This is a genomic window from Sphingomonas sp. CFBP 13728 (assembly GCF_014841895.1).
In the GTDB taxonomy this organism is placed as follows: domain Bacteria; phylum Pseudomonadota; class Alphaproteobacteria; order Sphingomonadales; family Sphingomonadaceae; genus Sphingomonas.
This window is the reverse complement of record NZ_JACYUS010000001.1, coordinates 287,618-345,288: the sequence shown is the minus strand read 5'-3', so window position 1 is coordinate 345,288 and position 57,671 is coordinate 287,618. Positions and strand designations below refer to the sequence as shown.

Sequence of the window (57,671 nt, the reverse complement as noted above, 5' to 3'; positions counted from 1 at the left end):
GTTCGGTGGAAGTGTCTCCGTTCTTGCGATCGCGTTCGCTGCAACGCCGTCGTTCGCGCAGGTCGCCGATCCTGCCACTGCGGATGCGCAAACCGTTCCAGCACCTGCTGGTTCGGGTGTCGCAAGCACGACGTCGGGTGCGACCAGCCTCGATTCTGCGACCGCAGGGACAGCGCCGGGTTCGGCCAGCAACACGACCGGTACGTCGGGCGCGTCGCAGGATGCCGGTAACCCGACCCCCGATCCCGAGCGCGAAGAGATCGTCGTCACGGGCATTCGCCAGAGCCTGGCCAACGCACAGAACATCAAGCGCAATTCGGACACCGTGGTCGACGCGATCACCGCTGAAGACATTGGCGCACTGCCCGATCGTTCGGTCAACGAAGCGTTGCAGCGCGTTCCCGGCGTATCGATCAGCCGCTTTGCCGCCCCCAGCGACTCCGCGCATTACTCTGCGCAGGGCTCGGGTGTCGTGATCCGCGGCCTCAGCTATGTCCGCGGCGAATTCAACGGCCGCGACGCGTTCGCAGCCGGCGGCGGTCGCGAGATCGGCTTCAACGACATTCCTGCGGAAATCGTCGGCTCGGTCGAGGTGTTCAAGAACCTGACTGCCGACCTGGTCGAAGGCGGCATCGCCGGCACCGTCAACATCAACACGCGCAAGCCGTTCGACTCGAAGAAGGACCTGTTGTTCCTCTCGGCCGGCATGAACCTCGGCGATCTCGAAAAGCGTGGCGCGCCGCAGTTCGTCGGTCTCGTCTCGAAGCAGTTCGACCTGGGCAGCGCAGGCCGTTTCGGCATTCTCGCCAGCGGCACCTACCAGAAGCTCTACAGCCGCTCGGACTCGGTGTTCATCTCGTCGATGCTGCCGCGTTACAATGACGACAAGAACGGCAACGGCGTCCAGGATGCCGGCGAAGGCCGCGTGCTGAACGCAGGCACGCCGTTCCAGTCGACGCTGTTCGATACCTTCCCGCTGCCGGCCGGTCGCAACGTCGTATACGCGCCGCTGGGCGCAGGTTCGCGCTCGCAGGATTTCGACCGCACACGCATCGGCTATTCGGGTGCCGCGCAGTATGAGACCGCGTCGGGCAACCTGTTGGTCACCGCACAGTTTGTCCGCGCCGAGTCGACCGACGACTGGCTCGAGCACACCGTCGAGCCCAACGTCTATTACGGCGATGCCAACACGGTCTTCCCGGTTGGTGGCTCGGACTTTACCTACGACGACAACGGCGTCTTCACAAGCGGCACGCTCGGCAAGCGCACCGGCGCAGTACAGGGCAATGGCCCGAACGGGTACGGCGTGCTGAGCCAGTTCGCGCCGAACGGCGTGTTCACGACCGAATCCAACCGTCACTTCTTCTCGAAGTCGATCTCGCAGGATCAGTCGCTCAACATCAAGTTCGAGCCGATCGATCGCCTCCACCTGAACTTCGACGGGCAATACGCGACGTCGAAGGTGAAGGTTCGTGACGACATCCTCGACACCGCGACGTTCAGCCAGACCGCGATCGACCTGCGCGGCGGGATTCCGCAGATCACCTCGATCACACCTGGGTTCGACACCACGAGCTATTTCGCCAACCCGAACTCGATCTATTTCCGCGACGCGTTCAATGGCCGTCAGGATAATGATGGCCACGAATGGGCCTTCCGCGGCGATGCGCAGTTCGACGTCAGCGACACCGCGTTCCTGCGCAATGTCCGCGTCGGCGGCCGGTATGCGGATCGCAAGCAGCTGGTGCGGTCGGCGGATTACAACAATTGGGGCTATCTGTCCGAGACGTGGTCGGCAAAGGGGCCGGTGAGCTACGCCGCACTCGGTCAGGACGAGCAGAGCCTGCATAATTTCACCAATTTCTTCCGTGGTCAGACCAACACGCCCCCGAGCGCGACGTTCGTCGCCGAAGACATTTTGCGCGATCATGACGCGTTCACCGATCTGCTGCGCAAGATCACGACCCTGGGCGGCGGCGGGTATACCGCGCTTGAAGATCGCAAGAACGGCGATGGCAGCCCGCTGAACGATGGCGCGTACCTGAACAGCGAACTCTATCGCAACCGCGAGCAGACCAAGTCCGCCTATGTCCGCGCCGATTTCGGCGTTGAGGATTTCGGCAACGGCATGAGCCTGACCGGCAACGTCGGCGTGCGCTTCGTCAATACCAAGGACAGCTCGAACGGCGCGATCACGTTCCCGAATCAGAGCAGCATCTTCGACGCGTCCAACCTGCCGGCAACCCCGACCGGTGGTGCGTATCCCCAGACGCTGGCCGGGTTCTGCCAATCGCAGCGTGACAAGCCACCGGCGTCGGGGACGATCAACGCAATCTGCACCGTGCCCGCAACCCAGCAGGCGGCGATTCTCGCATATGCGAACTCCGGATCAATCCCGGATGTCGCCCGGCAGAAGTTCAACTTCTGGCTGCCGAGCGCCAACGTGAAGCTGCAGGTCACGCCGACCCTGCTGTTCCGCGCCGCCGGATCGAAGGCGATCTCGCGTCCGAACTTTGGCGATCTGCGCAACTTCGTCGGCGTCGGTGTGTCGTCGGGCAACACCGCGGGTAACTACCAGTTCTCGGCGACGTCGCGGAACCCGTATCTGCGGCCGGTCGAGGCGCTTCAGTTCGACCTGACCAGCGAGTGGTATTTCTCGAAGGTCGGCTCGCTGACCGCCACCGTGTTCCACAAGACGCTGTCGAATATCATCGTCGACAATCTGGGCTACACGCGCACGCTGACAAACAACGGTCAGACGTTCGACGTGCAGGTCAACGGTCCTGCCAATGTCGACGGCAAGTCGCGGATCAAGGGTGCGGAAATCGCGTACCAGCAGACCTTCGATTTCCTGCCCGGCGCGCTGAGCGGTCTCGGCATGCAGGCGAACTACACGTACGTGAAGGCTGGCAAGATCCCCAATCCGGTGCCCGCCAACGGCGCCGCGGATGGCAGCCGTCCGCCGCAGGACGTCGCCGGCCTGTACGACAACCTCCCGCTCCAGGGCCTGTCGAAGCATACCGTCAACGTCGCCGGCTTCTACGACAAGGGTCCCTTCTATGCCCGTGTCGCGTACAGCTGGCGCTCGAAGTTCCTGCTAACCAACCGCGATTGCTGCTTCCCGTTCCTGCCGGTCTACGCCCTGCCGACCGGACAGCTTGACGCATCGGCGTTCGTGACGGTGAACGAGCACTTCAAGCTTGGCGTGACCGCGTCGAACTTGCTCGACGAGACGACTAAGACCAACTTCCTGCTGAACGGCGCAGGGCTCGAGGCGCCGCGCAGCTTCTTCAAGAACGACCGCTCGTACACGCTGTCGGCGCGTATGACCTTCTGAGGTAGCGGGAAACAAGGCCAGGGATTACACGCACGCGATGAGTGAGATCCCTGGCCTTCCGGTTGCCGAAATCGGTGCGATCGACGCGACGCGGTTCGAAGCGGAGGTCGCACACGGATACCGTCCTGTCGTCATGCGTGGGCTTGCGGCGGATTGGCCTGCGGTTCGCGCGGGGCTGACCTCCGACCGCGCGATCGGCGATCATATCGTGTCGTTCGACGGGGGACGTTCGGCCGATGTCATGGTCGCGCAGAGCGACGTGCGTGGACGGTTCTTTTACAACGACGATCTGAGCGGCTTCAACTTCGAGCACGCCAAGGCACCGATCCCGACGCTGGTTGACCAGTTGATCGCGTTGCAGGGCGTGGCGGGTGCGCCTGCGATCTACGCCGGTGCCGCGGCAGCGGGCGAGTTCCTGCCGGGTTGGGCGGAGACGAACGTCCTGCCGCTGCCGACGCCCGATGCAGTGCCGCGGGTTTGGATCGGCAATGAAAGCCGCGTTTCGACGCATTACGACGTATCGAGCAACGTCGCGGTCGTGGTCGCGGGTCGGCGACGGTTCTGCCTGTTTCCGCCTGAGCAGGGCCCGAACCTGTATGTTGGCCCGCTTGACGTGACGATCGCCGGCCAACCGGTCAGCCTGGTCGATCTCGAAGCGCCCGATCTCGACCGCTTTCCCCGCTTTGCCGAGGCGCGTGCCCAGATGCAGGTGACGGTGCTGGAGCCAGGCGATGCCATCTTCATCCCATCGATGTGGTGGCATGACGTGAAGGCACTTGGACGGTTCAACGTGCTGGTCAATTACTGGTGGGCCCAGGTGGGGGCGGCGTCTCCGTTCCCGGCGCTGATCCACGCGATCCTGTCAATCCGCGACTTGCCCGCTGGCGAGCGTGCGGCCGTCCGCGGCTGGTTCGATCAATATGTGTTCGGTGACGACGCGGCGCAGGCGGCAGCACATCTTCCGGAAGACGCGCGCGGGGTGCTTGGCGCGCCTTCGCCAGAACGCACCGACGCGATCCGCGGGTATCTCGCGCGGACGCTGGAGCGGCTCTAGCGCGCTCGGGTCGCGTCGAGGAACGCCGCGGTCCAGACCAGGGGTGCGTTCCAGTTGATCGTGACTTCGTTGACGGTGAAGGCCCGGTAGTCGTCGATCCAGCAGGTTTGCGGTGCGCAACCTTGCATCGGGCCGGGGTTTCGCGCTTCGTCCGAATTGGGGCCGCCGGACAGGACGCCCGAAGGGGGCGCCGGATAGCGCTGGTCCGCAGCGGCTGCCCAGAAACGGTGGTGGGGGTGCTGCATCGGACGCGTGCCGAAACCGGTGACGTAGGAGCGGTCGAGCGGGTTGCGGCCGAGGATGTAATCCAGGCTGGCAACGACCGCGTCGCGGTAGGCGGGCTTCCGGTCGATCTGCCACGCGACGCCGAGTATGATCGCGCGGTTCAGGACGGCGCTGTTCGATCCCCAGGGGTAATTGGTACCCGCGAACGGGATACCGTAGCCGCTGCGTTTGCCGTCCTCGACAAAGCCGTCGGCGAGCGCGGTGATGCGGGTTTGGAGCTGGGCGCGGTCTGCAGCCGGGAGCGGACTGGGGACTGTCGCCAGCGTGAGCGCGGCAGGCAACCGCAACGAACCCCAGTCGATGCTGGTGCCGGGATCGGTGAGGAGGTCATCGCGGCGGACCCGGTCGAGGAACGCGGGCTCACCCGTCGTGACGTAGAGTTGCGTGGCGGCGAAGGTGAATTCGTCACGGACGTCCGGGTCGCCGTAACCGCCGCTGCCGGTGAAGTCGGAGCTGGTGAGCAGGTTCGGGTGGCGGAGTGCTGCCGCCCAGCCGCGCCGTGCTGCGGTCAGGCAACGGGTTGCGAAATCTGGCTCGATCGTCCGCCAGATACGTGCGCACTGCGCAGCGACGCCGACCATGTTGAGCGTCGCCGCGGTCGAGGGCGGATACAGGAAGCGCGTCTGGTGGTCGTCGGCGGGCGCGGTCGGGATGCCCGTCCAGTTCTCGTCGGCGATCTTCGTGTGGACCAGGCCGCCGGCGTCGATCGTCTCGAACCGCGTGATCGCCTTGCCGGCTACCCCTGCGTCGGGGGCGATGGCGAGCGTCGTTCCGTCGGGGATCTGCATCGCGAGCAGGAAGGCGACTTCGACGCGGGCTTCGTCGAGCAGGTCGTCCTTGCCGTTGGCGCGTTCGGGCAGCGCGAGGCGACCGTCGGCGAAGGCGTTGGCGTCACCGAACGCGGCTAGTCGCTCGTGGAGGTCGAGCAACGTCCAGGTCGAGACGCCGCCGTTGACGACATATTTGCCCTGGTCGCCGGCATCGTACCAGCCGCCGGTCGCGTCGAGCTTGTAGCTGCAGCCAGGCCATTTGACGCCCTTCTGGTCCCGCCCGGCGAAGCAGGTGGCGATGTCCGGGGCGTGGCCGGCGGGGCGGGCAAGGTCCTTGCGCTCGACGAACGCGGGAACGATCGGCACGCCGCTGCGCTGCTGATAGAAGAACGCCATCGCCGCGGTTGCGACCGGTGCGAACGGGCGGTCGGCAATCGCGAAGGGATGGCTGGCGTTGGCGCCGACGTGGAGCCGGTAGCCGGTGCCGGGCGTCCGGAACGTGGCGAAGTCTATCCGGTGGATGCTTTCGCCCGAGGCGGCATCCGGACCGACCGGTATCGTCTGACCCGACGCGACGGTCTTGCCGCTCGCATCGGTAAGTGTCCACGCGAGCGGCTTGGCCTGCCACGACGGCAGGACGGCGATCTTGGGACCGCTCGTCTCGAACCCCGCCTGGTCGATCCGGATCGGCGCGGGCGGGGGCTGCGTAGCGGCGGTCGTCAGCAGGACGGCCGCCGCGCCGAGCAGCACGGGGATCAGTCGCCGCATTTGGTCATTGGCACCGGCGCGGAGTCGATCTTCACGTCGGAGATCGACAGGCCGAGCTTGCCATCGGTGGCGATCACGAACGGCGCGGTGACGTGCGCCATGTCGATACCACGCTTGGCGAAGCATTGCAGCGGCACGATCATCTGCTGCCAGTCGCCGGGCTTGCCCGCGGCAAGCGTCCTGGTGATCGGCACCGTCACCGGCTTGCCGTCGTTGCTGACCATGCCGAGGTTTACCGGGCCGCTGCCGGCGCGGTCGACGCGAACGTCGACGACGAGGCTGAGCTCGCCGTTGCTCTCGCGCGTCAGGTCGAGCGGACCGGACGCCTCCACCCGCGCATCGGCAGGCCCGCCAGCCCACACCAGCGCACGCGCATCCTCCTGGCGGCGACGGTCGACCGCGGAGGCGGTGAGGCGCTTGGTCGCGGTCGTCGCGTTGACGCCGAGCAGGCGGACCTTCGACTGATCCTGTTCGACCAAGGTCAGCGACCAACCCTCGGGAACGCGGCCTTTGCCGAAGATCGTCCCGTTCGACGATGCGGCCATGCCGGCGGGGCGGGTTTCGTCGAGCTTGGGGACCGAACCGGGCTTGGCGTAGCTGAGGCCGTAGCCGAACGCGAACAGCGGGTCGTAGCCGGGGTCGGAGCGGTTGAGGACGTACTGGTCGGGGCGCTTGGGCCAGGAGAAGCTCAACTTGCCGCGGAAATCGTTGGCGACGCCGCCGTCCTTCTTGCGCAACAGCACGTCGGCCACGCCGCCGCCTTCGCTACCCGGCAGGAACGCCGCGACGAACGCATCGGACGCGTTGAGTTCGGCGTTCACCCACAGCGGGCGGCCCGACAGGAAAACCGCGACGACCGGCACGCCCGCCGCCTTCAGTTTCCGCAAGAGTTCGAGGTCTGACTTGTCGTCGGGGCTGTATTCGAGGTTCGGGCGATCGCCCTTGAACTCGGCATAGGGCTGTTCGCCGAACACGACGATCGCCGCGTCGGGCTTCTTGGCGAAGCTGCCGTCCGCCGACAGCGTCGCGGTGCCGCCCGCAGCCTTGACCGCCGTGTCGATGCCCGACCAGATCGTCTGGGCATTGGGGAAGTTCGCGTTGGTGGTGCCGCCGCCCTGCCACGTCAGCGACCAGCCGCCGGCCTGCTGCGGGATATTGTCCGCACCACCGCCAGCGACGAGAATGTTGGCGGATGGCTTCAGCGGGAGCAGCCCGCCCTCGTTCTTGAGCAGCACCATCGATTCAGCCGCCGCCCGGCGCGCGATCGCACGGTGGTCTGCGGCACCGATCAGGTTCATCTTGCCGGCGAGCGCGCGCGCTGAGGGACGACCGCGATCGAACGTGCCCGCGCGGATCTTCACGCGGAGGATGCGGCGGACTGCGTCGTCGAGGCGTGCGGCGGGGATTTCGCCCGACTGCGCCTGCTTCAACGTGTTGTCGTAGAGCGTCTTCCACCCGGTGCCCGAATACATGAACATGTCGAGCCCGGCGTTGATCGCTGCGGCGCAACTCTCGTTCGAGCAACCGTCGACCTGACCGTGGCCATTCCAGTCGCCGACCACGAAGCCGTCGAAGTGGAGACGGTCCTTGAGAACACCGGTCAGCAGGCTCTTGTTGCCGTGCATCTTCGCGCCGTTCCAGCTCGAGAAGCTCGCCATCACCGACTGAGTGCCAGCCTCGATCGCGGCGGGATAACCGCCGAGGTGGATGTCGCGCAGCGCGGTTTCCGGGATCAGCGCGTCGCCCTGGTCGCGACCGCCGGTGCCGCCGTCACCGAGGAAATGCTTGGTGGTTGCGATCACGCGGTCGGGGGCGAGGAACTCCTTGGTGCCGACCTTGCCCTGGACGCCTTCGATCACCGTGCCGGCGTAATCGGCCTGGATCGTCGGTTCTTCGGAATAGCTCTCGTACGTCCGGCCCCAGCGGTCGTCGCGGACGACGGCGAGCGTCGGCGCGAAGGTCCAGTCGATGCCGGCAGCCGCGGTCTCGATCGCGGTGACGTGGCCGATCTCGCGCATCAGGTCGCGATCGCGCGCCGCGCCAAGTCCGATATTGTGCGGGAAGAGCGTGGCGCCGGGGATGTTGTTGTTGCCGTGGACCGCATCGGTGCCCCAAATCACGGGAATTGCGGGGCGACCGTCGGTACGCGCCATCGAGGCGTCGTAGAACGCGTCGGCGAGTTTAAGCCACTCGACCGGGGGAGCAAGATCGTTGCCGCCAGGGCCGGCATTGCCGCCGTTGAGGATCGAACCGAGCTTGTAGGTGCGCAGATCCGAAGGTTCGATGCTGGCGATGTCGACCTGAATCAGCTGACCGATCTTGTCCGCGACCGACATGCGCTTCATGATCGCGTCGATCCGTGCCTCGACCTTCGGATCGCGCAGGGGCCGCGCGTTGGCGGTCGGCCAGATCTCCGGATGCGCGACGGCGGACATCGGCGGGGTCGGTGCCGCTACGGACGTGGCCGCCGATTGCAGCAGAAGCGCGATCGTGAAGGTTGAAAAACTCGCCGACATCATACTCTCCCTGGGTGGTACGCGATCGTGATCCGTACCTTTGCACGCGTGCTACCGGGTGACGGCAGCATTGCGCAAATCATTTGGTTATTTCCGCGCCCACATCTCGGTATGCGCGTCGATGTAGGTGGACAGCGCGGTGGTGATCCGGGCGTCGTCGGCGGTCGATGGGTGTGCGTGACAGCCCGTGAAGGCGAGCCCGGTCACCGGAACGAACGCCACGTTGCGCTCGCCTGCGGCCTTGAGACGCGCAGCGACCTTGGCCACTTCCGCCGCGATCTCGCCATCGGCCATGTCGGTTGCCCACAGCACGACATGCGCGTTCGGATCGCGCGCCCGCAGGCGTTTGACGAACCCGACATAGTGCTGCTCGTAGTCGGCGTGGAGCGCCTCGCGTGTCTTCCAGGGCTCGTTCGGATGGAGCGGCGTGGTGAAGTCGTTGGTGCCGAGCGCAATGACGTACAGGCTCGGGTGCCACGCCGGATCGGCGTAGCGCTTCGCCTTGTCGAACAGCGTGAACGGATAGGCGGCGGGGACGGTATCGGCAGGCATGCCGTCATAGTTGCGGACGATGCCGCGACCCGAGATCGCGTTGACCTGGTAATCCGCGCCGTAGCGGCGGGCGGTCAGCGCGGGCATGGCCTGCGAGGTGTCGGTGGTCGCCCAGACTTCGTCCTGCGTACATTCGCGCTTGGTCGAGATGTTGCCGTAGCCGACGGTGTGCGAGTCGCCGATGAACTCGATCTGGCGGGTGCGGGCTGGGAAGGGAAGTGCGCGCGTGCCGGCGGTGGCGTAGAAGCCGCCGAATACCGTCGATGCCGCCTGACTTTCGCTGGCGACGTCGACGCGGATGGTATGGCGACCGTTCGCCAGACCGTCCACGCGGTAGAGCCCGGGCTTGGGCTTCACCAGCGTTGCGGCGGTGGTGGCATCCACCGAGATGCGCAGGATGACGTCGCCTTCGCCGATCTTGAGCAGAACGCCTTCGCCGCGAAAGCTCGCCTCGAAATACGTGCCGGGCCACTGGCGCCGATAGCCGTCCGCCGTCGGCTCGACACGGCCACCGATATGGATCGGGAGCGGTGCACCCGCCTTGGTCGATACCGGCGTGACGGTGAGCGGCGCGGAGAGGGCGGACGTCGACAGCAACGCGGCACCGATCAGGCCCAAAACCCTCTTCATGCCAAGACTCTCTTCATGCTTGTACCTTCAGCCATGTGGGAAGCTCGTCCCGGGTGACGTAGCGCTTCGACGTGAAATCGCGGCGGAGTTGTTCGGGCGTGTTCTGGTCGGCGCCGGTGAGCCAGCGGGTATGCCACGTCATGAACCATAGCCAATCCGCCGAAGGTCCGAGCGAGGCCGGATCGGGGACCGGACCGTTCTCGTGCAGGCAGATCGGCAGCGTGTCGCCGACGATCGCCTTCACCTGCGCGAACATGGGCGCGAGATTGCCGTGGTCGTTCGCGTAGATGTCCGCACCGGCGACGTCGACCGTCGCACGGCCCGGATACCAGGCGGGATCGACGTTCTGCCCGGCCCAGCCGAGGACCCAGATCAGGTTGTCAAGGCCGTGGACGCGCGTGAACTGGTCGTACATCAGCGCCCAGAGCGCCTTGAACGCGTCGGGGCCGTGCTTGCCCCACCAGAACCAGTCGCCGGTGAATTCGTGGAAAGGGCGCCACAACACCGCGACGCCGCGGTCTTGCAGGACCTTCAGCAGGCGCGCCACCTCGGTCATGTCGCGCATCATCGCGACGTTCTGCGGCGTGCCGGGTTTGAGCGCGGCGGCGACGTCGAAATCCTTCTTCGAGTTCTCGTAGCCGGTGCCGATGTCGGGGGCGCCCCAATGCCAGCACAGCGTGACGATCCCGCCCGAGCGCGCCCATGCGGTCGCCCGGTCGTTGACGGCATCGTTGTCGCGCGGGTCGATATAGTCGAGGCCGAGGATCGCGGGCAGCTTGCCCGTCACGCGCTGGAGATAGTCGAGTTCGCCGTTCGGGTTCGGCGGGGCGGAACCCTGCTCCTGCTGGCCGGTCAGCGTTTTCCGCCCGTACTGGCTCCAGAGATAGGTGTAGAGTTTTCGTGCGGCCGGGGATGCTTTCGGGTTGCTCAGCGTACGGTTCGGGACCGCCGCCAGCGCGGGCACGCCGTGAAGCAGGCCCAGCGCTGCCGTCATCCCCAGCGTTTCGCGACGGCTCAGCATCAGAGCGCCGCCATCGCCGATGCGTGCGCGCGGATCACGGCTTGCGTTGATGCGTCGCTGTCGAACACACCGTACCAGCCCTGCGGTTCGTGCGGGGGATCGCCCATGTAGCCGAGGTCGCCGCGCTGGAACCGGTGATCGGCATGCGGCGTCCGTGCCTCGCCGTTCCAGGCCCAGAAGTTCGAGCCTGCGAGCGGCCCGCCGGCCTTCGCGTTCGCTTCGATCGCCGCGTAGATCTGGCGGTAGAAGCGATCCTTGTAGACCGTCGTGATGGTCGGATCATACGCGGTCTTGCCGTCGCGCGGGTAGCCGAACTCCTCGATCACCAGCGGCTTTCCGAGCGTGGTCGCGAGCCGGATATGCGTGTCGATATACTCTGCCACCTTGGCCGCACCGGCGTCGTAGGTGCCGGCGAGATTGCCCGCGTCCATCCACGTCCAGTTGTTCGGCCAGATATGCGTCGTCAGATAGTCGATCGACGGCGAACGATGCGCGGCGAGCACGACGTCCTCGCGCTCGATCGAGCCCTTCAGACCTTCGGAGCCGGTCGAGACGAGGTGGTTCGGATCGAGCGTCTTGATGTAGCGCGCGGTCTCGTCGATCCAGCGATAGAAGTTCGGCAGGTTGGGAACGGCGACCGTAGCCCCGCCCGCCGGACGCGGTTCGTTCGCGAGCTGCCATGCCATGATCGTCGGGTCGGCGGCGTAGGCTACACCCGTCACGCTGTTGGTGCGCGAGACGACCGCGCGGATGTAATCGCGGTACATCCCCTGCGCCTGGCCGTTGGTGTAGAACGCGGCGTTCCAGTCGGCGAACTCGGGCCACGGATGCGCGGGGTCGTTCATGTTGATGAACTTGCCGCCGTTGACCCACGACAGATACGTCATCATCCCGCCCGACCATTCCCAGAAGTTGGTCAGGTAGATGACGCCGGTCATGTCGCGCTTCGCCATTTCGGCGAGCGTCCAGTCGAGCCCCTTGAGCAGGCCCTCGTTGTAGGTCGCGCTCTTGTCGCGGAAGCCAGGGGTGATCGAGTTCTTGAGCGGCGACAGTTCGGCCGAGCCGAGGATGCGCAGGTTGCGGACGCCGAGCGAGTTCAGTCGGTCGAGTTCGCGGCCCAGGCGGGCGCGGTTGCCGTATGCGGTGTCCGCGCCGAGCCAAGCACCGTACCAGATGTTCGCGCCGGCATAGCGATACGGCTTGCCGCCACGCCGAAACCCGGTGCCGTCGACGGTCACGAATCCCGAGGGAGTACGCGCTTCGCCGAGATGCCCACCAGCCGTACAGGCCGCGACGAGCCCGACGCCTCCCAACAGCGCCGCACGCCGACCGATCATCGCTTTGTCCACGTCATCCCCCTCTTTCGATTGCCTCGCAGGGCGTTTCCGTCGGACACTCCGCCGATCGGTCACGGCCCGCCCGCTTCATGCCCTCATCTCTAGATTTGCTTGCGGCGTCGCGCCACCGCGATTTGTCATACTTCGGTAGAAAGCCGCGGTTCGGGGCCGGCTGGCGACGAACAACCTGCATTCCTTGCATCCCGAGCGTACCAGAATGCGTTTGTGCACTACCGCCTCGCTGGTCGAGGCAGGTCACCATCACTGCCGGAGTTGCCTCATGTCCAAGACCCTCATCGCCGATCTGTTCGCCGAGACGCTGCATCTGGCGGGCGTCGAGCGGATCTACGGCGTCGTCGGCGATAGCCTCAACGGCCTGACCGACAGTTTGCGGCGGCAGGGCAAGATCGAATGGATCCATGTCCGCAACGAAGAGGCCGCGGCGTTCGCGGCGGGCGCGGAGGCGCAACTGACCGGCAAGCTGGCGGTCTGTGCCGGGTCGTGCGGCCCCGGCAACATGCACCTGATCAACGGTTTGTACGACTGTAACCGGACTCGCGTACCGGTGCTGGCGATCGCCGCGCAGGTACCGAGCGGCGAGGTGGGTTCGAACTATTTCCAGGAGACCCGGCCGGAAGCGCTGTTCCGCGAATGCAGCGTGTATTGCGAGACGATCTCCGACGCCGACCAGATGCCGCGCACGCTGGAAACCGCGATCCGGGCGGCGGTCGGTCACCGCGGCGTCTCGGTCGTATCGATGCCCGGCGACGTGGCGTTGCGCTCGACCACGGGAACGCTGGCACGGTCGGCGGGCGCGCTCCTGCCGCCGCGTTCGGTGACGATCCCCGCAGAGGCGGACATCGCCGAACTTGCCGCCCTGCTGAACGGCGCGAAGAAGGTGACGATCCTGGCGGGACGTGGGTGCCGCACCGCGCATGCCGAACTCGTCACGCTCGCTGGCGTACTCCAGGCGCCGATCGTCCACGCGCTCGGCGGCAAGGAATTCGTCGAATACGACAACCCCTACGACGTCGGCATGACCGGCCTGATCGGCTTTTCGAGCGGCTACGACGCGATGATGGCATGCGACGTGTTGCTGATGCTCGGCACGGATTTCCCGTATCGGCAATTCTACCCCGAGAAGGCCAAGGTCGCCCAGATCGACCTGATCCCGGAGAACCTCGGTCGACGTACGGCAATCAATATCGGGCTGGTCGGCGATGTCGGCGCTACGCTCGCGGCATTGATCCCGCGCGTCACGACCGGGCGCGACGGCAGTTTCCTCAAATCCGCGCTGGAGAACTACGCTGAGTCCCGCAAGGGGCTGGACGATCTCGCCGACGGCAAGCCCGGCAGCGGCGTGATCCATCCGCAGCATGTCGCGCGCGTCCTCAGCGAGCAGGCGGCGGACGATGCGGTGTTCGCCTGCGACGTCGGTACCCCGACCGTGTGGGCGGCGCGCTATCTGAAGATGAACGGACGGCGGCGCCTGATCGGATCGTTCAACCACGGATCGATGGCGAACGCCCTGCCACAGGCGATCGGCGTGCAGGCGACCTATCCGACGCGGCAGGTCGTGACGATGTCGGGCGATGGCGGGCTGGCGATGCTGATGGGCGAGTTGCTGACGGTGCGACAGCTTGGCCTGCCGGTGAAGATCATCGTCTTCAACAACGGAACGCTCGGGTTCGTCGAGATGGAGATGAAGGCGGCCGGGCTGATCGAGACCGGCGTGACGCTCGACAACCCCGATTTCGCGGCGATGGCGCGCGCGATCGGGTTGCACGGCGTGCGGGTAACCGATCCGGGCGAACTCGAGGCAGGGATGCGCGACGTGCTGGCGCATCCCGGACCTGCGCTGCTCGATGCGGTCACCGCGCGGACTGAATTGTCGATGCCGCCGAAGATCACGCTGGAGCAGATGAAGGGCTTCACGCTTTACATGGCGAAGGCGATCATCAGCGGGCGCGGCGACGAGGTGGTCGAGCTTGGCAAGACCAATGTCGGCTTGCTCAAACGTCTGTTCTGAGCCAGCCGAACTCGATTGGCGCGGGGTCCGTCAGAGCGAAAGACGGACCCGCGCCGCGCGATATTCGCGTTCGAGGCGATCGACGCGGTCGGCGACGCTCTCCACTTCGGTGACTGCGCCAATGCCTTGGCCGGAGCCCCAGATATCGCGCCAGGCCTTGGGCTTCGAACCGTTGCCTCCCCCGAAGTCCATCGTCTTCAGATCGCCCTCCGGCAGTGCGTCCGGGTCCATGCCCGCGGCGACGATCGACGCGCGCAGGTAGTTGCCGTGCACGCCGGTGAACAGGTTCGAATAGACGATGTCGGACGCCTTGCCGGCGACGATGCCATCCTTGTACGCCTGGTCGGCATTCGCCTCGGTGGTGGCGATGAACGGCGAGCCAATATACCCGAAATCAGCGCCCATTGCCTGCGCGGCGAGCACCGCGTCGCCGGTCGCGATCGAGCCCGACAGCGCGAGCGGGCCGTCGAACCATTGGCGGATCTCCTGGATGATCGCGAACGGCGACAGGCGACCGGCATGGCCACCGGCGCCGGCAGCCACCGCGATCAGCCCGTCGGCGCCTTTTTCGATCGCCTTGCGCGCGAACCGGTCGTCGATCACGTCGTGCAGCGTGATGCCGCCCCAAGCGTGGACCGCAGTGTTCAGGTCTTCGCGCGCGCCGAGCGAGGTGATCACGATCGGCACCTGCCACTTCGCGCACGTCGCGAGGTCGCTCTCCAGACGATCGTTGGACTTGTGGACGATCTGGTTGACCGCGAACGGCGCCGCCGGACGGTCGGGGTTGGCACGGTTATGCGCGCTCAACTCCTCGGTGATCCGGTGCAGCCACTCGTCGAGCATCGCCTGCGGGCGTGCATTGAGGGCGGGGAATGATCCGACGATCCCCGCCTTGCACTGCGCGATCACCAGTTCGGGCCCGGAAATGATGAAGAGCGGCGAGCCGATGACGGGCAGGCGCAGGTTTTTTAGAATAGCGGGTACGGTCATGTCGGTTTTCTAGCGCAACCTATTCGCGTGCGCCAGAGCCGGTTTTCGCAGGGGCATTCCGAGGAAATCCGTCAGGTCGATTGTCGTGCGGCGGCGCTTCGTTCAAAGCGTCTGAATGCGTGCGATTTCTTCCAGCGTTTCGGTTCGGCTCTATCATCTCGACGACAGCGGCGAGGGCGGGGCGGCGACGACGTTGTTCTACGGGCCGCTCGGCGAGGCGATGATGCTCGCCGCGCAGGAGCCGGAGGAGGTGCAGGCGGGGCTGTACCTTGCCACGGAGAACGACGTCGTCGCGTATCTCGATCTGGACGATTAGGTCCCCGGCGTGAAACCATCGTCGCGGTCGGGCGGCGTAGGCGCGTGGACTTCGCTGCAGATCGAACGAAGCGCACCCTTTATCCCTTCCTCGAAGGTTGGATGATAGAAGGGCAGGTCGAGCACTTCCGTCGCGGTCCAGCCGCTCTGGATCGCCCATGCGATCAGGTGCGCGCTGTGTTCGACCGCCGGCCCCGCCATCGTCGCACCGGTCAGGCGCCCGTCGCGGCGGTCGGCGTAGAACCGCACCAGCCCGGTATTGCACGCCTCGACCTTCGCGCGGCCCTGGTCGTCGTACGACGCGGTGCCGATCACGCTGTCGGCATCGTCGTCCTTGGCGATCTTGCCGATGACCGCGACGTTGGGATGCGTGAAGGTGATCGCGAACGGCACGGTGCGCTTTCCCGGCGTCACATCGGGGTAGCTCGCCGCGTTCCGCCCCGCGATCATCCCCTCTGCCGATGCCTCGTGCAGCACCGCGCGGTTATGGTCCGCGTCGCCGGCGATGAAGATCGGCGCGCTGCCACACTGCATCGTCTCGGGGTCGTAGTCCGGCATGCCGTGGTCATCGAGCGCAAGTCCGGTCGTTTCCAGTCCGATGCCCTTGATCCGCGGCGGCCTCCCGGTCGCGACGAGCAGATAGTCGAAGCGCTGCTTGCCGGACGCCGAACCGGTCCACGCCAGTTCGACCCCATAGCTATCGGGCTCGACCGTCAACTCGACACCAAGCAGGATCGGCATCTCGCGCGACAGGATCGCATGATACGCTTCGGCAACGTGGGGGTCCTTCAATCCGCCGATCGTCTCGCCGGTGTCGAACACCATCGTCTCGACGCCAAGCCGCGCCATTGCCTGCGCCAGTTCCAAGCCCAGCGCGCCAGCGCCGACGACGCCCAGCGACTTCGGAAGATCCTTTAGTTCGAAGACGCTCTCGTTTGTCAGCACCCGGTCGCGCACCGCGTCGAACATCTCGGGGATCGCAGGGCTCGATCCGGTCGCGATCACCACCGACTTCGCATGGACCTCGCGGCCGTCACTGAGCGACAGGATCGTCGCACCCGCAAATTTCGCGCGTGCTTCGATCTTCACCTCCGCGGGCAGCTTGTCGATCGATGTCTCGACACCCGCGACGAACGCATCTCGCTCCTTACGGACCCGCGCCATCACCGCGACGCCGTCGACCTTGCCTGAAGCCTCGACGCCGAACACAGACGCGTGCTCGACCGCGTGCATGGCGTTTCCGGCCGCAATCAACAGCTTGGATGGCATACATCCCACGCTCGCGCAGGTCGTGCCGCCGAAGCCTTCGTCGATCAGCAGCGTCTTGGCACCGTTGCGTCGCGCGCTACGCTCGGCGGCGAGGCCGGCGGTTCCGGCACCGATGATCGCCACGTCGCAGGTCAGCTTGGTCATAAGTCTCTCCGTTGCCGGAGAATTCCGGAGCCGCGACCGAGGAAACCTTCGATGCCGCCCAGCCGTTCCGCGGTGCAGCACATTCCTAGTCGAAGGACGCTCATGTTAACGCTCCACCACTTGAACTACTCGCGATCGATCCGCGTGCTCTGGCTGCTCGAAGAACTCGGTATCGAATACGACCTCGTTAAATACGAGCGTGACGAGAATTTCCGTGCGCCACCCGAGTTGAAGGCGATCCATCCGCTCGGCAAGGCGCCGGTGCTGGTCGACGATGCGCTGACGCTGGCCGAGAGCGCGCCGATCCTGTCGTATATCGACGAGCGTTACGGCGACCGCCGCTTCTCGCCGCCGATCGACAGCGATGCGGCCGCCGTGCACGACGAATGGCTGCAATATGTCGAAAGCTCGGCGTCGTTGCCGATCATGATGACGTCGCTCGGCAAGCGGATGGGTGGCCTGCCCGACGCCCTCAGCAAGTTCACCGGGCCCGAGGTGACCAAGACGCTCGACTATATCGGCGCGGGGGTTGGCGATGGCCCGTATCTGATGGGCGAGCAGCTGATGCTGGCCGATATACAGATGTGCTACATCCTCGCGATCGCCGAAAGCGCCGGATTGCTCAAGCAACACCCCGACGTCGCGGCCTATCTGGATCGCCTGCGCGCCCGTCCCGCGTTCATCGCCGCAACTGAAATCGGTGGCCCGCTGATGCCGGCCCGCCGCTAAATACGACGGAAGGGGGTAGCGGCGGCGTTATCCCCCGAAGCTGCGACCACCAAAGCCGCCGCCGAAGCCGCCGCGTGAGATCACCGAACTGCGCGACTGGACGCGGGCAGGGGCTCTCGCGGTGGTCGGCGTGAAAGCGTCGGAGCCTACGCGCGTCCGGCCCGTCACATAGTCCCGGTTGATCCTGCCGCCAGCGCCACCGTAGTAATTGCCGTCGCGGTCGCGGTACATCGGCGCGCCGCGGTTGCCGAACCCGCCGGTGAGCGCCTGCCCAACGAGGAAACCCGTCAACAGCGGCGTAAAGAAGCTCCCACCGCTGCCGTTGTTGCGCGGCTCGCACTGCGCGGCGCCGTATTGCTCTTCGCACGTCTGCCGATCCTGAAACCGTGGCGCGGTCTTCGCGGCATCGGCCTTGGCCTGCTCGAACGCGGTATCACACTGCACCGCCGACAACGCACCCGCCGCGCGGCACTCCTGCACCGAGGCATAGCTCTGCGCCTCGACGGGCTTGCCGCCGACATCGCCGTCGCACGCGGTCAGCGAGATGCCTGAGCCTGCGATCAGGCTGGTGAGGACGATCGATCTGGAACGCTTCATCGCTATGCCCCTCAGTTCGTCATGCAGGCGGCGTTGAGGATGCCGACGCACAGCGAGATGCTGCCCATATAGGTCGCCGCCGCGATTTCGCCGCGGACGATCCGGTCGTTGAAGTCGCGCATCACGAAATGCTGGACCACCAGGAACGTGACGATCTGGATCACGCCCGCCAGCAGCGCCCACACCGCGAACTCGACCAGCGAAACGGTATGCGTCAGCGCAGAGGCGAGCGGCAGGACATAGCCGAGCAGCGCCGCGCCGAGCGTGATCGCGGCGGCGGTATTGCCTTCGCGGATCAGCGACTTCTCGTGATACGGCGTCGCGACCTGATAGACGATCTTGAAGACGATCGTGAACGCCCCGGCCGCGACGAACGCGATCAGGAAGGCGAGCGCGCTGGCGCCGAAGCTGTATTGGTCGATCATGGCATTTCCCCCGGAGCCGTTCGCCGCGGATGCTAGGCCCTGAACTCGCCAAGTTCCAGTGCCACGCCCAGCATGATCTCGAACGAGACGTCGCCGGACTCGGTCTCCATGTCGATCGCGAGCAGCAATTCGCGCCCGTCGTCGCCCGGCAGGTCGCGGCTGAACAGCATGCAGGTCTGGAAGATACGGCGATCGACTATCCCGTCACGGTCGTCGTGCAGTTCCTCCCAGAACGTCACGGGCTCCTGCTCGCTCGCTTCGGGTCCGAACCATGCGCGGCTGTATTCGGGCAGTCCCTCGGCGGTGAAGGTGCGTGCCTTGAGCCGGCTCTTCCACGCCGGGCGCTCGGCAGCAGAGGACGGGTAGCTGCTGTCCCACGGTGCGAACAGCGTGACATCCGTCACGTCCTGCCCATCGCGGTCGTTCGACACCGCCTGGAACATGATGTCGTCGTCGGTGTAGAACCGGTGGACGAAGCCGCCTTCGTTGAGGTCGATCAGCCCCTGCGCGACGATCACCAGCGTATCGCGGTCGAACGGGAACAGCAGTTCCGATCCGAACCGGCGCCATGCGAGCGGATCGACGGTCACCGTCCGCCCCAGCGTAACGTTGCGGACGACGGGCAGCGCGTTGCCATCAAGCGCTGGCTTGCGGCCGAACAGGCGATCGAACATGCAATCCTCGCGTGTGTGTGGTTGGCGTGCCTCTTAGGGCAAAGCGGACGGGCTCGCAAAGCGCAACCCCCGTCATCCTGACGAAAGTCAGGACCCAGAGCCAACAGCGCCGCCCTCCGTGACCCTGGGTCCTGACTTTCGTCAGGATGACGGAAGTGGGGAGGGTGGCAGGCGCTCGCGAAAAGCCTATGTGTGCGGTCGAGCGACAAGCACGGGAGTTCTTGCATTGACCGACATCTGGACCGTCTGCAGCCTGAAGGCCGCGCTCGACACGTCCGAGCCCGCAAAAGCCGGCGAGTTTTCCGCACGGATCCTGGAAGGCGCGGACCCGGTGCTGCTGGTGACGATGCACCATCACGGCGACCTCGAACTGTTCGTCAACGTCAGCGAGGCGCAGATCGCGTGCTCGACTTTGCTGTGGCCGTGCGACGAGCAGGAGGATCAGCTGGCGTTCAACACCTTTCTGTTGAAATCGCAGAAGCTGGTGCCGCTGTCGAATTTCGGGATCGGCACGGTCGATGACCGCGATTATTACGAGCTGTTCGGCGAACTTGCGACGTCGAGCCGGCTCGATACCGTGATCATCGAACTGCGCACGCTTGCCGAGAATGCGATCGATGCGGCCACCGACCTGCGCCACGCGCCGATCCCGGCTGTCTGACATCGCCGCCTGATTTAGATACAAACGGAGAGACTGGCATGGCCATCTGGAGCAAGCTTTTCACCCTCGGTCGTGCCGGCGCGCACGAAGCGGGCGCGGCGGTCGTCGATGCGAACGCGCTGCGTATCCTCGACCAGGAAATTCGCGATGCCGACAAGGCGCAAGGCAAGGCACGCGACGATCTCGCGGGGCTGGTCGCGCGTCGTCGCATTCTCGAAACCGAGGTCGAGAGCTTCCGCGCCCAGGCGACCAAGTACGAGGCCTCGGCCCGCATCGCGGTCGAGAAGGGCAACATGGACCTCGCGCGCCAAGTCGCACAGCGGATCGCCGACCTCGAACAGGACATCGCGCTGAAGAGCCCGCAGGTCGAGGACATGCGCGCCGCCGAGGAGCAGATCCACACCGCCGTCGCGCAGACTGACCGCAAGATCGAACAGCTCCGTCGCGAAGTCGAGGTCGTCAAGGTCAACGAGTCTGTGCAGAAGGCGCAGGCCTCGGTCGCGTCGGGCAGCATGGGTGCGGGCAACAAGCTTGGCTCGGCGGCGGACAGCCTCGCGCGCATTCGCGAGCGCCAGGCGATCCGCGGCGAGCGGATCAAGGCGGCGGGCGAGTTAGAGGATCGTCGTACCGGCGCCGATCTCGACGAGAAGCTGCGGCTGGCGGGGATCGGGCCGGGGCAATCGTCCGCGGACGACGTGCTTGCGCGCCTGACGGCGCCGAAGACGCCGCAAGTCGGCCAGACGCTGCAGATCGAACAGCGCGACGACTCCAAGACGTCGGACTCCTGATGCGCCGGATCGCGGTCGACCCGCGCGGCGACTGGCGCGAGCGGGCCGACGCGATCGGGTTCGTCTATCACGACACGGATGGCGAACCCTATTGGGACGAGGGCGCGGCGTACGCCTTCACGCTAGCGGAGATCGAGGATGATCTCGAACCCGCTGCGGAACAGCTGCACGCGATGTGCCTCGATCTGGTCGACGAGGTGGTCCGCGACCAGCAGTTGATGGAACGCCTCGCGATCCCGCGCGAGCAGTGGAACTACGTCGCGGAGACCTGGCGAACGCGCCAGCCGTCGCTCTACGGACGGTTCGATTTCGCCTATGACGGGACCGGGCCGGCCAAGCTCTACGAATACAACGCCGACACGCCGACGTCGGTGTTCGAATGCGCGACGTTCCAGTGGATGTGGCTTGAGGATCTGCTCGCGAGTGGTGCGTTGCCGGCAGGCACGGACCAGTTCAACAGCCTGTTCGACAAGCTGCGCGAACGCTTCCGTGCGCTGTTCCCGAACGGCGGATTCGTCCATTTCGCCGCGGATGCGTCGGCAATCGAGGATCGCCAGACGGTGCGGTTCTTCGAGGATCTGGCGTCGCAGGTCGGGATCGAACCGAAGTTCGTCGAGATGAAGGATATCGGCCTCGCCGCCGACGGGCGCTTCATCGATACCGACGGGTTCGAGGTGCAGGCCGCGTTCAAGCTATATCCGTGGGAGTTCATGCTCCGCGAGCCCTATGCGCCGAACCTGTCGCGCGCCGACGTGCGCTGGATCGAGCCCGCGTGGAAGTCGATCCTGTCGAACAAGGGCATCTTGCCGCTATTGTGGGAGCGGCATCCCGAGCATCCGAACTTGTTGCCCGCGTTCTTCGACGACGATCCCGCCGGCAAGATTCTCGGGCCGAAGTACGTGCGGAAACCGCTGTTCTCGCGAGAAGGCGCGAACGTCGAGGTGATCGGCGAGGACGGCCACGCGGTGCTCGACCAGGGCTATGGTGCTGAGGGTGCGATCCGTCAGGCCTATGCGCCTCCACCCGTGTTCGACGGCCGCCATCCGGTGATCGGCGCATGGATGGTCGGCAACGAAGCCGCGGGGATCGGCGTTCGGGAAGACGACACGGTCGTGACGCGCAATCTCGCGCGGTTCGTGCCGCATATCATCGAGGCGAATGATGACTGACGCGCGAGACCTGCCGCCACTGCCGCCGATGGAACGGCTGGTCGAACTGACGTTCGATGCCGCACGGACGGGGCGGGACGAGATGATCCCGGCGCTGTTGCAGGCGGGCGTCGATATCGAGGTGACCGATGCGAAGGGCTACACGCCGTTGGTGATCGCCAGCTACAATGGCCAGGCGGAGGCGACCGCAGCGCTCCTCGCGGCCGGTGCGCAGGTCGACGGCGCGGCGGACGCGCAGGGCAATACCGCGCTGATGGGCGTCTGCTTTAAGGGCTATACCGAGATCGCACAGATCCTGCTTGATGCGGGTGCCGACGTGAACCGGCGGAATGGCGTCGGACAGACCGCGCTGATGATGGCCGCGCTGGTGAACAAGAAGGCGATCATCGACCTGTTGCTGGAGCACGGCGCGGACCCGGCGATCGTCGATGCGGCTGGGAACACCGTACACTCGCTGGCGGTGTCGCAGGGTAACGCGGCGTTGGCCGCACGTTTCGCGACGACCGGTTAGCCCCCTACGCCACCACCCCGGCGAAGGCCGGGGTCCAATTGGGAAGGTTGCAGTGACGGCGAACTGCGCTTCGTTAGCACCGTTCCCCAATTGGACCCCGGCCTCCGCCGGGGGGGGGTAAAAACCGTTGAAGGTCCTGCGGATCAATCCGCCCCATACGTCTTCGGCAACACCGCCCCGACATGCGCCTCACCCCGAGCCTCTGCCAGCCGCACCTGCCGCTCGCGCTCCGCATACCCAGCCCGCTGCACCTCGTCCCGCGCGTCATGACACGCCGGGCAACTCACCCCCTCGACATAGAACGGCGAGGCACGATCCGCGCCGCTCACCGGCATCCGGCACGCATGGCACAGCACATGACTTCCCAACGCAAGCCCATGTCCGACCGCAACCCGCTGATCGAACACGAAACACTCCCCCTCCCAAAGGCTCTCCGCCTCAGGCACGGTCTCCAAATATTTCAGGATGCCGCCCTTGAGGTGATACACCTCGTCCAGCCCCTCGGCCTTGAGGAACGCAGTCGACTTCTCGCAACGTATCCCCCCGGTACAGAACATCGCGATCTTCGGCGGCGGACCGTCCCCGACCAGTTCGTCACGATGTTCGCGGAACCACGCCGGAAAATCCCGGAACGTCCGGGTCTGCGGATCGACAGCGTCGGCAAACGTCCCGACCGCCACCTCGTAATCGTTGCGCGTATCGATCAGAATCGTCCCCGGCTCGGCGATCAGCGCGTTCCAGTCCGCCGGCTCGACATAATGGCCGACGCCCTCCAGCGGATCGATCGAAGGCTCGCCCATCGTCACGATCTCGCGCTTCAGCCGGACCTTCATCCGGTGGAACGGCATCGTCTCCGCGCGCGACTCCTTGACGTCGAGATCGGTGCATCCCGGCAGCGCGCGGATATGCGCGAGCACCGCATCTATACCTTCCTCGGACCCGGCGATCGTCCCGTTGATCCCCTCGGCGGCGAGCAGCAGCGTCCCCTTCACGCCGTTGGAACAACACACCAGCGCGAGCGGCGGCTGGATCGCGGCGATATCGGCGAACGGCGTGAAGCGGTACAGCGCCACGACGCGGATGGGCAGGGTTTCGGTCATCGGTTCAACGTGCAGGGGAGGAGGTGCGCTCCCTTAGCGCATGTCGCCCGCCGCGTCAGCCTGCGGTGACGATCATCCCGTCGACCACCGCGACTGGCCATGGCGTCAGCCGAGTGCCCCCGCAGGGCCCGCCAACGCACGCGCCGCTGTCGATCTCGAACAGCGCGGAGTGCCAGCTACACGCGATCAGGTCGCCGCGTGGCGTGAGATACTCGTCGAGCACCTGCGCGAGCGGCAGGCCCATGTGCGGGCAGCGATCGACATAACCGAACACCGCGTCGTCCTTGCGCACGACGAACCCGTGGAAGCGACCCGCGCGCATCTGGAGCACAAAGTTCCGCGCCTTGCCGTCCGCGATCGCGTCGAGCGGCGCGAGCTTGATCCCGCCCGGTGTCGCGCTCAGCCGTTCGCCGTCGCTCATGCGCGGTCGGCGTCCGGCTGGCGATCCGGATGCGCGGCGGCGAAGGCGGGGAGGGCGCGGGCGTTCTCTGCCGCCGCCTTGAGCTTCGGGTAAGGTGAGAGATCGACCGCAAACCGTTCCGCGGAGTAGACCTGCGGGACGAGGTGACAATCGGCGATCGTCGGTGCCGCGCCGAACGCGAAGCCGTCGCCATAGCGCGCGATCTGCGTCTCGAGCGCAGCGAACCCATCGCCGATCCAGCGCGCGATCCAGCGGTTCACCGCCACCTCGTCCGCCCCCAACTCTGTGCGCAAGGCGTTCAGGATGCGAAGATTATTCACCGGATGAATGTCGCACGCGATCGTTGCGGCCATCGCACGGACGATCGCCCTGCCGTTCGCGTCGGCAGGAAGCAGCGGTGGATTGGGATAGGTCTCGTCGATCCATTCAAGGATCGCGGGGCTCTGGGTCAGGACGGCGTCGTCAGTCGCTAGCGCCGGCACGAGTCCCTGCGGGTTAAGCGCGCCGTACTCGGCGTCGCGTTGTTCGCCCTTGCGAAGGTCGTGCGTAACCTGCGCGTACTCCACGCCTTTGACAGCTATCGCGATGCGGACGCGGTAGGCGGTGGTCGAGCGCCAATAGCCGTGCAGCGTCAGGCTCACTTCGGCAGGATCGACTTGGGGAAGTCCGACCAGACCGCATCGTAGTCGAGTTGCGAATGCTCGAGCGCATAGGCGGTCGGCTTGTACGGCCAGCAGCTCTCCAGCATGAACGCCATCGTCCCGTCGATCTTGTGCGGTTTCAGGTCGGCCGCGCTCGCACCCTGCCAGCTCGCGAGATCCGGCCCGTGACCCGACATCAGATTGTGCAGCGAGATACCGCCAGGCGCGAACCCCTCCGCCTTCGCATCGTACGCCCCTGTGATCAGCCCCATCGCCTCGGACATGACGTTGCGGTGGAACCACGGCGGCCGGAACGTCCCCTCGGCGACCATCCAGCGCGGCGGGAAGATCACGAAATCGGCGTTTGCGCGGCCGGGCACGTCGCTCGGCGAGGTCAGCAGCGTGAAGATCGACGGATCGGGATGGTCGAAGCTGACCGTGTTGATCGTGTTGAACAGCGACAAATCGTAGCGCCACGGCGCGAGGTTGCCGTGCCACGCGACCACGTCGAGCGGCGAGTGATCAAGCGTGGTGGCCCACAGCGACCCCATAAACTTCTGAACGACCTCGACCGGTTCGTCGCGATCCTCGAACCACGCGACCGGCGTCTCGAAATCGCGCGGGTTGGCGAGGCCGTTGGCGCCAATCGGGCCAAGATCGGGCAGGCGGAACAGCGCGCCGTGATTCTCCGCGACATAGCCGCGTGCCTCCCCATCGGGGAGTTCGGCGCGGAAGCGGACGCCGCGGGGGATCAGCGCAATCTGGCCGGGGGCGATGTCGATTAGGCCGAGTTCGGTCAGCAACCGGAGCCGTCCGGCCTGCGGCACGAAAAGCAGCTCGCCGTCCGCATCCATGAACACGCGGTCGGTCATGTCTGCGTTTGCGGCATACACGTGCAGCGCGACGCCTTCGAGATCGGCGGGATCGCGGTTGGCGAGCATCGTCGTCATGCCGTCGATCAGGTCAGTATCCGGGGCGGGGGCCGCGATCGGATCCCAGCGCAGGCGATTGGGCGCGAGCGGCGCGTCGGTGGTGCCAGGCGCGAACCGCTGGGCGCCGGCGTAGCGCTCGAACGGAGGATGTTCCGCAGTCGGGCGCATCCGGTAGAGCCAGCTGCGGCGGTTCTCGTGGCGCGGCGCGGTGAAGGCGGTCCCGGAAAGCTGCTCGGTGTAGAGGCCGAACGCGGGGCGCTGCGGCGAATTGCGGCCGATCGGCAGTGCGCCGGGGATCGCCTCGGTCGATACGTGATTGCCGAAGCCGGGCTGATACGCCGTGTCTTCGGTCTGGCCGGCGGTCTCGCCTGCGGCGTTGGTCGGCTGGTGGATTGTCATGGCTTCCTCTCCGTCACCTGTTCCGATCAACGCCCGAACCGCCGGCCGTTCAAACTCTTTTCAACCTCAGCCCCGTCGGTCACGGCGAAGCCACGCCCTATGGGGCGGCCTCGTCCGCGCCGGCCGGTCGACGGCAGCGCCTGCGCGCTGCATCTCGACCGAAGCTGCGCTTCGATCTTCGATCACGCGTCGACGGTGATCACGCCACGCCGGATCTGGTCCAACTCAATCGACTCATACAACGCCTGGAAATTGCCGTTACCAAAGCCCTCATTCCCCTTGCGCTGGATGATCTCGAAGAAGATCGGCCCGAACATGTTCTCGGTGAAGATCTGCAGCAGCAACCCCTCCTCGCCGACATTGCCGTCGATCAGGATGCGGTTGCGGCGCAGGCGTTCGAGGTCGTGGCCATGGTTCGGCACACGCTTGTCGACCAGCTCGTAATACGTCTCGATCGTGTCCTGCAGCTTGACGCCCCGCGCGCGCAGCTTCTCGACCGTCTCGAAGATGTCGTCGGTGGTCAGCGCCAGATGCTGGATGCCCTCGCCGTTGTAATCCTTGATGAATTCCTCGATCTGGCTCTTGTCGTCCTGGCTCTCGTTGAGCGGGATGCGGATCGCGCGGTCGGGGGCGATCATCGCCTGGCTGAACAGGCCGGTCGCCTTGCCCTTGATGTCGAAATACTTCTGCTCCTCGAAGCCGAAGATCTGACCATAGAACTCGGCCCAGGTCCGCATCTGGCCACGCTTCACGTTGTGCGTGAGGTGATCGAGCAGGTCGAGCCCGACGTTGTTCTCGGCTTCCGCTTCGGCCGCGCCCGGAACCGCATTCCAGTCGTCGTACAGGCTGCCGGCAGCACCGTGCTTGTCGACCAGATACAGCAGCGAACCGCCGATCCCTTCGAGCACATAGCTGCCCTCGCCGAGCGCACCCATGGTGGCATCGGCCGCCTTGGCGCCGCGTGCGAGCGCCGCGTCGAAGGCTTCCTTGGCATCATGAACGCGGAACGCCATGCCGCTCGCCGACGGGCCATGATCCGCGCGGAATGCCGCCGCGTGGCCACCGTCCTCGCGGTTGAGCAGCAGGTTGATGCGGCCCTGCTTGTAGCGCGTGACAGCCTTGGTCGGGTGGGTCGAGGCGGCGACGAAGCCGAACTGCTCGAACTGCGCGGCCATCCGGTCGGGATCGGGCGAGGTGAATTCGGCGAACTCGAACCCGTCGAGACCCATCGGGTTTACGTCCATATGGTCCATGATCACATCCTGACAGTTGGTATCCGTTGTTACCAATCTGGCGGGTTGAACAACTGGTGTCAATCGTTACGATTTTGACATGCCCAACTCCGATGCCACCCGCGCACTCGTCCTGGACGATTTCATCCCGTATCGCCTGTCGATCACCTCGAACCTTGTCAGCGAGGCGGTGGCGGACACGTACGAAGCGCTGTTCGGACTGACGATCCCGGAGTGGCGGCTGGTGGCGGTGGTAGCCGAAGCGGACGGAATTACGCAGCAGCAGGTCGGCCAGCAGACGCGGATGGACAAGGTCACGGTCAGTCGCGCGGCGATTGCCTTGGTCGAGCGCGGGCTGATGCAGCGGCATGCGAACCCGGAGGATCGTCGCTCGCACCTGCTGAGGCTGACCGCCGACGGCCACACGCTCTATGCGTCGGTCGCGCCAAAAGCGCTGGACCTCGAACGCCGCATCTTTGCCGGGTTCTCAGGGGCGGAGGTCGAGCAGTTCGTGGCGATGCTGAGACGGATCGATGCGGTGACGATCGATCTCGTTCAGGACTCCCACGGCGGCGTCGGCGACCAGAGACCGCGCAGATAATCGAGTAGTGCAGCGGTACCCGACGACACCGGGCCGCGCGCATGCACTGCATAGATTCCGACGTCCGCAGACCCGGCCAGTTCCGGCAGGATGCGGACGAGGCGGCCACTCGCCAGATCCGCGCTGACGTCCCATAGCGAGCGTAGCGCGATGCCGACGCCGGCCAGCGTGAGTTCGCGCACCACCTCGCTGGAGTTGGTTGCGACATAGCTCGGGCGATCGATCGTGACGTCGCCGTCGGGTCCAGCCAAGCGCCACGGCATCTGGCCTTTCGCTGCAAGCAGGCGGTGTTCCGTAAGAGCGGCCGCATCGCGCGGGGCACTGTAGCTCGGCGCGGCGCAGAGGACGCGACGGCTGTCGGCGAGGCGATGGCCGGTCAGGCTTGGCGGCACGGCTGGAGCGATCCGGATCGCGAGATCGAGCCGGTCCCCAATCACATCCGAGAAGCCGTCCGACAGGTCGAGGTCGAGTTCGATCCCCGGATACGCATCGAGAAACGGCTTCAGGTGCGGCGCGATGTGGAGGCGGCCGAACGACGTGGGCGCGCTGACCCGCAATGGCCCGGCCGGCGTATCCGTGCGGTCCGACACCCGCGCCTCAGCGTCGCGGATCGCCGCGAGGATCTCCACCATGTCGCGGTGATACGCGGCGCCGCGTGCGGTGAGGTCGAGGCGGCGCGTCGTTCTGTTGAGCAATCGCACACCGAGCCGTGCCTCCAGCCGCGCGATCCGCTTTGACACCATTGCCGGCGAGATACCCATCGAACGCCCCGCCGCACTGAGGCTGGCGGTGCGGACGACTTCGGCGAAGAGGACGATGTCGGGATCCATTCGTTCTCCAGGCGATCAACAGCTTTCGGTTTATGATGTCTAGTGGCGAAGGTGGCGGGCGTCTATCGTCCCGACAGAGCATAGGAGAGCAGCATGGCCGAGATGATCGAAAAGGCAGGCCTGAAGGTCGCCGCATCGTTGGTGGACTTCATCGAAACGCAGGCGTTGCCGGGGACGGGTCTCGATGCCGCCGCGTTCTGGCAAGGCGTGTTCGATATCTACGCCCGGTTCGCGCCGGAGAACGCCGCGCTGCTCGCTGTCCGCGATGACCTTCAGGCTAAGATCGACGCGTGGCACGAAGCCCGCGCCGGCAAGCCGATCGACCAGGCCGAGTATCAGGCGTTCCTGCGCGCGATCGGCTATCTCGTCGACGAGCCTGCGCCGTTCTCGGTTGCACCGGCCAACGTCGATGCGGAAGTCGCCTCGCTCGCCGGCGCGCAGTTGGTGGTGCCGATCCTCAACGCCCGCTTCCTGCTGAACGCGGCGAACGCGCGGTGGGGGAGCCTGTACGACGCGCTCTACGGCACCGACGCGATCCCCGGCGCTGCGTCCGGCAAGGGCTATGATGCGGCGCGCGGCGCGCAGGTGATCGCGTGGGCGAAGGCATTCCTTGACGATGCGGTGCCGTTGGCGAACGGATCGTGGACCGACTGGACGGGTGGTACGCCTGAACTCGCCGATCAGAGCCAGCTCGTTGGCCATGTGGGCGACAACATCCTGTTGCGTCACAACGGCCTGCACATCGAACTCCTGATCGACTCTCAGCATCCGATCGGTCGCGACGACCCTGCGAACCTTGCCGACGTCGTGCTTGAATCCGCGCTCAGCACGATCGCCGATCTCGAGGATTCGATTGCCGCGGTCGATGCCGAGGACAAGGTCGCCGCCTACGCCAATTGGCTGGGGTTGATGAAGGGCGACCTGACCGCCAGCTTCGACAAGGGCGGCCGCACGGTCACGCGGTCACTCGAACCGGACCGGCAGTACACCGGCCCCGACGGCAGCGCGTTCACGCTCCCCGGCCGCAGCCTGATGTTCGTGCGCAACGTCGGCCATCTGATGACGACCCCCGCGATCCTGCTCTCGGATGGCAACGAAGCGCCCGAAGGTATCCTCGACGGCATCGTCACGTCGCTGATCGGCTTGCACGACCTGAAAGGCGCGGGCCCGATCCGCAACAGCCGCGCGGGCTCGATCTACATCGTCAAGCCGAAGATGCACGGCGCCGACGAAGCCGCCTTCACCAACCGGCTATTCGACGGAATCGAGGACCTGCTCGGCCTCGCGCGCCACACGATCAAGGTCGGGGTGATGGACGAGGAACGCCGCACCTCCGCCAATCTCGCCGCGTGCATCGCCGCGGTGAAGGACCGCGTCGTATTCATCAACACCGGCTTCCTCGATCGCACCGGCGACGAGATGCACACCTCGATGCGCGCCGGTCCGATGATCCGCAAGGGCGAGATGAAGGCCTCTTCGTGGATCAAGGCGTATGAGGATCGCAACGTCCAGATCGGGCTCGCCTGCGGGCTCAGCGGCCGGGCTCAGATCGGCAAGGGCATGTGGGCCGCGCCCGACCGGATGGCGGATATGCTCGAGCAGAAGATCGCGCATCCGATGACCGGTGCGAACACCGCCTGGGTGCCGTCGCCGACCGCCGCGACGCTGCACGCGACGCATTACCACCGCGTCGACGTGTTCGCGCGGCAGGCGGAGCGCAAGGCCGAGCCGATCGCTCCGCTCGATGCGCTGCTGACAATCCCGGTCGCGACCGGGCACAATTGGCAGCCGGACGAGGTGCGCGAGGAACTGGAGAACAATGCGCAGGGGATCCTCGGCTATGTCGTGCGCTGGGTCGACCAAGGCGTCGGCTGTTCGAAGGTGCCGGATATCCACGACATCGGCCTGATGGAGGACCGCGCGACGCTGCGGATCAGTTCGCAGCACATGGCGAACTGGCTGCTCCACGGCATCGCCACTCCGGAGCAGGCTGACGCGGCACTGCGGCGGATGGCGGCGAAGGTCGACGCGCAGAATGCGGGTGATTTGCTGTACCGGCCGATGGCGGGGTATGAGGACGACAGCCTCGCGTTCCAGGCCGCCCGCGCGCTCGTGTTCGATGGCCTGACGCAGCCGAGCGGCTATACCGAGCCGCTGCTCCACGCGTTCCGCGCGCGGGCAAAGGAAAGGAACGCCGCCTGATGCCACTCTACGCGATTGAGGGTAGACGACCGACGCTGGCCGACGACGTCTGGGTCGCACCGTCCGCCGACGTGATCGGCGACACGCGGCTGGGGGAGGGGGCCAGCGTCTGGTTCGGGGCGGTGATCCGCGCCGACAACACGCCGATCCTCGTCGGTGCGCGGACCAACATCCAGGAAGGCGCGATGCTGCACTCCGATCCCGGCGCGCCGCTGACCGTCGGCGAAGGCTGCACCATCGGCCATCACGCAATCCTGCATGGCTGCACGGTCGGCGACAACGTGCTGGTCGGGATGGGCGCGACTATCCTCAACAACGCGGTGATCGGCGAGAATTGCCTGATCGGTGCGAACGCGCTGGTGACGGAGGGGAAGGTCTTCCCGGCCGGCAGCCTGATCGTCGGTGCACCAGCCAAGGCGGTCCGCGAACTGACTCCGGAAGCGATTGCGGGCCTGAAAATGTCGGCGGCCGGTTATGCAGCCAAGCAGCGCGTTTACGCCGAGGGCTTGAGACTGGTCGAGGTATGAAATCCTCCCCCGCGAGGGGGAGGATCGTGACGGCGGTGTTAGAAGCTTACCCGCCCGCCGAGCGAGAGCACGACTGCCGACGCGTTGCGCAGCGCACCCGAGGTTAGGATGTTGGTCTGCGCCGCCGTCCCGACATAAGCCGCCGTGATACGGTCGATCGTCGTATTTTCGAAGTCGACATATTGCGCGGCAGCGTCGAGCGCGATGCGCGAGGACAGCTGGTACGAGCCACCCGCCGCATAAGTCCACCGATCCGCATCGGGCACGCGTGCGTCGCGCTGACCATCCTGCGTCGGCGACTTGGTCCGCTGCAGGCCGGCGCGTACGGTCAGCTTCGGCGTGACGTCATAGTCGAAGCCGCCCGCCAAGCTCCAGCTGTCCATGTAGTTCTCGGGGATCGCGGTGTTGAGCGGCGCGCCGAGATCGATCGTGTCGAACTTGCTCCAGCTGTACGCGACCACCTGCGCGTTGAGCGTCAGCTTATCGGTACCGCGGAACCGGCCTGCGACGATGACCTGGCCCGGCGTGTTGAAAGCAGCCTTCGCGCCCGACACGGTGGTGTTCGATCCGCCGAGCGGACCGACGAGACCGCTGACGGTCAGATCGCCCTTCAGGTTATGGCGGATGCTCGACTTGTAGCTGATGCCGACCGTCGCGAAGTCGTTGTGGAGCTGTACGCCCGCGGTCCAGCCGAAGTCCCAGCCATCGCCCTTCAGCTCCTGCTGGCCATCGGGCAGCGCCGCGGACAGATTGGGCAGCGCGTTGCTGAGCGACGCATCGGTATATTCGACGTTGAGCGCACCACCGACGCGGAGCCAATCCGTCACGACGATACCAACCGAAGGCTGGATGTCGATCGTCCGCAGCCGGGTCTTGTCGGCGCTGTACCGCGCCCAGCTGTTCGCGTCGTAGTTGGTCGTGAAGCTGAATGGCGAGGTCACCGCGAGGCCCACCGCGATGCGATCGGTCAGCGGATACGCGACCGCACCCGACGGCACGACGCCCTTGTTGATCGGGTCGCGCGAGTTCGACTGGCCGCTGATCCCCGTGCAGGCCTGGCCCGGGCGGCAGATGCGCGTGCCGGTATCGACGACATCGCCCTTTGGCAGGATCGCGGAGGCGGCGAGCGTCGCGCTGCCGTCGCGGATACCGGCGATCGCCGCCGGGTTCCACCACAGGGAGTCAGGACCGGTGTCGGCGCCTTCGCCCGAGAATGCGCGACCGGCGCCACGCGCGGACTGCGCCTGGAGATAAAATGCGTCGGCATACGCGGTGCTGGCGAATCCGAAAGCGGACACGAGCGCGGATACCGCGAGAAGTGGAGCCTTGGTGCGAAACATCATGGATAAGGTCCTGAAAGCTGTACTGATAATGAGGAGGCGGAGGCGTCGCCTCAGCGCACGCGCGTCCAGGTCTGGGTCTTGCAGAGCGGGAAGAAGACGCAGCCGCGCAGCTTCAGCTGGTTCGCACCGAGCGGCGTGATCTTCCCGCTATAGGTCTTGCCGTCCTCGGCGTTGTAGACCTGCCCGCTGCTCCAGACGCCGTTCGAATCGGGCTTGAACCCGCTCAGCATCTGCATCCCTTGGATCGGGCGGTTGCGCAGCGCGGTGTTCGAATTGTTCGCATCCTTCATCGAAGGATTGGCGCGCAGCGCGTCGGAGGTGAGGATCTTGCCGCAGATCGACGGGCCACAGCGGGCGATCTCGACGATGGCGTTGTGCGTCTCGGTCTTCCAGCGGCCGATGACGGTCTCGGGCGTGGCGGACGCGCCGGCGAGCAGGGCGGTGGCGATCAACAGGGACATCTTCTATCCTCTCCTAGTGTCGTTGGTGACGCCGCATGCGTGCGGTCATCGAATGTTTCGTCAGGCCGTCGACGTTATCGCGATCTTGTTGCCGTATACGGCAGTTATCGATCCCGACTAGAATTGTACGAAGACAAGTCAAGTCTTCTTACTGATTCCGCGCGGTGAAAAAGTGTTCATGCGCACGGTGTGCCCCCGCTTTCGCGGGGGAACAGTCTTAGTTGCGGAGTGGCTTGCCCGTCTGGAGCATATGCACGACTCGCGCCTGAGTCCGCGGGTCCTTCACGCTCGCCATGAACGCCGCGCGCTCCAGATCGAGCAGCTGGTCCTCGGTCACCGTGTCGACCAGATCCGCCTCGCCACCCGTCAGCACTTCCGCAAGACGATCCGCGACGATGAGGTCGTAGTCGGTCGCCATGCCCTTCTTGTGGAAGTCCGCAACCGCCATGTTCAGGCCCGTCCGGCCGCTCGCGCCCGCCAGGCGGAAGGTCGGCTTCTCCGGCGCGACATAGCCCTCGACCAGACACAGCGCCTTGGCCTTCGCATCCGCTAGCAACCGATCGCGGTTCATGGTGATGCCGTCGTCCTTGCGCAGGATCATCATTTCCTTCGCCTCCGCCGCCGACTTTGCGACCTGCGCGGTGGAGACCGCCTGGAACACCTTGGTCAGCATCGGCATCGGTCCGTTCGGCAAGGTGCGGGACTTGGTCCAGCGATCGAGCATCTCGCCATTGCCGCCCCAGCCGGGGACGAGCCCGACGCCGCACTCGACCAGGCCGGCATAGGTCTCGGCATGCGCCTGCACCGCGTCCGAGTGGAGTAGAATCTCGCATCCGCCACCGAGCGCGAGCCCGGCAGGCGCGCTGACGACTGGGAAGGGCGCGTATTTGAGCGCCTTGTACGCCTGCTGCCCGCCCGCGACGCTCGCCTCGACCATGTCCCACAGGCCCGCCCCGACCGCGAACATCGCCGCGCCCAAGTTCGCGCCTGCCGAAAAGTTCGACGCCTCGTTATACACCACCAGCGCCTTGAAGCGCTCGCGGACGACCGGGATCGCCTCGTTGATCAGCGCCACGACCTGATCGTCGAGCGCGTTCATCTTGGTGTGGAACTCAAGTGCCGCAACGCCGTCACCCACATCCCAGAGCGACGCCGACAGGTTCTTGAGGATCGGCTGCGACCGAAGCTTGATGTCCTCGAGCAACTCGACGCCGTCAGCGCGCGGCACGTCGGCATAGTCACCGCCAGCCGTGAGATACTGACGCTGGCCGTTCTCGACGCGATAGAACGGTCGATCGCCCGCGGTCTTCAGGATCGCAGGAACGTCGCGACCTTCCTCGGCAAGGCGCGCGGCGAGCACGCCGGGCCCCATCCGGTCGATCAGCTCGAACGGCCCGTATTTCCAGTTATACCCCAGCTTCATCGCGTCATCGACCGCGACGACATCGTCCGCCGCCTCGCCGACGAGTATTGCCGCGTAGGACAACGTGTTGCCGAGAATCGTCCACGCATAGGTGCCGATCTTGCCCGGCTCCGCGATCAGCGCCGCGAGGTCCTTGCCGGTCTTACCCGGCAACTCAGCGGGCTTGGCTTCCGCCCGGTACTCGCCGGTCGCGAGATCGAGCGACAGCTTGGTCCGCGTCGCCTTGTCGAAGCGATAGAACCCACCCTTGCCCTTGCGGCCGGTGAACCCTTCCGCGATCATCTTGTCGACCAGCGGCAGCGGGCGGACCGTATCGAAATACGGATCGCCAGCGGGCAACGTGGACGACAGGCTCTTCGCCAGCAGCGGCATCAGGTCGACGCCGACGAGGTCGACGAGCCCGAAGATCCCGGTCTTCGGCACGCCCATCGGACGGCCACCGATCTGGTCGGCCTCCTCGACGGTCAGCCCCTGGTCCATCGCCGCGTTGATCGCGATCGCAAGCCAGTAGGTGCCGATGCGGTTGGCGATGAAGCCCGGCGTGTCCTTCGCGCGGACGATGCGCTTGCCCATGAAACGATCGACGAAATCCTCGACCTTCTCGGCGACCGCGACGTCGGTATGCTCACCACGGACGATCTCGACCAACCGCATGTAGCGCGGCGGGTTGAAGAAGTGCGTGATCAGGAAGTCGGCCTTGAACTGGTCCGACCGCCCCTCGACGAGGTTGCCGAGCGGGATCGTCGAGGTGTTCGACGACACCGCGGTGCCCGGACGCTTCAGCGCCTCGAGCTTGGCATAGAGCGCCTGCTTGATGTCGAGCCGTTCGACGATCGCCTCGACGATCCAGTCGCACTCTGCGACCCGACCCAGATGATCGTCGATGTTGCCCGTCTCGACCAGCTTGGCCGCGCGCTTCGACATGAAGGGGGCGGGGTCGGTCTTGAGCATCTTGGCGACCGCGCCCTTTGCCACTGCGTCTCGATCGCCGCCCTCGGGCAGGTCGCGCGGCACGATGTCGAGCAGCAACACCGGGATACCCGCATTGGCGACCTGCGCGGCTATACCCGCACCCATCACGCCTGCGCCGATGACGCAGACCTTTTTCACAGCGTCGACCATCATGCGCGCTCCAGCACCGTCGCGATGCCCTGACCGCCGCCGATGCACTGGGTCGCCAGCGCATAGCGGCCGCCTTCGCGCGACAAGAGCGCAGCCGCCTTGCCGACGATCCGAGCGCCGGTCGCACCGAGCGGATGACCGATCGCGATCGCGCCGCCATCGAGGTTGATCGTCTCGTCCTTCAAGCCGAGGTCGCGGATGCAGGCGATCGCCTGGCTCGCGAACGCCTCGTTGATCTCGACCACATCGAGATCTGCAACAGTGATCCCGGCACGCTCCAGCGCCTTCTTCGACGCACCGATCGGGCCAAGCCCCATAGTCTCGGGCGCGCAACCCGACACGCCGATCGACTTGATCCGCGCGAGAATCGTCAGCCCGTGCTTCTTCGCGAACTCTTCCGAGGTGACGAGCACCGCAGACGCACCGTCTGTCAGCGGCGACGACGTGCCGGCGGTCACCGAACCGTCCGCGCTGAACGCAGGCTTCAGGCCGGCGAGCGCTTCGGTGGTCGTGCCGGCGCGGATCGTGCCGTCCTGGCTGACCGGGCCCGCCTTGGTCCGGATCGTCACGATCTCGTCGGACAAGCGGCCATCGGCGCGCGCCGCGGCGGCCTTGTCCTGGCTCTTCACGGCGAACGCGTCCTGCTCGGCCCGCGTGATCTGGTACTGCCGCGCGACGTTCTCGGCGGTCTCGCCCATGCCCATATACGCGCCGGCGCTTTTCTTCGCGAGCTCGGGGTTGGGGAGGGGGTTGTAGCCGCCCATCGGCACGCGGCTCATCGATTCGAGGCCCGCGCAGATGAACGCCTCGCCCGCGCCGACCGCGATCTGGCCGTAGGCGATGTGGATCGCGCTCATCGACGAGCCGCAGAACCGGTTGACCGTCATCCCGCCGACCGAGATCGGCAGGTCGGCGATCTGAGCGATCAGCTTGGCGACGTTGAGGCCCTGCTCGCCCTCGGGGAAGGCGCAGCCGAGGATGATGTCCTCGATCTCGGCCGGATCGACGCCGGTCTTGTCGAGCAACCCGCGAATCGTCTGCGCGGCGAGATCGTCCGGACGGACGCGGGCGAGTTCGCCCTTGCCGGCAAGGTGGAACGGCGAACGGGCGTACCCGGCGATGACGACGTTGGTCACGATGATCCTCTCATATTGCGGTCGACCCGGTTAACGCTTGCGGGTTACCCTTAAGGTGCGATACCTCACCTTTACGTCAAGGTGAAGCGGCCGACAATATGGCTTACGCACACCATGTTATGGAGAGCGAGATGCAGGACACTTCCGGGGGCAAGGCGATCGGCGTACCGTTGCTGGGCGAGCCGCGGCTGCTGGGCGACATGCTCGACCTTTCGGTGCAGCGGTTTGGGTCGCGCAACGTGCTCGACTTCATGGGCCGGACGCTGACCTATGCCGAACTCGGAGAGTCGGTCGATCGGGCGGCACGCGGACTTCAGGACATGGGCGTCGTGAAGGGCACGCGCGTTGCGCTCTGCCTGCCGAACACGCCCTATTATCCGATCCTGTTCTTCGCGATCCTCAAGGCGGGCGGCGTCGTCGTCAACGTCAACCCGCTCTATGTCGAGCGCGAGCTGGCGCATCTGCTCGAGGATTCAGGCGCGACGATCATCGCCACCTGCGACATCGCCGAAATCCACGCGCGCGTGCTCAAGGTCGCGGGGCAGATGGGCGTGAAGCACGTCATCACCTGCCCGATCGCCGGCGCGCTGCCAACGCTGAAGTCGATCGCCTACCGCATCTTCAAGCGCGCGGAGATCGGTCGGGCGCCGACGGACACGCGCCATTCCACGTTCGAAGCGCTGCTCAAGGCGAAGGGTGCGCCGTCCCCGGTCGCGGTCTCCCCGGACGAGGTCGCGGTGCTGCAATATACCGGCGGCACGACCGGCGAGCCCAAGGCGGCGATGCTCAGCCACGCCAACCTCGTCGCGAACGCCGATGCGATGGTAGTGTTCGTCGGTGGCGAGCAACCGCACCAGGACCGCGTGCTCGGCGCACTGCCGCTGTTCCACGTCTTCGCGCTGACCACCGTGCTGACCTATTCGATCCGCACCGGCGCAGAGATGATCCTGCTGCCGCGCTTCGAACTGCAGCAACTGCTCAAGACGATAGACCGCACCAAGCCGAGCTATTTCCCTGCGGTACCGACAATCTACGCCGCGATCACCACCGCGGCGGAGACGCAGAAGATCGACCTGTCCTCGATCCACGCGTGCATCTCGGGCGGCGCACCGCTGCCCGCCGAGGTCCGCACCGCGTTCGAGGCGGCGACCGGCGCCAAGCTCGTCGAGGGCTATGGCCTGTCGGAAGCCTCGCCGATCATCACCTGCAACCCGATCGATGGCCTTAACAAGCCGGGCTCCGCCGGGCTGCCCTTTCCCGGAACGACGATCGAGATCCGCGACCGCGAGGATCCGACCCGGTTGCTGCCCGTCGGCGAGAATGGCGAGATCTGCGCACGCGGGCCGCAGATCACGCAGGGCTATTGGCACAAGCCCGCCGCCACCGCCGACCTGTTCGCGGACGGCGCGCTGCGCACCGGCGACGTGGGGCACCTCGATGCGGACGGTTATCTGTTCATCGTCGACCGGATCAAGGATTTGATCCTCGCCGGCGGCTACAACGTCTATCCGCGCGTGATCGAGGAGGCGCTGTACGAACACCCCGCAGTGCTCGAAGCCGTGGTCATCGGCGTGCCCGACAAATACCGCGGCCAGGCCCCCAAGGCGTTCGTCGTGCTGGCCGAAGGTGCGGTCGCTACCCCACTCGAACTGCGCGATTTTCTGCGCGACAAGATCAGCAAGATCGAGCTTCCCCGCGAGGTCGAAATCCGCAACAGTCTCCCCAAGACGCTGATCGGCAAGCTATCCAAAAAGGAACTTGTCGCTGAAGAGACCGCAAAGGCGGCGTCGGAGGCGAGGGGAGTGGATTCGTGAACGACCGACAGGACGATCTTACCGGCATACAGGAGGTCTCGCGCATGCTCGGCGTGAGCGCGCGGACGCTTCGCTTCTACGAGGACAAGGGGCTGATCGAGCCCTGCCGGATCGGCACCACGCGGGTCTACACGCGGCGCGAAGTCGCCCGGATGCAGCTGATCTTGCGCGGAAAGCGGTTGGGTTTCACGCTGCGCGACATCGAGGAGTTCCTCGACCTGTACGACGCCGACCCTCAACATGTGGAGCAGATGCGCGCGCTGGCCGAACGCTGTCGCCAGCGGATCGACCTGCTCGACGCGCAACGCGAGGCGATCGTGCAGACGCGCGACGAGCTGGAGAAGATCGAGCAGGAGGCTCTCGCGCGGATTCCGGCGGGAACGGTCTAAGTAACACGGGAGGTCGCCCCCCCGAAATTGCACGACGCGCTCGAAGCTGCACCACCCCGGCGAAGGCCGGGGCCCGGTTGGCGAGGTGGCAATAACGCAGCGCAGCGCGGATCGACGACGTCCCCCAGCTGGACCCCGGCCTCCGCCGGGGCGGGGTTTGTCGGTGTGATTGAGGGACACTAAAAGTCCTCACCCGCTAGGGGGAGGTGGCTGGCACTTACCAGACGGAGGGGGCGGACAGAGTAACTCCCGTTGCGTGTCCTCCCCCTCCGTCACCTTCGGTGCCACCTCCCCCTTGCGGGGGAGGATCGCAAGTCCGCCGCGAGACTTAAAGCCCCACGACACCCCCGTCGGTCTTCGTGATCACGATCGTCGAGGATCGCGGCCGCGAGGGAGCCGTCACCGCGCCCGCCTGGTTAGCCGGCCAGCTGCTGGTGATGTTGGTCGGCCCGCCATTCTCACCCGGATGCTGGATGTTGACGAACAGCGAGCGGCCATCCGGCGTCGAATGGATGCCGGTGATCTCACACTCCTTCGGCCCCACCAGGAAGCGACGCAGTGCCGCGCCCGGTGCCTTGCCGACCCGCGTCGTCACCGAGCCGGTAGCCGCACCGATCGTGTTCGTCACGGTCCGCGTGCCACCGTCGTTGACGATCCCCGGTACCGAGGCGAGCAGCATGCAGTTGGTCACGTCGGTGTACGCGCCGTCGTCGGTCTCGATCCACATCACCGGCGCGATCGTCCCCGAGGCATTGCTCGGCAGGCCGAACCACAGGCCGTCCGGCGACGAGAAGTCGTTGGTCGCATTGAGGCCCGACAGGTTGATGTTGGTCGCGTCGAGATCGCTACCCGCACCGAAGGCATAGATGTCCCAGGCGAATGTCAGCGCCTCGGACGTATCGCCGGTCTCGCGCAGGCGGATGATGTGCCCGTTGGCGTTACCCGTGGTCTGCCCGCCCGTGGTTTTCGGATCGACATAGGCGCGAGGGTTCGGCGCGTCGGCAGTTGCGACCGTCCGCGACGAGTTGTTGGTCAGCGTGCAATACATCTCGCCGGTCGCCGGGTTCACTGCCGTCCACTCCGGACGATCCATCCGCGTCGCACCCAGCGCATCGGCCGCAAGACGCGTGTTGATCAACACATCGACCTGGCTCGAGAACGGATACGCAGCATTGGCCGAGGTGAGGGGCCCCTGATTGTACACCAACGGCAGCCATTGACCGGTGCCATCCGCTGCGAGCTTCGCCACGTAGAGCGTTCCGGCGTCGAGATATTTGTCACCGATCGCAAGCCGGTTCGCGGCGGTCGCATCGGCGGCCGACCACGGGGTCGCGGACACGAACTTGTAGATGTATTCGTTCTGCGCATCGTCCCCCATGTAAAATGCGGGCTTCTTGCCGGGGATCGTACGGCCGATCTCGCAGCCTTCATGGTTCATGCGGCCAAGTGCGGTCCGCTTGCGCGGCGTCGAGGCTGCGTCGAACGGATCGATCTCGACAACCCAGCCGTACTGGAAGATCTCGTTGCGGAAATCGCCCGTGCCGTCGGCAGGCGCGCTGGCCTGCGCGGTGATGTTCCAGCGCGCATAGATCGTACTAGTCGTGTCGGCTGCCGTGACCGTCGACCACCCATAGTTACCGCCGGTGTTGCTCTCGCTCTTGCCGTAACGGGTGAGTGAAGTGTTCGCCTTCACGCCAGCCGGGCCGCTCGCTGCACGTCGCGCGCCATCGCCGACCTCACGACGGAAATAGCCGACCCAGTTCTCTTCATTCGTCAAGTATGTGTGCCAAGGCATTGTACCATTCGCACAATTGTTGATCGTGCCGCGGCCCGTGGTGGCATCCGGCGAGTAGCGCGTCTTAAGGCTGTCGGCGCCGCGCACCGGGCCCGAGAAGCTCACCGGCGTCAGCGGTGTGACACGACGGTTGAAGGACGAGGCGGTCGCGTAGCTCCAGGCGGCGGCGCGGCTGACCTCGATCACCGACACGCCGTGGCACTCCATCTCCTTCAGCGCCTCGGCTTCGGGACGGACGCCGCCGGTATTGGTCGGGCCGTTCGGATGCAGATAGGCTTGCGTGATGTTCTCATGGTTGAGCACGAGCAGGCCGCGGGTGTTGCCGTTCGCGTCCGGCGTGCCGGTGGCGGACATGCCGAAATAGCTCATGCCGTCATGATGATCGCCCGCGCGCTTCGAGAAGGTCGCGTCGGTACCGTCATTGGCATACGCGCCGACACCGCTGCCGATCGGATCGCCGAGCCGGTACAAGACCGTCACCGCATAACCTGCAGGAACCGCAACGACGTCCGCGAGGCTCTTCGCAACCGCCGTGAAGCCCAACGAGGCCGCGCCGACGGTCACGCTGGTGGTCGCGCTGACCGAACCGCTGGCCGATACCGCCGTAAACTGGAAGCTGAGCACGGTTCCGGCAGCAGCGCCGGGTACGACGAAAGTCGCGGTGGCGGTCGAGGCACCGGCGAGCGTCACGGCGGGACCAGCGGTTTGCGTCCAGGTCACGCTGTCGACCTGGCCGATCGCCGCACCGGTCAGCGTAGCGACACGACCGGCGGTCGAACTGCCACCCGCGGTCGCCGTCACCGTGACGGGGCTTGAGCCGTTGCCGTCATTGTCATCGTCGCAGCCGGTCAGCAACATGCCGCCGAAAACTGCCGCGGCCGTTGCGGACATGCCGCCCATCAAGGTCTGGCGACGCGAATAGCGCGACTCGATCAGGTCGTTGATATGCGGATTGGCGGTCGGGTTGGTATCGATATCGCCGTCGGTATAGATGGTCTCGAACGTCATGCTTGGTCCCCCCGGGGATGGTTGCGCGGTGTGTAACGATGCGTAAGAGTTAGAATTTCGCGCCCAGCTCGACGCCGTAGAAGCGTGGCTCGCCGGCGATGTAGGTCGGGATGCCGAAGCCGCCGCCAGTGTTGCCCGCGTCGATCAGATAGCGCTTGTTGGTGACGTTCCGGGCGAACCCCCCGACGCTGTACCGACCTTGCGCGAACGCGACGCCCGCGCGCAGGTTGACCAGTGTGTAGCCTCCCTGACTGATCGCATCGTTGTTCGGCAGCTCGAAGAACACCTTCGAACGGTAGGTGACGCTGGGTGTCGCGTAGAGGCTGGCGCTGCCGACGGGTACGCGGAGCATCGCGCCCGCCGAGGCCGATGTCGACGGCTGCAGGCGGAACTTGTTGCCCGCGAACGAGCCGATCGGCTTGTCCGCGATGCCACCGTCGATATACGCAAATGCACCGAATACAGAGAGATAGTCGGCGAGCTTGAGATTCCCTTCGAGCTCCACGCCGATATTCTTCGCGGAACCGGCGCTCTGTGTCAGCGCGGAGCCGTTCGGTTGCGTCACGGAGACCTGGAACCCGTCATAGACTTGATAGAAGACGGAGGCGGCGCCGGTGAACGGACCGACACGCCCCTTTATGCCGCCCTCGTAGTTCCAGACGTTCTCCTCGGGCACGTTCTGGAGGTTCGGGCCAACGCCGAACGGTGTGGACTGTGCCGTCAGTTGGACGACCGGCGAGCGGCGGCCTTTGCTGATCGTGCCGTAAAGATTGACGTCGTCGTTGAGCTTCAGCAGCGCGTTAAAGCGCGGCAGGATCGCGGTGAAGCTCTTCTCCGCGACGAACTTGTTGCCGTTGGTGTTGGCCGTTCCGAGCAGGCTCGACCGGATGCCGAGCGCCGCCAGGATCACCGAGTTCGGCTGAACCGACGAATAGCCCGACTGGCGATCCTCGATCAGGATGCGCGCGCCCGCGGTCAGTTCGAGCGCGGGCACCGGGATATAGGTCGCGTCGGCGAACACCGAGTAGGTGTTGTTCCTACCATAGTTCGTGAACTCCGCCGCGTAAGGTATTGCCGTTGCGCGGCCACCTGTGAGCGCTGCGGTTGCGCGTGTCGCGGGAACCGTGCCGTTCGGTGCAACGCATCCGGTGCCGGTCGGGATGCCGGCGCCGTTCAGTGCCGCGCGGATTGGGGCGTAAGCCGCAGCGACCGAGCAGGCGAGGTACGTGCCTTCCTCGGTCGCGAACGGGACGCGCTGGAAGCCGTTCTCGAAGAACGCGTTCCAGCCTACCGAGGCGCGGTATTTGGGCCCTTCGAAGGCGAAGCGGCTCTCATGGCTCCACTGGTCGCCCTTCGCGTCTTCGGCGAACTCGAGATACGCAGCGGGGCCACCATCGGCGTCGAACACTTCGAGCGCGTCGAACCGGCGATAGCCGTTGACGGTAGTGAAGGTGATCCCCGGTGACAGGTCTGCTGTGATCGTCAGGTTGGCGTCATAGACGTTGCGATCGAGTCCGAGCTTGCGGGCACCGAGAACCGCGGCGCTGTACGGGGAGCCCGAGAGTTCCGCATAGCCATAGTCGCCGGTCTGGCCGCCGGTCGGCGCATGCGCGCGGCTCTTGAATGCGGTGCCGGGGTTGCGCTGTCCGTCATAGGTGAGGACGAGGTCGGCGGTGATGCTGTCGCTCGGGCGATAGCGGAGCGAGCCGCGGATGCCGCGCTGGTCCTGGCCGTTCAGGTCGTCCTGATCGACGCCGCCCTGGTTCTGGTTGGGGACGTTCGCGTCGCCGGCGATGTTCCGGACATAGCCGTCGCGGTATTTATAGGCGAACGCGATGCGCCCGGCGAGCACGTCGTTGCCGGCGTTGAGGAAGCCCGACACCTGCGTACGGTTGAAATTGCCATAGGTCCCGTTGATCGCCCCCGACACGCCCGGTTCGGGCTTGGCCGAAACGAGGCTGATCGCGCCGACTGCGGCAGCGGTGCCGAACAAGGTGGCCTGTGGACCCTTCACGACTTCGATCCGCTCGAGATCGTACAGATCCTGATACGCGCCACGTGACCGGCTGATGTCGATGCCGTTGTAATAGAGCGTGACGCGGGCGCCCTGCTGCGACGAGCCGTTGTCCGAGGTGATGCCACGGATCACGAAGCCGGGGTTGTTGGCGCTCTGTTCCTGGATTTGCAGGCCTGGAATGTAGGCGGCAACTTCGGAAAGCGAATTGACGCCGATCGAGGCCATCTTGGCGCCGGTCACCGCGGTGACGGTGACGGGAACGTCGGCGATCCGCTGCTCGCGCTTTTGCGCGGTGACCAGGATTTCGTCGTTATCGGTGCCCGCCTGGAGTTCGGTCTGGGTATCTGCCTGCGCGAGTGCCGCGGTCGAGCAGGTCGTGGCGAGCGTCGCAAGCGCGAGCCGCGTGAAGATACGTGTCATTAAGTCCCCCGTTTTCGTTGCCGTCGCATTACGGGGACGAGGTGACGTTTCGATGGCGTCTTCATGAAAGCAAAATGACTATTCCGTAACGACGCTGTCACATCGTTGCCGCCGGGGTGTCTTCGATCGTGGCTAGCAGGCGGGCAACACCCGTTACGAAAGCCTGAGCCGATGACGATCAACCGCCGCGATGCCCTGAAGAACGTCCTCAAACTTGCCGGGTCCGGCGCAACGCTCGCGCTCCCCGCAGTAGCGTCACACGCGGCAGGTACGGCGAAAGCTCGCTTCGATCACGGGGTGGCGAGCGGCGATCCTTCGGTCGACGGCGCCATCCTGTGGACGCGGGCGACACCGGTCGATGCGGTGCAGGCCGGCGACATCGCGCTGACCTGGCACGTCGCGGAGACCGAAGGCGGCAAGCCGATCCGCTCGGGCACCGTCAAGGCCCGCGCGGCGCGTGACTTCACCGCCAAGGTGGAGGCTACCGGGCTCCAGCCTGGCCGCGAATATCGCTACTGGTTCGATGCCGCGGACGGCACGCGCTCGCCGGTCGGCCGGCTCCGGACGCTCCCAAAGGGCAAGGTCGCCGATGTCGTCATGGCCGTCGTCTCGTGCCAGCTCTACGCGGGCGGGCTGTTCAATGCGTATGACGCGATCGCCAAGCTCGACCGGCTCGACGCCGTCCTGCACCTCGGCGACTATATCTACGAATACGGCGCCGACGGGTACGGCGGTGACATCGCCAAGAAGATCGGCCGGCTGGTCGAGCCGCGCCACGAGATCGTCAGCCTCGCCGACTACCGCATGCGCCACGCGCAGGTGAAGCGCGACGTCGACATGCAGGCGGCGCACGCCCGCGCCGCGTTCATCTGCGTGTGGGACGATCACGAGGTCGCCAACGACGACTGGATGCACGGTGCCGAAAACCACGATCCCAAGACCGAGGGCGACTGGGACGCGCGCAAGGCGGCCGCGATGCAGGCGTATTTCGAATGGATGCCGATCCGCGATCCTAAGCCCGGCCAGCCCTGGGCGGCGATCAACCGGAGCTTCGATTTCGGCGATCTCGCCACGCTGGTGATGGTCGAGACGCGGCTGCTCGCGCGCAGCCATCAGGTCGTGTCGAAGGGCGAGGCGATCACACCCGCAGAATACGCGCCGATGCTGGCCGAGCGCGCGCGGCCCGATCGCGAACTGCTCGGGCCGGCGCAGCTTGCCTGGCTCGAGAAGACGATGGCGGCATCGGTGACGGCGGGAAAGCCGTGGCAGGTGCTGGGCAACCAGATCGTGATGGCGAAGGTCGCGGGGCCCGACATGGAGCGTCAACTCGGACCGGTGAAATTCGGCGAGACGATGGCGAAGCTGCCGGCGATGTGGCGTGAGCGACTGGCGGCAGGCATCGCTTCGTACCGTGCCGGCATGCCGTTCGGCCTCGACAGCTGGGACGGCTATCCGCCCGCCCGCGAGCGCCTGTACGCGGCGTTCCGGCGTGCGAAGTCGCGGCCGATCGTGCTGTCGGGCGACAGTCATGCCGCGTGGGCGAATGATCTGCACGACGACGCGGGCAAGCTGGTCGCGGTCGAATTCGGCTGCACCGCGATCACCAGCCCGTCCTACGGATCGCTATTGCCGGGTATCGGGACGTTGATCGCCGACGCCAACAAGGGCGAAGTGCGGTTCTGCGATCAGGACGCCAAGGGCTTCACGCTGCTGACGCTGACGCCCGAGCATGCGACCGCCGACTTCCGGACCGTGTCGACCGTGTTCGCCAAGCCGTTCACGGAAGGAACGGCGAAGCGGTTTCGTGCGCTCGCGGCGCGGCCCGAACTGCCGCTGGAAGAGATCGCCTGACGATCTTCTCCCGCCAAGTGGAAGTGTCGCCGAAGGTGACGAAGGGGGAAATCGCGGAACTCAAGTCATCGCTTCCCACCCCCTCCGTCAGGCAAGCGCCTGTCTCCTCCCCCTGGCGGGGGAGGATCGGAATGATCGTCGGTGCCTCGGACTAGCGCCTGACAATCAAAGTTTTTCCGCCGCAAAGTTCAATCGACTGTCAATTCCCATTCGCTCGGGGGATATTCATCTCATCGGACGGAGATGGGAATGCAGCGAGAGGCTTCGAGTTCGACGGTAGGATGGCCGACCGTCCTTCTGGCAGGTATCGTGTACGGCGGATGGGTGGTCGCGACGGCGTGGCATGCGGTCATTCCGACGCCGTTGCTGGTGCTGATCGGCGGGTGGCTGCTTGCCTGGCAGGGATCGCTCCAGCACGAGGTCATTCACGGGCATCCGACGCGGATCCGGTGGATCAACGACGCGATCGGGTTTGCACCGCTGTCGCTGTGGCTGCCGTACCGCCTGTACCGCCGCAGCCACGTCGCGCATCACCGCGCGGAGGTCATCACCGATCCTCGGCATGACCCGGAGTCCCGCTACCGCGTGCAGGCGCGTGGTTTCGCCGCAGTCCTCGGCCGGCTTCAATCCACACTGCTCGGTCAGATGGTCTTCGGACCTGCGATCTCGGTCGGCCGCTTCTTCCTCCAAGAGTCCCGCCGACTGGCGCGCGAACCGGCGCGCGTCGTGCGCGACTGGGCGCCACACCTCGTCGCGGTCGTGCTGGTGCTCCGGTGGCTCGATCATGTCGGTCTTGGCGTCGGCCGTTACGTGCTCTGCTTCGTCTATCCGGGCATGGCGCTGACCATGGTGCGCTCCTACGCCGAGCACCGCGCCGATCTTGCGAGCCCCGGTCGCGCCGCCAGCGTCGAGCATGGCGGGCTGCTCGGGCTGTTGTATCTCAACAACAATTTGCATGCCGCGCATCACGAGCGGCCGTCGCTCGCCTGGTACGACCTGCCAGCGTACCACCGCCGTAACAGAGCGCGGTTCGCGGAGGCGGGGGCACCGATTTACGACGGGTATGGCGAGATCGTCCGGCGGTTCGCATTCAGCGCGCATGACGACATGGTCCATCCCCTCCACCGCGAGCCCATGTCTTGACGGGCCGGATCGCCTCGCTCGGGATGTACGATCACCCCGCGCAGCACGCTGCGAACGACCGGCTGTGGTCGGAGATCGCTGCCGTCCTGCGCGAGCGCGGCGTCGCGGAGGTGCCCGATCGGCTCGATCGAACGCGCGACGTCCATGCGATCTGGCGTGATCCGGCGCTGCTGTTCGGTCAGGCCTGTGGCTATCCGTTGATCGCCGATCCGACGCTGGATCTGCGCGTGTTGGCGATCCCGATCTATGCCGGGCAAGAAAGTGGCAGCGTGATCGTGGCGAGAGCGGACGATCCCCGCGGTTCGGTCGCGGCGTTTCACAGTAGCCGCGCGGCCATCAACGATCGCCGGTCGAACACCGGCATGAACCTGTTCCGCGCAACGATCGCGCCGTTTGCGGGGCAGGGGGCGTTCTTTGCCGAGGTGCTCGAAACCGGCGCGCATCGGGCTAGCATCGTCGCGGTTGGGACTGGCAAGGCGGATCTCGCGGCGATCGACCGCGTGACTTATGCGGCCATCGCACGGTTCGAGCCGGCGTTGGTCGCGCACCTAAAGATCGTCGCGCCCAGCCCTGCATCGCCGAGCCTGCCCTTCGTGACCGCGGCTGGGACCGACGCCGCAACGGTGGCGGCATTGCAAAGCGCGCTCGATCATGTCGCTGCCGATCCCGATCTGGCTGCGGTACGCGAGACGCTGTTCCTCGCCGGGATCATACCCACCGAGCCGGACGCGCTGACGCCGATATCGACGCTCGAAGCCGAGGCCGTCCGGGCCGGCTATCCCACGCTCCGCTGACATGAAGGACAACGCCGTGTCATCAGCATCCGACCCGATCGACCTCGCCACGACGATCGACGAACTGCGCAGCGCGCGTCGCGCCTGGCGGCAGGAACAGGACGGCCGGCATAGCGTCGCGCGGTTTCCGTCGCTGGACGAGACCGGTCGCGCGCTCGACGATCTCGTTGCGGCGCTGTTCCCCGGTCGTCTCGGCATGTTCGCGGGGCCGGTCGAGCGTGAGGATGCGTTCGTCGAGACGCGGCTCCGGCAGGCGCTGGAACGGCTGCAACGGCAGGTCGAACGCGAATTCGCCTATTGGCAGGAAGAGGCGGTGCTGTCGTTCGACGTCAGCCATGCGAGCATGATCATCGGCCTGTTCTGCGCCGAACTGGGGCCGATCCGCGAACTGGTGGACGACGACGTCCGCGCGGCATTCCTCGGCGATCCGGCGGCCCGAAGCGCAGACGAGATCCTGATCTGCTACCCCGGCATCGTCGCGATCCTGTACCACCGGATCGCGCACGCGCTCTACGGCCTGGGCGCGCCGATCGTCGCACGGATCATCTCCGAACTCGCCAACAACCGCACCGGCATCGACATCCACCCGGGCGCGACGATCGGCCGCAGCTTCTTCATCGATCACGGCACGGGAGTCGTGATCGGCGAGACCGCGATCATCGGCGACCGGGTGCAGATCTACCAGCACGTCACGCTCGGCGCGCGCAGTCCGCTCGGCGTGACCGACGTGTCGGCGCGCGAACGGCTGGCGCGGCATCCGATCGTCGAGGACGACGTGGTGATCTATGCCGGCGCGACGATCCTTGGTCGCGTGACGATCGGGCAGGGCGCGACGATCGGCGGCAATGTCTGGCTGCTCGAGGACGTTCCCGCCGGCAGCGTCGTCGCACAGCCGACCGCGGTGATCCTGGCGGGCGATGCCGCGGATCAGCTGCACGAGACGCTCAGGGGGCGGGGGGCATGAGGCGGTTCGCCTGCTGCCGCGACGAGGACGGCCCGGTCAAGCCGGTAATCGGCGTGCTGTGCTGCAACGAGATCGCCGATCGACCCATCCAGGCAGTCGCGACGCGCTTCGTCGAGCCGCTGGTCCGCTATGCCGGCGCCACCGTGCTGCTGGTGCCGGCGGTGGCGGACGCGATGGACACGCGCGCGTTGGCGGGGCGGCTCGACGGGCTGTTGCTGACCGGGTCGCGCTCGAACGTCGCGGGCGCGCGGTACGGCAAGACGGATGCTGCGGACGATGCGCTCGACCTCGACCGCGACACGGTCGCGCTCGAACTTGCGGGTCGGATGATCGAGGCGGGGCGACCGGTGTTCGGCATCTGTCGCGGCCTGCAGGAGCTGAACGTGCTGTTCGGGGGCACGCTGACCGAAACGCTGGAGGAGGGGCACCATCGCTGGACCGACGACGAGACGGCGTATGAATCGCTGTTCGATCATGTCCACGATGTCGCGTTGCAATCGGGTGGCCTGCTGGCGACGGCGACTGCGCAGCGAAGCATCTCGGTCACGTCGGTCCACCGGCAGGGAATCGCTCGTCTCGGCGCCGGCCTTCAGGTCGAGGCGCATGCCGTCAGCGATGGTCTGGTCGAGGCGTTCTCGGCCCGGCCATGCGGCGGCGACGTGCTCGCGGTGCAGTGGCATCCCGAATGGGACGTTGCGGCCAGCGCATCCAGCCGGGCATTCTTTTCACTTATCGGCCAGTCGCTCGGAACCTATCGGGACCATTGAACGCGTCGGATCGTTTCACGCCTACCGCAAAGATCGTCACAGAACGATCCACCTACAGGGACACTAGAATGACTGCTTATCGTACCGCGTTGGCGCTTGCCGCCTCGACTCTCGCCTTTGCGAGCGCGCATGCCGCATACGCCCAGGACGTGCCCGCCGATGCCCCGGCTCAGGCTGCGGCGCTGCCCGACACGCAGGACGACATCATCGTCACCGGCACGCGGACGGCGGGCCGGTCGCGGCTCGACAGCGCGGCGCCGGTCGACGTGCTGAGCTTGGCGGCACTCCAGCGGCAGGGGACGACCGAGCTTGGCGCGGCACTGTCGGCGATCGCGCCGTCGATCGACTTCCCGCGGCCGTCCGCGGTCGACGGGACCGATGCGATCCGCCCGGCGACGCTGCGTGGCCTTTCGCCCGACCAGACTCTGGTCCTGATCAACGGCGTGCGCGGCCATACCGCGGCTTTGCTCAACCTCGGTGGCTCGGTCGGGCGCGGCTCGGCGGCGGTCGATCTGAACACGATCCCGACCGTCGCACTCGACCGGATCGAGGTGCTGCGTGACGGCGCGTCGGCGCAATATGGCTCGGACGCGATCGCCGGCGTCGTCAATCTCCGTCTGCGGGAAGCACGCTCGGGCGGCGCGGCATCGGTCACCTACGGCTTCTACAACACCGATATCGACACCGCGCGCGGCAGCCGCAGCAGGACGGGCGAGCCAACCGTGTCGGTGTCCGGCTGGCAAGGCCTCGGTTTCGGCGAGGACGGGTTCCTGACCCTCTCGGGCGAATATCTGAACCGCCAGGCGACCAATCGCGCCGATTTCGACACCCGCGCCCTGGTCCGGGTTCCCGGCACACCCGCCCGGGTGACCGGTCGCTTCGGCGATCCCAAGGTCGAGCAATACAGCATCTTCGCCAATGCCGGCACGACGCTGAGCGGCACGTGGAAGCTGTACGGCTGGCTCGGCTATCAGGACCGCGACACGCGCAGCGCGGCCTTCCCGCGGCTGCCGCTGGCATCGGACCCGGTAGCCGTCGCGCGACTGGAACTTGCAGGGCTTTCCGCCGGCTTCCTGCCGCTGATCAATACCAAGTCGCGCGACCTCAACTCGGCGCTCGGGATCAAGGGCGAACTCGCCGACTGGAACGTCGACCTGAACGTCAGCTATGGCCGCAACAAGATCGGTTTCCGCACGCTGGACTCGGCGAACTACGCCTATGGCCGAGCGACCCAGAGGGATTTCTCGGACGGCGCGCTGATCTATGACCAGTACATCGTCGGGCTCGACGTCGATCGCAAGTTCGACGTGTTGCAGGGCGTCAACGTCGCGTTTGGGCTCGAGGGACGCCGCGAAGGGTTCAAGATCCAGTCGGGCGAACTCGCATCCTATGGCTATCCCACCACCGGCACCGTGACCGGCGCATTGCCGACCGCACCCCCGGGCGCGCAGGGCTTTGGCGGTTTCTCGCCCGAGAACGCGATCGAGCGGAGCCGCCGCAACGGCAGCGTCTATCTCGATATCGAAGCACAGGTGACGGATAAGTTCCTGGTCGGCCTGGCCGGCCGCGCCGAGGATTATTCGGATTTCGGCTCGACCGCGACCGGCAAGGTTTCCGCACGCTATGACTTTGCGCGTTGGTTCGCCTTGCGCGGTACGGCCTCGACCGGTTTCCGTGCGCCGGCGCTTCAGCAGCAATACTTCACCTCGGTCGCCACCGTGATCCAGAACGGAAACCCGATCCAGACCGGCACGTACCCATCGATCAGCCCCATCGCCAGCAGGCTCGGCGGCCTGCCGCTCGAGCCCGAGAAGTCGACCAATCTTTCGGTCGGCACGGTCTTCCGCTTCGGCGGGTTCGACCTGACCGTGGACGCCTACCGCATCCACATCCGCAACCAGATCGGGCTGTCGGAGAACATCACGACGTCGGCGACCCAGTCCGATGCAGTCAACACGCAGATCCGCAACCTGCTCGCGGGATCGGGCGTGACCGCCGCACGGTTCTTCATCAACGGGCTCGCCTCGACCACCAAGGGGATCGACGCCGTCGCGCATTACCGCGTGCCGACCGATGCCGTCGGAACGTTCGACCTCACGATCGCAGGCAACATCAACGATGCCGACGTGACGCGCGTGCCGACCTCGACCTCGGCGCTCAATCCTGCACCGACACTGTTCGCACGCAGCCGGATCGAGTCGCTCGAAAACGGCACGCCGGGCGAGAAGGTGACGGGTTCGATCGACTGGTCGCTGGCCGATTTCGGCGCGACGGCGCGCGTCACCTATTACGGAGACGTCAACCAGCCGGGTACGACCGAAGCGGGCGACGTGCATAGCGGCAAGCACGTCATCACCGATCTCGAACTCCGCTATCAGGCGAAGAGGGGCGCACAGTTCGGGCTGGGCGTCAGCAACCTGTTCGACGTCTATCCCGATGCGACGATCGCCGCGAACAATTCGACCGGCGTGATCGGCTTCCCCTATTACTCGCCGTTCGGGTTCAACGGCCGCTACATCTACGCGCGCGCCGGCTTGAGCTGGTGATTAAATCATAGCGTCACGATAGGGTATTGCGTTCGACCGCACCGCTCGGTAGCTTTCGGTTCCAGAATCGATGTTGCGCAATGCGGTCGTAATTCTGAATTAGTCATTACGGAGACCATTCGATGAAGAAGATCAAGATCGTGCCGATGATTGCAGTCATGGCACTCAGCCTTGCCGCATGCTCCAAGCCGGCCGACACGTCGAATGTCACCGACATCGAGACGAACACGGTCGTCGAGGATACGGATTCGAACCTGTCGGCAGTCGACGGCATCGAAACCAGTAACTCGGCCGATCTCGAGAACTCCGCCGATCTGAACAGCAGCGGTAACGCTCTCTGATCGTCTGATACTTGATCTGACGGCGGGCAGGGGACCGATTCTCAGCGATCGGTTTCTTCCCAGCAAACAACAAGGCGATGCGCTCCATTTCAGGATGGGGCGTATCGCCTTTTTTGTATTTAATCCTTTGTATTCGGATCGTTACGAGTAAATTTAACTGGTCGCATTTAGTACTCGATCCGCCGCTGATACTGACGAATCCTATTCCCTATGCAATCGGTGTGTATTACGAGGGGATAACGTCAAGGCGAAGTGAAGCTCCCTAGACGGAACCTCGTGGTCCAGCAGAAGCCCTCTGCTGGGCCACCGTTTTTTCGTGGCCCGATCGATCCGGTCACGCGCATGCCGTCGGCTCGAACCGGCCGACGGCATCGCTGCGATAGTCGAGACGTGGGGTGGATCGTCAGCGCGGCGACGCGACGGCGTTCGATCGTCGTCCGCGCCAGTACCGGATCACCGCCATCACCGATGCGATCACGATTGCCAGGATCGCGACTCCGACCAGCTTGTGCTTCGGCATGATGCTGTGGACCGCGTCCAGCAACGTGTCGCCGAACAGATAGCCGAGCCCGGTGAACAGCACGCCCCAGACCGCAGCCGAGATCGCGTTGAGCGCCATGAACGTGCGCGCCGGGACATGCGACGTGCCGATCGCGATCGGGCTGATCGTGCGCAGGCCGTAGAGGAAGCGGAAGCCGAGGATGAAGATCGTCGGATGCCGTTCGAGCGTGTCGAGTGCCTTGGCGAACGCCGGTTTCGCCGCGATCCTGCGGACCCGTGCCGTATCGCGGTAGCGACGACCGGCGAGGAAGAAGAGCTGGTCCGCGGCGAACGAGCCCGCGACCGCCGCCGCCGCGCTGCCCCAGAGCGGCAGCAGATCCTGGTGCGCGAGCAGCCCGCCGGTAACGACGGCGGTCTCGCCCTCTATTCCTGCACCCAGGAAGATCGCGGCGAGGCCGTATTGGGCGATGAGCGTTTCGATCGACATCCACCGTCCTTGCCGCAGCGCCGCGCGGTTCGCCAGCGTTGCTTAGCGGCCGAGATAATCCATCTTGCCGATCGGCACGCCGCGCATCCTCAGCAAGGCATAGGCTGTCGTGATGTGGAAATAGAAATTGGGCAGCACGAACCCGAGCACATAGCTTTGCGCCGTGAATTCAAACGTCTGGCTGCGCGTGACGAGCGTGACGGGTGTGCTTTCCTTGCCGTTGATCGCATCGCGCGGCACGGTGTCGAGGAAGGCGAGCGTCGCCGCGATACGCTGCTGGAGCGCGGCGAAGGTCGTTTCGTCGTCGGCCATCGCCACCGTCGGGACGCCGCCGATCCGGACCATCGCGCCCTTCGCGGTGTCGCTCGCGCGCTGCACCTGCGCCGTCAGCGGCGCCATGTCGGCGATCAGGCGGGTATCGAGCATCTCGGACTCCGCGACGCCGATGTCGCGCGCGAACGCCTCGCCGGTCGTGAGGATCGCCGAGAGGCTGGCGAACCCGCGCCGAAAGGCGGGGACGGTGAGATCATGGAGACTGGTCATGGACCCAGGCCTAGGCGCGCGAACCCGGCGGGTCGAGCAGGAACGCGGCGAGCTGGCTCCAGGCGGGTTGCTTGGCGGCGAGCCCGATCGTGTGGAGCGGGCTGCTCGATGGCAGCGCGACGATCGCCGGCCCCGCATGGTCGGCGCCCAGCAGTTTCAGTCCCTGCTTGAGCGCGGTGCCGCCATTGAATGCGATCGCGCGAAGTCGGGGCAGGCGGGCGACCAGCCCCGCGATATCGTTGCCCGCGATGTCGACGATCGCGGCATCGCTGCTGCCCGGCCGTCGCGCCGATCCAACCACGTCCCACAACGCGACGCCGCGCGCGCGCAGCGCGGCGAGCCGATCGTCATAGTCCATCGCGACCAGATCCACCCCGACGACCGGCCCCATCAACTGCCAGAACTGGTTCTGCGGATGCGCATAATAGCGCTGGGCCGCGAGCGATCGGTCGCCAGGCAGGCTGCCCAGCACCAGCACGCGCGCATCTGCCGCCGCAACGGGCGGGAACGAATGCTTCAGCGGCATGGGGAGCGGCATGGGGGTCTTTCGCATCACGAGCCCGTCCGTGTCACGACCGACACGGTAACCGCAAGCCCAGCGGTGCGAGACTAGTCGGTGACCGGGTTAGTCCCTATGATCGCAGTAATTCGTCGCGTCCGGCATGGGCGTCGATCGACAGGGGAGGATTGCCGGTTTGGCACAGGACGTACAATTGCCGGCGCTCGCGCGGACTGGGATCGCGGGTCTGGACGACATCCTCAACGGTGGATTGACGCCCGACCGGATGTACCTGATCGAAGGCACGCCGGGTACGGGCAAGACCACGCTGGGGCTGGGCTTTCTGCTGGCCGGCGCGTCGGTCGGCGAGACGGGGCTGTATATTACGCTGGCGGAAACCGAGATCGAACTCCGCGCGGTCGCGACGACGCATGGCTGGTCGCTGGATTCGCTCAACCTGTTCGAGATGGTCCCGGCCGATGGCCTGGGCGAAGATCACGAACAGACGCTTCTGCATCCCAGCGAAGTCGAGCTGGGCGAGACGATTCGCGACGTGATGGCCAAGGTCGACGAGCTTCGCCCGAAGCGCGTGGTGATCGACAGCCTCTCGGAGTTGCGGCTGCTTGCGCAGAGCCCGATCCGCTATCGTCGCCAGATCCTCGCGCTCAAGCACTTCTTCTCGACGCGCGCCTGCACGGTGCTGTTCCTCGACGACAAGAGCGGCTCGGGCAGCGACCTCCAGTTGCACAGCATCGCGCACGGCGTCGTCTCGCTCGAACAGACCCTGTCCGGGTTCGGCGCGCAACGTCGGCGCCTGCACGTCGTGAAGATGCGCGGCGTGCGGTATCGTGGCGGCTATCACGATTTCGAGATCGAACGCGGCGGGCTGTGCGTCTATCCGCGTCTCGTCGCGTCCGAGCACGTCATGAAATATTCGGACGAGGCCGTGTCGACCGGGTCGACCGAACTCGACACGTTGCTGGGCGGGGGGCTCATTCCCGGCACTGCGACGCTGCTGACGGGGCCGGCCGGCGTCGGCAAGACGACCGCGTCGGTCCAGTCGATGGTCGCGGCGTTGAAGCGGGGCGAGCGGGCGGCGTATTTCCTGTTCGACGAGCGGCTTCCGACGTTGCTGAAGCGCAGTGCGTCGCTCGGCATGGACCTGTTGCCGTTCGTCGAGAACGGGCAGCTCGAGCTGCGCGCGATCGATCCGGCCGAGATGTCGCCCGGCGAGTTCTCGGGCGCGGTGCGGGCGGCGGTCGAGGAGCATGGCGCGAAGATCGTCGTGATCGACAGCCTCAATGCGTATCTCCAGGCGATGCCCAACGAGCAGTTCCTGATCCTCCAGATGCACGAGATGCTGACGTATCTCGGCCAGAAGGGGATCGTCAGCCTGCTGATCCTCGGCCTGCACGGGATCACCGGCGACGTCCGGTCCGACGTCGATCTCAGCTATCTCTCCGACACCATCGTCCAACTTCGCTATTTCGAGGCACACGGCGAGGTGCGCCAAGCGATTTCGGTCATCAAGACGCGTACCGCACGGCACGAACGGACGATCCGGGAGTTTCAGATCGGTAGCAACGGATTGCTGGTCGGCGAGCCCCTTCGCGAATTCCAGGGCGTGCTGACCGGTGTTCCGACATTCTCGGGCGAAGGAAAGACGTTGATGGCCAGCCGGTTAGGATTGCGTGACGGGCGCGGCTGACATGGATGACCGTGTCCTGATCCTGGCGCCGAGAGGCCGCGACGCCGTCATCGCGGCGGATCTACTCGGCCGCAACGAGATCGTCGCCGTCGTTTGTGCGGATCAGGCCGTGTTGCTGTCCGAGCTGGATGCGGGTGCCGCGGTCGTGATGTTGACCGAGGAAGCGCTGACGATGGCGGACGATACGCTCCTCGCCGACTGGGTTGCGGCACAACCCAAATGGGCGGATATCCCGTTCGTCGTGCTGACGAACGGCAACAAGGCCCCGCGGACCGAACGCGCGACGCAACGTCTCGGCGATCTCGGCAATGTGATCTTGCTGGAACGTCCTTTGCACGCCGAGGCGATGCTCGGGGCGATCCGGTCCGCGCTGACCGCGCGCCGACGGCAATATGAGCTGCGCGACGTCGCCGTGACGCTCGAACGCGCGGTGCTCGACCGTACGAGCGAGCTGCGATCCGCGCGCGAAAGCCTCGAGATCGCGCTCGAGGCGGCGGGCATGGGTAGCTGGGACATCGACCTGCAGACCGGCGAATCCCGGCGGACGCTGCGACACGATGCGATCTACGGCTATCCCGAGGGGAGGCCCGACTGGAACATGGAAACGTTCCTGAGCCATGTCGATCCGAAGCAACGCGGCACCGTCACGCGCGCGATGACCGAGGCGACGCGGACCGGCACCATCGACGTCGAATACCGGATCGATGCCGCCGATGGGCAGTCGCGGTGGCTCGTCGCCAAGGGCCGGGTCCGGTATGACGAAACCGGCAAGGCATCGCGGATGACCGGCGTCGTCTCGGACGTCACTGATCGCAAGGAAGCCGATCAGCAACTCGCGCAGGCGCAGAAGATGGACGCGATCGGCCAGCTCACGGGCGGCGTCGCGCATGATTTCAACAATCTCCTGACCCCGATCGTCGGCAGCCTCGATCTGCTGCGCCGGCGGCACAAGGACGATGAGCGCACCCAGCGGATGATCGGCGGGGCGTTGCAGGCCGCCGAGCGCGCGGCGACGTTGACACAGCGCCTGCTCGCGTTCGCGCGGCGACAGGCGTTGCAGCCCAAGGCGGTCGATATCGGCGCGCTGATCGACGGTCTGGTCGACCTGATGCGGCGTTCGCTCGGCCCGTCGATCGCGGTCAC

The 57,671-nt window shown here is 65.9% G+C and carries 48 protein-coding genes (2 of these 48 running past the window's edge); 23 read left to right on the top strand and 25 right to left on the bottom strand.

Annotation, left to right across the window (positions count from 1 at the left end; translation table 11 throughout):
• On the top strand, positions 1-3,337 hold the 3' portion of the coding sequence (locus IFT67_RS01440; protein ID WP_192144766.1) for a TonB-dependent receptor. It extends 26 nt beyond the left edge of the window; the window shows 3,337 of its 3,363 coding nt (coding positions 27-3,363); the start codon falls outside the window, past its left edge; the stop codon is at positions 3,335-3,337.
• 37 nt (positions 3,338-3,374) lie between these two features.
• Positions 3,375-4,391, top strand: a complete 1,017-nt coding sequence (locus IFT67_RS01435; protein ID WP_192144765.1) for a cupin-like domain-containing protein — start codon at positions 3,375-3,377, stop codon at positions 4,389-4,391.
• Here IFT67_RS01435 and IFT67_RS01430 read toward each other — a convergent pair.
• From IFT67_RS01430 to IFT67_RS01410, 5 genes are all read right to left on the bottom strand, one after another.
• Entirely contained in the window at positions 4,388-6,214 is a 1,827-nt protein-coding gene (locus tag IFT67_RS01430; RefSeq protein ID WP_192144764.1) for a glycoside hydrolase family 9 protein, read from the bottom strand. The genes IFT67_RS01435 and IFT67_RS01430 overlap by 4 nt on opposite strands.
• Complete coding sequence (locus IFT67_RS01425) at positions 6,202-8,730, bottom strand: glycoside hydrolase family 3 protein (RefSeq protein ID WP_192144763.1); 2,529 nt, start codon at positions 8,728-8,730, stop codon at positions 6,202-6,204. The genes IFT67_RS01430 and IFT67_RS01425 overlap by 13 nt, the downstream gene beginning before the upstream one ends.
• 87 nt (positions 8,731-8,817) lie before the next feature.
• Positions 8,818-9,912, bottom strand: coding sequence for an SGNH/GDSL hydrolase family protein (locus tag IFT67_RS01420; protein WP_192144762.1), 1,095 nt, complete (start codon positions 9,910-9,912; stop codon positions 8,818-8,820).
• A gap of 13 nt (positions 9,913-9,925) precedes the next feature.
• Entirely contained in the window at positions 9,926-10,933 is a 1,008-nt protein-coding gene (locus IFT67_RS01415; RefSeq protein WP_244647124.1) for a glycosyl hydrolase, read from the bottom strand.
• The gene (locus IFT67_RS01410) at positions 10,933-12,282 is read right to left on the bottom strand and encodes a glycoside hydrolase 5 family protein (protein ID WP_197982884.1); all 1,350 of its coding nucleotides are present in this window, start codon (positions 12,280-12,282) and stop codon (positions 10,933-10,935) included. The genes IFT67_RS01415 and IFT67_RS01410 overlap by 1 nt, the downstream gene beginning before the upstream one ends.
• Before the next feature lie 268 nt (positions 12,283-12,550).
• On the opposite strand from IFT67_RS01410, the gene poxB reads away from it, so the two are divergent.
• On the top strand, positions 12,551-14,299 hold the full coding sequence (poxB, locus tag IFT67_RS01405) for a ubiquinone-dependent pyruvate dehydrogenase (protein WP_192144761.1): 1,749 nt from the start codon (positions 12,551-12,553) through the stop codon (positions 14,297-14,299).
• Between the two features lie 30 nt (positions 14,300-14,329).
• Here the strand turns inward: poxB and IFT67_RS01400 are convergent, their stop codons facing one another.
• Complete coding sequence (locus IFT67_RS01400; protein ID WP_192144760.1) at positions 14,330-15,289, bottom strand: NAD(P)H-dependent flavin oxidoreductase; 960 nt, start codon at positions 15,287-15,289, stop codon at positions 14,330-14,332.
• Between the two features lie 115 nt (positions 15,290-15,404).
• Here IFT67_RS01400 and IFT67_RS01395 point away from each other — a divergent pair, with 115 nt between their 5' ends.
• The gene (locus IFT67_RS01395) at positions 15,405-15,605 is read left to right on the top strand and encodes a hypothetical protein (protein WP_192144759.1); all 201 of its coding nucleotides are present in this window, start codon (positions 15,405-15,407) and stop codon (positions 15,603-15,605) included.
• On the opposite strand, the gene IFT67_RS01390 is transcribed toward IFT67_RS01395, so the two are convergent.
• On the bottom strand, positions 15,602-17,017 hold the full coding sequence (locus IFT67_RS01390) for a dihydrolipoyl dehydrogenase (protein ID WP_192144758.1): 1,416 nt from the start codon (positions 17,015-17,017) through the stop codon (positions 15,602-15,604). The genes IFT67_RS01395 and IFT67_RS01390 overlap by 4 nt on opposite strands.
• A gap of 102 nt (positions 17,018-17,119) precedes the next feature.
• Here IFT67_RS01390 and IFT67_RS01385 point away from each other — a divergent pair, with 102 nt between their 5' ends.
• The gene (locus IFT67_RS01385) at positions 17,120-17,746 is read left to right on the top strand and encodes a glutathione S-transferase family protein (protein WP_192144757.1); all 627 of its coding nucleotides are present in this window, start codon (positions 17,120-17,122) and stop codon (positions 17,744-17,746) included.
• Between the two features lie 27 nt (positions 17,747-17,773).
• On the opposite strand, the gene IFT67_RS01380 is transcribed toward IFT67_RS01385, so the two are convergent.
• Genes IFT67_RS01380 through IFT67_RS01370 form a run of 3 tightly spaced genes read right to left on the bottom strand, consistent with a single transcriptional unit; the run spans position 17,774 to position 19,442 of the window.
• The gene (locus tag IFT67_RS01380; RefSeq protein WP_192144756.1) at positions 17,774-18,343 is read right to left on the bottom strand and encodes a DUF1190 domain-containing protein; all 570 of its coding nucleotides are present in this window, start codon (positions 18,341-18,343) and stop codon (positions 17,774-17,776) included.
• Positions 18,344-18,354: 11 nt separating this feature from the next.
• Positions 18,355-18,768: a DUF350 domain-containing protein gene (locus IFT67_RS01375; protein ID WP_056049217.1), complete on the bottom strand. Its 414-nt coding sequence runs from the start codon at positions 18,766-18,768 to the stop codon at positions 18,355-18,357.
• A 32-nt stretch (positions 18,769-18,800) separates the two neighbouring features.
• Positions 18,801-19,442 (bottom strand): DUF2491 family protein, encoded by a 642-nt coding sequence (locus IFT67_RS01370; RefSeq protein WP_056481639.1) that lies wholly within the window; start codon positions 19,440-19,442, stop codon positions 18,801-18,803.
• A gap of 226 nt (positions 19,443-19,668) precedes the next feature.
• Here IFT67_RS01370 and IFT67_RS01365 point away from each other — a divergent pair, with 226 nt between their 5' ends.
• Genes IFT67_RS01365 through IFT67_RS01350 form a run of 4 tightly spaced genes read left to right on the top strand, consistent with a single transcriptional unit; the run spans position 19,669 to position 22,571 of the window.
• Positions 19,669-20,103 carry a YjfI family protein gene (locus IFT67_RS01365; RefSeq protein WP_192144755.1) on the top strand — a complete coding sequence of 145 codons (435 nt, stop codon included), beginning with the start codon at positions 19,669-19,671 and terminating at the stop codon, positions 20,101-20,103.
• Positions 20,104-20,141: 38 nt separating this feature from the next.
• Positions 20,142-20,891, top strand: a complete 750-nt coding sequence (locus IFT67_RS01360) for a PspA/IM30 family protein (RefSeq protein WP_056049207.1) — start codon at positions 20,142-20,144, stop codon at positions 20,889-20,891.
• A complete protein-coding gene (locus IFT67_RS01355) occupies positions 20,891-22,060 on the top strand; it encodes a glutathionylspermidine synthase family protein (protein WP_192144754.1) in 1,170 nt (389 codons plus the stop codon). The genes IFT67_RS01360 and IFT67_RS01355 overlap by 1 nt, the downstream gene beginning before the upstream one ends.
• A complete protein-coding gene (locus tag IFT67_RS01350; protein ID WP_342450527.1) occupies positions 22,050-22,571 on the top strand; it encodes an ankyrin repeat domain-containing protein in 522 nt (173 codons plus the stop codon). The genes IFT67_RS01355 and IFT67_RS01350 overlap by 11 nt, the downstream gene beginning before the upstream one ends.
• A 143-nt stretch (positions 22,572-22,714) precedes the next feature.
• Here the strand turns inward: IFT67_RS01350 and trhO are convergent, their stop codons facing one another.
• From trhO to hppD, 5 genes are all read right to left on the bottom strand, one after another.
• A complete protein-coding gene (gene trhO, locus IFT67_RS01345) occupies positions 22,715-23,671 on the bottom strand; it encodes an oxygen-dependent tRNA uridine(34) hydroxylase TrhO (protein WP_192144752.1) in 957 nt (318 codons plus the stop codon).
• A gap of 55 nt (positions 23,672-23,726) precedes the next feature.
• Positions 23,727-24,092 (bottom strand): Rieske (2Fe-2S) protein, encoded by a 366-nt coding sequence (locus tag IFT67_RS01340; RefSeq protein ID WP_107962331.1) that lies wholly within the window; start codon positions 24,090-24,092, stop codon positions 23,727-23,729.
• Entirely contained in the window at positions 24,089-24,733 is a 645-nt protein-coding gene (gene maiA, locus IFT67_RS01335) for a maleylacetoacetate isomerase (RefSeq protein ID WP_192144751.1), read from the bottom strand. The genes IFT67_RS01340 and maiA overlap by 4 nt, the downstream gene beginning before the upstream one ends.
• Complete coding sequence (gene hmgA, locus IFT67_RS01330) at positions 24,730-26,064, bottom strand: homogentisate 1,2-dioxygenase (RefSeq protein ID WP_192144750.1); 1,335 nt, start codon at positions 26,062-26,064, stop codon at positions 24,730-24,732. The genes maiA and hmgA overlap by 4 nt, the downstream gene beginning before the upstream one ends.
• 182 nt (positions 26,065-26,246) lie before the next feature.
• Entirely contained in the window at positions 26,247-27,317 is a 1,071-nt protein-coding gene (gene hppD, locus IFT67_RS01325; RefSeq protein ID WP_192144749.1) for a 4-hydroxyphenylpyruvate dioxygenase, read from the bottom strand.
• A 79-nt stretch (positions 27,318-27,396) separates the two neighbouring features.
• Here hppD and IFT67_RS01320 point away from each other — a divergent pair, with 79 nt between their 5' ends.
• Positions 27,397-27,897, top strand: coding sequence for a MarR family winged helix-turn-helix transcriptional regulator (locus IFT67_RS01320; protein ID WP_192144748.1), 501 nt, complete (start codon positions 27,397-27,399; stop codon positions 27,895-27,897).
• Here IFT67_RS01320 and IFT67_RS01315 read toward each other — a convergent pair.
• Positions 27,852-28,727 (bottom strand): LysR family transcriptional regulator, encoded by an 876-nt coding sequence (locus IFT67_RS01315; RefSeq protein ID WP_192144747.1) that lies wholly within the window; start codon positions 28,725-28,727, stop codon positions 27,852-27,854. The two genes, IFT67_RS01320 and IFT67_RS01315, sit on opposite strands and share 46 nt — an antisense overlap.
• Before the next feature lie 102 nt (positions 28,728-28,829).
• Here IFT67_RS01315 and IFT67_RS01310 point away from each other — a divergent pair, with 102 nt between their 5' ends.
• The gene (locus tag IFT67_RS01310) at positions 28,830-30,929 is read left to right on the top strand and encodes a malate synthase G (RefSeq protein WP_192146326.1); all 2,100 of its coding nucleotides are present in this window, start codon (positions 28,830-28,832) and stop codon (positions 30,927-30,929) included.
• Positions 30,929-31,456, top strand: coding sequence for a gamma carbonic anhydrase family protein (locus IFT67_RS01305; RefSeq protein WP_192144746.1), 528 nt, complete (start codon positions 30,929-30,931; stop codon positions 31,454-31,456). The genes IFT67_RS01310 and IFT67_RS01305 overlap by 1 nt, the downstream gene beginning before the upstream one ends.
• A gap of 38 nt (positions 31,457-31,494) precedes the next feature.
• On the opposite strand, the gene IFT67_RS01300 is transcribed toward IFT67_RS01305, so the two are convergent.
• The 4 genes from IFT67_RS01300 to IFT67_RS01285 all read right to left on the bottom strand — a co-directional run bounded on the left by IFT67_RS01300 (position 31,495) and on the right by IFT67_RS01285 (position 36,941).
• On the bottom strand, positions 31,495-32,799 hold the full coding sequence (locus IFT67_RS01300) for an OmpP1/FadL family transporter (protein WP_192144745.1): 1,305 nt from the start codon (positions 32,797-32,799) through the stop codon (positions 31,495-31,497).
• Positions 32,800-32,849: 50 nt separating this feature from the next.
• A complete protein-coding gene (locus tag IFT67_RS01295; protein WP_107962338.1) occupies positions 32,850-33,260 on the bottom strand; it encodes a DUF2147 domain-containing protein in 411 nt (136 codons plus the stop codon).
• A gap of 217 nt (positions 33,261-33,477) precedes the next feature.
• Complete coding sequence (locus tag IFT67_RS01290; RefSeq protein ID WP_192146324.1) at positions 33,478-35,805, bottom strand: 3-hydroxyacyl-CoA dehydrogenase/enoyl-CoA hydratase family protein; 2,328 nt, start codon at positions 35,803-35,805, stop codon at positions 33,478-33,480.
• Positions 35,805-36,941 carry an acetyl-CoA C-acyltransferase gene (locus tag IFT67_RS01285; protein ID WP_192144744.1) on the bottom strand — a complete coding sequence of 379 codons (1,137 nt, stop codon included), beginning with the start codon at positions 36,939-36,941 and terminating at the stop codon, positions 35,805-35,807. Before IFT67_RS01285 ends, IFT67_RS01290 begins: the two co-directional genes overlap by 1 nt.
• Positions 36,942-37,072: 131 nt before the next feature.
• Here IFT67_RS01285 and IFT67_RS01280 point away from each other — a divergent pair, with 131 nt between their 5' ends.
• Positions 37,073-38,755 carry a long-chain-fatty-acid--CoA ligase gene (locus IFT67_RS01280; RefSeq protein ID WP_244647123.1) on the top strand — a complete coding sequence of 561 codons (1,683 nt, stop codon included), beginning with the start codon at positions 37,073-37,075 and terminating at the stop codon, positions 38,753-38,755.
• On the top strand, positions 38,752-39,144 hold the full coding sequence (locus IFT67_RS01275) for a MerR family transcriptional regulator (RefSeq protein WP_120300301.1): 393 nt from the start codon (positions 38,752-38,754) through the stop codon (positions 39,142-39,144). The genes IFT67_RS01280 and IFT67_RS01275 overlap by 4 nt, the downstream gene beginning before the upstream one ends.
• Positions 39,145-39,472: 328 nt before the next feature.
• Here the strand turns inward: IFT67_RS01275 and IFT67_RS01270 are convergent, their stop codons facing one another.
• Together IFT67_RS01270 and IFT67_RS01265 are read right to left on the bottom strand one after the other, a co-directional pair.
• Positions 39,473-41,947: a PhoX family protein gene (locus tag IFT67_RS01270; protein ID WP_192144743.1), complete on the bottom strand. Its 2,475-nt coding sequence runs from the start codon at positions 41,945-41,947 to the stop codon at positions 39,473-39,475.
• 49 nt (positions 41,948-41,996) lie between these two features.
• Positions 41,997-44,384 (bottom strand): TonB-dependent receptor, encoded by a 2,388-nt coding sequence (locus IFT67_RS01265; RefSeq protein WP_192144742.1) that lies wholly within the window; start codon positions 44,382-44,384, stop codon positions 41,997-41,999.
• A 171-nt stretch (positions 44,385-44,555) separates the two neighbouring features.
• On the opposite strand from IFT67_RS01265, the gene IFT67_RS01260 reads away from it, so the two are divergent.
• The 7 genes from IFT67_RS01260 to IFT67_RS01230 all read left to right on the top strand — a co-directional run bounded on the left by IFT67_RS01260 (position 44,556) and on the right by IFT67_RS01230 (position 52,790).
• Positions 44,556-46,235 carry an alkaline phosphatase D family protein gene (locus IFT67_RS01260; RefSeq protein WP_192144741.1) on the top strand — a complete coding sequence of 560 codons (1,680 nt, stop codon included), beginning with the start codon at positions 44,556-44,558 and terminating at the stop codon, positions 46,233-46,235.
• 249 nt (positions 46,236-46,484) lie between these two features.
• On the top strand, positions 46,485-47,378 hold the full coding sequence (locus tag IFT67_RS01255) for a fatty acid desaturase (RefSeq protein ID WP_197982882.1): 894 nt from the start codon (positions 46,485-46,487) through the stop codon (positions 47,376-47,378).
• On the top strand, positions 47,375-48,172 hold the full coding sequence (locus IFT67_RS01250; RefSeq protein ID WP_192144739.1) for a phosphate/phosphite/phosphonate ABC transporter substrate-binding protein: 798 nt from the start codon (positions 47,375-47,377) through the stop codon (positions 48,170-48,172). The genes IFT67_RS01255 and IFT67_RS01250 overlap by 4 nt, the downstream gene beginning before the upstream one ends.
• Before the next feature lies 1 nt (position 48,173).
• The gene (epsC, locus tag IFT67_RS01245) at positions 48,174-49,136 is read left to right on the top strand and encodes a serine O-acetyltransferase EpsC (RefSeq protein ID WP_192144738.1); all 963 of its coding nucleotides are present in this window, start codon (positions 48,174-48,176) and stop codon (positions 49,134-49,136) included.
• Complete coding sequence (locus IFT67_RS01240) at positions 49,133-49,903, top strand: gamma-glutamyl-gamma-aminobutyrate hydrolase family protein (RefSeq protein WP_192144737.1); 771 nt, start codon at positions 49,133-49,135, stop codon at positions 49,901-49,903. The genes epsC and IFT67_RS01240 overlap by 4 nt, the downstream gene beginning before the upstream one ends.
• Before the next feature lie 68 nt (positions 49,904-49,971).
• Positions 49,972-52,449 (top strand): TonB-dependent receptor plug domain-containing protein, encoded by a 2,478-nt coding sequence (locus IFT67_RS01235; protein WP_192144736.1) that lies wholly within the window; start codon positions 49,972-49,974, stop codon positions 52,447-52,449.
• A 122-nt stretch (positions 52,450-52,571) separates the two neighbouring features.
• Positions 52,572-52,790 carry a hypothetical protein gene (locus IFT67_RS01230; RefSeq protein ID WP_192144735.1) on the top strand — a complete coding sequence of 73 codons (219 nt, stop codon included), beginning with the start codon at positions 52,572-52,574 and terminating at the stop codon, positions 52,788-52,790.
• 403 nt (positions 52,791-53,193) lie between these two features.
• Here the strand turns inward: IFT67_RS01230 and IFT67_RS01225 are convergent, their stop codons facing one another.
• Genes IFT67_RS01225 through IFT67_RS01215 form a run of 3 tightly spaced genes read right to left on the bottom strand, consistent with a single transcriptional unit; the run spans position 53,194 to position 54,874 of the window.
• Complete coding sequence (locus tag IFT67_RS01225; protein WP_192144734.1) at positions 53,194-53,778, bottom strand: DedA family protein; 585 nt, start codon at positions 53,776-53,778, stop codon at positions 53,194-53,196.
• A gap of 42 nt (positions 53,779-53,820) precedes the next feature.
• Positions 53,821-54,321: a DUF1993 domain-containing protein gene (locus IFT67_RS01220; RefSeq protein ID WP_192144733.1), complete on the bottom strand. Its 501-nt coding sequence runs from the start codon at positions 54,319-54,321 to the stop codon at positions 53,821-53,823.
• A 10-nt stretch (positions 54,322-54,331) separates the two neighbouring features.
• Positions 54,332-54,874, bottom strand: a complete 543-nt coding sequence (locus IFT67_RS01215) for a DNA-deoxyinosine glycosylase (RefSeq protein ID WP_244647122.1) — start codon at positions 54,872-54,874, stop codon at positions 54,332-54,334.
• 142 nt (positions 54,875-55,016) lie between these two features.
• Between IFT67_RS01215 and IFT67_RS01210 the strand changes: the two genes are divergently transcribed.
• Together IFT67_RS01210 and IFT67_RS01205 are read left to right on the top strand one after the other, a co-directional pair.
• Positions 55,017-56,528, top strand: coding sequence for an ATPase domain-containing protein (locus IFT67_RS01210; protein WP_274602656.1), 1,512 nt, complete (start codon positions 55,017-55,019; stop codon positions 56,526-56,528).
• Position 56,529: 1 nt separating this feature from the next.
• Positions 56,530-57,671, top strand: the 5' portion of a protein-coding gene (locus IFT67_RS01205) for an ATP-binding protein (protein WP_192144731.1). The gene runs 838 nt beyond the window's last position; only the first 1,142 of its 1,980 coding nucleotides appear in the window; it begins with the start codon at positions 56,530-56,532; its stop codon lies beyond the right edge, outside the window.

Excerpts from the sequence above, each read along its gene's own strand:
- IFT67_RS01270 (WP_192144743.1), bottom strand. The coding sequence starts at position 41,947 with ATGACGTTCGAGACCATCTATACCGACGGCGATATCGATACCAACCCG.
- IFT67_RS01355 (WP_192144754.1), top strand. The coding sequence starts at position 20,891 with ATGCGCCGGATCGCGGTCGACCCGCGCGGCGACTGGCGCGAGCGGGCC.
- IFT67_RS01435 (WP_192144765.1), top strand. The coding sequence starts at position 3,375 with ATGAGTGAGATCCCTGGCCTTCCGGTTGCCGAAATCGGTGCGATCGAC.
- trhO (WP_192144752.1), bottom strand. The coding sequence starts at position 23,671 with ATGACCGAAACCCTGCCCATCCGCGTCGTGGCGCTGTACCGCTTCACG.
- IFT67_RS01305 (WP_192144746.1), top strand. The coding sequence starts at position 30,929 with ATGCCACTCTACGCGATTGAGGGTAGACGACCGACGCTGGCCGACGAC.
- IFT67_RS01320 (WP_192144748.1), top strand. The coding sequence starts at position 27,397 with ATGCCCAACTCCGATGCCACCCGCGCACTCGTCCTGGACGATTTCATC.
- IFT67_RS01315 (WP_192144747.1), bottom strand. The coding sequence starts at position 28,727 with ATGGATCCCGACATCGTCCTCTTCGCCGAAGTCGTCCGCACCGCCAGC.
- IFT67_RS01395 (WP_192144759.1), top strand. The coding sequence starts at position 15,405 with ATGCGTGCGATTTCTTCCAGCGTTTCGGTTCGGCTCTATCATCTCGAC.
- IFT67_RS01215 (WP_244647122.1), bottom strand. The coding sequence starts at position 54,874 with ATGCGAAAGACCCCCATGCCGCTCCCCATGCCGCTGAAGCATTCGTTC.
- IFT67_RS01260 (WP_192144741.1), top strand. The coding sequence starts at position 44,556 with ATGACGATCAACCGCCGCGATGCCCTGAAGAACGTCCTCAAACTTGCC.
- IFT67_RS01340 (WP_107962331.1), bottom strand. The coding sequence starts at position 24,092 with ATGAGCGACGGCGAACGGCTGAGCGCGACACCGGGCGGGATCAAGCTC.
- IFT67_RS01280 (WP_244647123.1), top strand. The coding sequence starts at position 37,073 with ATGCAGGACACTTCCGGGGGCAAGGCGATCGGCGTACCGTTGCTGGGC.
- IFT67_RS01385 (WP_192144757.1), top strand. The coding sequence starts at position 17,120 with ATGTTAACGCTCCACCACTTGAACTACTCGCGATCGATCCGCGTGCTC.
- IFT67_RS01420 (WP_192144762.1), bottom strand. The coding sequence starts at position 9,912 with ATGAAGAGGGTTTTGGGCCTGATCGGTGCCGCGTTGCTGTCGACGTCC.
- IFT67_RS01310 (WP_192146326.1), top strand. The coding sequence starts at position 28,830 with ATGATCGAAAAGGCAGGCCTGAAGGTCGCCGCATCGTTGGTGGACTTC.
- IFT67_RS01295 (WP_107962338.1), bottom strand. The coding sequence starts at position 33,260 with ATGTCCCTGTTGATCGCCACCGCCCTGCTCGCCGGCGCGTCCGCCACG.
- IFT67_RS01415 (WP_244647124.1), bottom strand. The coding sequence starts at position 10,933 with ATGCTGAGCCGTCGCGAAACGCTGGGGATGACGGCAGCGCTGGGCCTG.
- IFT67_RS01255 (WP_197982882.1), top strand. The coding sequence starts at position 46,485 with ATGCAGCGAGAGGCTTCGAGTTCGACGGTAGGATGGCCGACCGTCCTT.
- IFT67_RS01360 (WP_056049207.1), top strand. The coding sequence starts at position 20,142 with ATGGCCATCTGGAGCAAGCTTTTCACCCTCGGTCGTGCCGGCGCGCAC.
- IFT67_RS01230 (WP_192144735.1), top strand. The coding sequence starts at position 52,572 with ATGAAGAAGATCAAGATCGTGCCGATGATTGCAGTCATGGCACTCAGC.
- IFT67_RS01400 (WP_192144760.1), bottom strand. The coding sequence starts at position 15,289 with ATGACCGTACCCGCTATTCTAAAAAACCTGCGCCTGCCCGTCATCGGC.
- IFT67_RS01370 (WP_056481639.1), bottom strand. The coding sequence starts at position 19,442 with ATGTTCGATCGCCTGTTCGGCCGCAAGCCAGCGCTTGATGGCAACGCG.
- IFT67_RS01265 (WP_192144742.1), bottom strand. The coding sequence starts at position 44,384 with ATGACACGTATCTTCACGCGGCTCGCGCTTGCGACGCTCGCCACGACC.
- IFT67_RS01240 (WP_192144737.1), top strand. The coding sequence starts at position 49,133 with ATGAGGCGGTTCGCCTGCTGCCGCGACGAGGACGGCCCGGTCAAGCCG.
- IFT67_RS01375 (WP_056049217.1), bottom strand. The coding sequence starts at position 18,768 with ATGATCGACCAATACAGCTTCGGCGCCAGCGCGCTCGCCTTCCTGATC.
- IFT67_RS01300 (WP_192144745.1), bottom strand. The coding sequence starts at position 32,799 with ATGATGTTTCGCACCAAGGCTCCACTTCTCGCGGTATCCGCGCTCGTG.
- IFT67_RS01425 (WP_192144763.1), bottom strand. The coding sequence starts at position 8,730 with ATGTCGGCGAGTTTTTCAACCTTCACGATCGCGCTTCTGCTGCAATCG.
- IFT67_RS01430 (WP_192144764.1), bottom strand. The coding sequence starts at position 6,214 with ATGCGGCGACTGATCCCCGTGCTGCTCGGCGCGGCGGCCGTCCTGCTG.
- poxB (WP_192144761.1), top strand. The coding sequence starts at position 12,551 with ATGTCCAAGACCCTCATCGCCGATCTGTTCGCCGAGACGCTGCATCTG.
- IFT67_RS01220 (WP_192144733.1), bottom strand. The coding sequence starts at position 54,321 with ATGACCAGTCTCCATGATCTCACCGTCCCCGCCTTTCGGCGCGGGTTC.
- IFT67_RS01380 (WP_192144756.1), bottom strand. The coding sequence starts at position 18,343 with ATGAAGCGTTCCAGATCGATCGTCCTCACCAGCCTGATCGCAGGCTCA.
- IFT67_RS01225 (WP_192144734.1), bottom strand. The coding sequence starts at position 53,778 with ATGTCGATCGAAACGCTCATCGCCCAATACGGCCTCGCCGCGATCTTC.
- IFT67_RS01350 (WP_342450527.1), top strand. The coding sequence starts at position 22,050 with ATGATGACTGACGCGCGAGACCTGCCGCCACTGCCGCCGATGGAACGG.
- IFT67_RS01390 (WP_192144758.1), bottom strand. The coding sequence starts at position 17,017 with ATGACCAAGCTGACCTGCGACGTGGCGATCATCGGTGCCGGAACCGCC.
- hmgA (WP_192144750.1), bottom strand. The coding sequence starts at position 26,064 with ATGACAATCCACCAGCCGACCAACGCCGCAGGCGAGACCGCCGGCCAG.
- IFT67_RS01290 (WP_192146324.1), bottom strand. The coding sequence starts at position 35,805 with ATGGTCGACGCTGTGAAAAAGGTCTGCGTCATCGGCGCAGGCGTGATG.
- hppD (WP_192144749.1), bottom strand. The coding sequence starts at position 27,317 with ATGGACCATATGGACGTAAACCCGATGGGTCTCGACGGGTTCGAGTTC.
- epsC (WP_192144738.1), top strand. The coding sequence starts at position 48,174 with ATGAAGGACAACGCCGTGTCATCAGCATCCGACCCGATCGACCTCGCC.
- IFT67_RS01235 (WP_192144736.1), top strand. The coding sequence starts at position 49,972 with ATGACTGCTTATCGTACCGCGTTGGCGCTTGCCGCCTCGACTCTCGCC.